The 57,671-nt window shown below is 59.7% G+C and carries 38 protein-coding genes and 9 pseudogenes (1 of these 47 running past the window's edge); 35 read left to right on the forward strand and 12 right to left on the reverse strand.

Annotated features, from left to right (window positions below):
- Both AC0L18_RS23315 and AC0L18_RS23320 read left to right on the forward strand, forming a co-directional pair.
- Nucleotides 1-334, forward strand: a pseudogene (locus tag AC0L18_RS23315) (AcrB/AcrD/AcrF family protein); the annotation flags it as partial.
- A gap of 42 nt (nucleotides 335-376) precedes the next feature.
- Nucleotides 377-463, forward strand: a pseudogene (locus AC0L18_RS23320) (SAM-dependent methyltransferase); the annotation flags it as partial.
- Nucleotides 464-569: 106 nt separating this feature from the next.
- On the opposite strand, the gene AC0L18_RS23325 reads toward AC0L18_RS23320, so the two are convergent.
- Nucleotides 570-764 (reverse strand): hypothetical protein, encoded by a 195-nt coding sequence (locus AC0L18_RS23325; protein WP_473494339.1) that lies wholly within the window; start codon nucleotides 762-764, stop codon nucleotides 570-572.
- 577 nt (nucleotides 765-1,341) lie between these two features.
- Here AC0L18_RS23325 and AC0L18_RS23330 point away from each other — a divergent pair.
- From AC0L18_RS23330 to AC0L18_RS23375, 10 genes and pseudogenes are all read left to right on the forward strand, one after another.
- Nucleotides 1,342-1,935, forward strand: coding sequence for a NodA family N-acyltransferase (locus tag AC0L18_RS23330; protein WP_473494340.1), 594 nt, complete (start codon nucleotides 1,342-1,344; stop codon nucleotides 1,933-1,935).
- Between the two features lie 127 nt (nucleotides 1,936-2,062).
- Complete coding sequence (gene nodC / locus AC0L18_RS23335) at nucleotides 2,063-3,337, forward strand: chitooligosaccharide synthase NodC (RefSeq protein ID WP_473494341.1); 1,275 nt, start codon at nucleotides 2,063-2,065, stop codon at nucleotides 3,335-3,337.
- 49 nt (nucleotides 3,338-3,386) lie between these two features.
- On the forward strand, nucleotides 3,387-4,409 hold the full coding sequence (gene nodI, locus AC0L18_RS23340; RefSeq protein ID WP_473494387.1) for a nodulation factor ABC transporter ATP-binding protein NodI: 1,023 nt from the start codon (nucleotides 3,387-3,389) through the stop codon (nucleotides 4,407-4,409).
- A 3-nt stretch (nucleotides 4,410-4,412) separates the two neighbouring features.
- On the forward strand, nucleotides 4,413-5,201 hold the full coding sequence (locus AC0L18_RS23345) for an ABC transporter permease (protein WP_473489054.1): 789 nt from the start codon (nucleotides 4,413-4,415) through the stop codon (nucleotides 5,199-5,201).
- Nucleotides 5,202-5,493: 292 nt separating this feature from the next.
- Complete coding sequence (locus tag AC0L18_RS23350) at nucleotides 5,494-7,530, forward strand: carbamoyltransferase family protein (protein ID WP_473494342.1); 2,037 nt, start codon at nucleotides 5,494-5,496, stop codon at nucleotides 7,528-7,530.
- Between the two features lie 1,034 nt (nucleotides 7,531-8,564).
- A complete protein-coding gene (locus AC0L18_RS23355; protein WP_473494343.1) occupies nucleotides 8,565-8,738 on the forward strand; it encodes a hypothetical protein in 174 nt (57 codons plus the stop codon).
- Between the two features lie 618 nt (nucleotides 8,739-9,356).
- Nucleotides 9,357-10,016: a chitooligosaccharide deacetylase NodB gene (gene nodB / locus AC0L18_RS23360; RefSeq protein ID WP_065010656.1), complete on the forward strand. Its 660-nt coding sequence runs from the start codon at nucleotides 9,357-9,359 to the stop codon at nucleotides 10,014-10,016.
- Between the two features lie 464 nt (nucleotides 10,017-10,480).
- Nucleotides 10,481-11,104, forward strand: a complete 624-nt coding sequence (locus AC0L18_RS23365) for an FMN-binding negative transcriptional regulator (RefSeq protein ID WP_473494344.1) — start codon at nucleotides 10,481-10,483, stop codon at nucleotides 11,102-11,104.
- Nucleotides 11,105-11,132: 28 nt separating this feature from the next.
- A complete protein-coding gene (locus AC0L18_RS23370) occupies nucleotides 11,133-11,783 on the forward strand; it encodes a LysE family translocator (protein ID WP_473494388.1) in 651 nt (216 codons plus the stop codon).
- A gap of 287 nt (nucleotides 11,784-12,070) precedes the next feature.
- Nucleotides 12,071-12,813 (forward strand): annotated as a pseudogene (locus AC0L18_RS23375) (TIM barrel protein).
- Between the two features lie 31 nt (nucleotides 12,814-12,844).
- Here the strand turns inward: AC0L18_RS23375 and AC0L18_RS23380 are convergent.
- The gene (locus AC0L18_RS23380) at nucleotides 12,845-13,786 is read right to left on the reverse strand and encodes a LysR family transcriptional regulator (RefSeq protein WP_473494345.1); all 942 of its coding nucleotides are present in this window, start codon (nucleotides 13,784-13,786) and stop codon (nucleotides 12,845-12,847) included.
- Between the two features lie 124 nt (nucleotides 13,787-13,910).
- On the opposite strand from AC0L18_RS23380, the pseudogene AC0L18_RS23385 reads away from it, so the two are divergent.
- The 4 genes and pseudogenes from AC0L18_RS23385 to AC0L18_RS23400 form a co-directional block, all read left to right on the forward strand.
- Nucleotides 13,911-14,507, forward strand: a pseudogene (locus tag AC0L18_RS23385) (GNAT family protein).
- Nucleotides 14,507-15,628: a nodulation factor fucose acetyltransferase NolL gene (gene nolL / locus AC0L18_RS23390; RefSeq protein WP_473494389.1), complete on the forward strand. Its 1,122-nt coding sequence runs from the start codon at nucleotides 14,507-14,509 to the stop codon at nucleotides 15,626-15,628. Before AC0L18_RS23385 ends, nolL begins: the two are co-directional and overlap by 1 nt.
- A 51-nt stretch (nucleotides 15,629-15,679) precedes the next feature.
- Nucleotides 15,680-16,585: a LysR family transcriptional regulator gene (locus AC0L18_RS23395; RefSeq protein WP_473494346.1), complete on the forward strand. Its 906-nt coding sequence runs from the start codon at nucleotides 15,680-15,682 to the stop codon at nucleotides 16,583-16,585.
- 84 nt (nucleotides 16,586-16,669) lie between these two features.
- Nucleotides 16,670-16,821, forward strand: a pseudogene (locus AC0L18_RS23400) (nitrogen fixation protein NifQ); the annotation flags it as partial.
- Nucleotides 16,822-16,921: 100 nt separating this feature from the next.
- Here AC0L18_RS23400 and AC0L18_RS23405 read toward each other — a convergent pair.
- Nucleotides 16,922-17,353, reverse strand: a complete 432-nt coding sequence (locus AC0L18_RS23405) for an MFS transporter (protein ID WP_473494347.1) — start codon at nucleotides 17,351-17,353, stop codon at nucleotides 16,922-16,924.
- A 106-nt stretch (nucleotides 17,354-17,459) separates the two neighbouring features.
- Here AC0L18_RS23405 and AC0L18_RS23410 point away from each other — a divergent pair, with 106 nt between their 5' ends.
- Together AC0L18_RS23410 and AC0L18_RS23415 are read left to right on the forward strand one after the other, a co-directional pair.
- On the forward strand, nucleotides 17,460-17,642 hold the full coding sequence (locus AC0L18_RS23410) for a hypothetical protein (protein WP_473494348.1): 183 nt from the start codon (nucleotides 17,460-17,462) through the stop codon (nucleotides 17,640-17,642).
- A 342-nt stretch (nucleotides 17,643-17,984) separates the two neighbouring features.
- Nucleotides 17,985-18,347: a hypothetical protein gene (locus AC0L18_RS23415; protein ID WP_473494349.1), complete on the forward strand. Its 363-nt coding sequence runs from the start codon at nucleotides 17,985-17,987 to the stop codon at nucleotides 18,345-18,347.
- Nucleotides 18,348-18,485: 138 nt separating this feature from the next.
- On the opposite strand, the gene nodU is transcribed toward AC0L18_RS23415, so the two are convergent.
- Nucleotides 18,486-20,171: a nodulation protein NodU gene (nodU, locus tag AC0L18_RS23420; protein WP_473494350.1), complete on the reverse strand. Its 1,686-nt coding sequence runs from the start codon at nucleotides 20,169-20,171 to the stop codon at nucleotides 18,486-18,488.
- An 819-nt stretch (nucleotides 20,172-20,990) separates the two neighbouring features.
- Between nodU and AC0L18_RS23425 the strand changes: the two genes are divergently transcribed.
- A complete protein-coding gene (locus AC0L18_RS23425) occupies nucleotides 20,991-21,074 on the forward strand; it encodes a hypothetical protein (RefSeq protein ID WP_473494390.1) in 84 nt (27 codons plus the stop codon).
- A gap of 302 nt (nucleotides 21,075-21,376) precedes the next feature.
- Here the strand turns inward: AC0L18_RS23425 and AC0L18_RS23430 are convergent, their stop codons facing one another.
- Both AC0L18_RS23430 and AC0L18_RS23435 read right to left on the reverse strand, forming a co-directional pair.
- Nucleotides 21,377-22,264, reverse strand: a complete 888-nt coding sequence (locus tag AC0L18_RS23430; protein WP_473494351.1) for a dihydrodipicolinate synthase family protein — start codon at nucleotides 22,262-22,264, stop codon at nucleotides 21,377-21,379.
- 40 nt (nucleotides 22,265-22,304) lie between these two features.
- Entirely contained in the window at nucleotides 22,305-23,543 is a 1,239-nt protein-coding gene (locus tag AC0L18_RS23435) for a trans-sulfuration enzyme family protein (protein WP_473494352.1), read from the reverse strand.
- Between the two features lie 68 nt (nucleotides 23,544-23,611).
- Here AC0L18_RS23435 and pdxR point away from each other — a divergent pair, with 68 nt between their 5' ends.
- The 3 genes and pseudogenes from pdxR to AC0L18_RS23450 all read left to right on the forward strand — a co-directional run bounded on the left by pdxR (nucleotide 23,612) and on the right by AC0L18_RS23450 (nucleotide 28,343).
- A complete protein-coding gene (gene pdxR, locus AC0L18_RS23440) occupies nucleotides 23,612-25,150 on the forward strand; it encodes a MocR-like pyridoxine biosynthesis transcription factor PdxR (RefSeq protein WP_473494391.1) in 1,539 nt (512 codons plus the stop codon).
- Nucleotides 25,151-25,337: 187 nt separating this feature from the next.
- Nucleotides 25,338-25,998 (forward strand): annotated as a pseudogene (locus AC0L18_RS23445) (B3/B4 domain-containing protein).
- A 1,502-nt stretch (nucleotides 25,999-27,500) separates the two neighbouring features.
- Nucleotides 27,501-28,343: a TIM barrel protein gene (locus AC0L18_RS23450; protein ID WP_473494392.1), complete on the forward strand. Its 843-nt coding sequence runs from the start codon at nucleotides 27,501-27,503 to the stop codon at nucleotides 28,341-28,343.
- A gap of 424 nt (nucleotides 28,344-28,767) precedes the next feature.
- Here AC0L18_RS23450 and AC0L18_RS23455 read toward each other — a convergent pair whose 3' ends face one another.
- From AC0L18_RS23455 to AC0L18_RS23470, 4 genes are all read right to left on the reverse strand, one after another.
- On the reverse strand, nucleotides 28,768-29,346 hold the full coding sequence (locus tag AC0L18_RS23455) for a transposase (RefSeq protein WP_473494353.1): 579 nt from the start codon (nucleotides 29,344-29,346) through the stop codon (nucleotides 28,768-28,770).
- Nucleotides 29,347-30,276: 930 nt separating this feature from the next.
- Entirely contained in the window at nucleotides 30,277-30,435 is a 159-nt protein-coding gene (locus AC0L18_RS23460) for a hypothetical protein (protein WP_473494354.1), read from the reverse strand.
- A 448-nt stretch (nucleotides 30,436-30,883) separates the two neighbouring features.
- Complete coding sequence (locus AC0L18_RS23465) at nucleotides 30,884-31,948, reverse strand: LacI family DNA-binding transcriptional regulator (RefSeq protein WP_473494355.1); 1,065 nt, start codon at nucleotides 31,946-31,948, stop codon at nucleotides 30,884-30,886.
- A 277-nt stretch (nucleotides 31,949-32,225) separates the two neighbouring features.
- Entirely contained in the window at nucleotides 32,226-33,527 is a 1,302-nt protein-coding gene (locus AC0L18_RS23470) for a dicarboxylate/amino acid:cation symporter (RefSeq protein WP_473494393.1), read from the reverse strand.
- Nucleotides 33,528-34,681: 1,154 nt separating this feature from the next.
- Between AC0L18_RS23470 and nifA the strand changes: the two genes are divergently transcribed.
- The 4 genes from nifA (at nucleotide 34,682) to AC0L18_RS23490 (ending at nucleotide 40,372) form a co-directional block, all read left to right on the forward strand.
- A complete protein-coding gene (gene nifA / locus AC0L18_RS23475) occupies nucleotides 34,682-36,466 on the forward strand; it encodes a nif-specific transcriptional activator NifA (RefSeq protein WP_473494356.1) in 1,785 nt (594 codons plus the stop codon).
- Nucleotides 36,467-36,694: 228 nt separating this feature from the next.
- A complete protein-coding gene (hisC, locus tag AC0L18_RS23480; protein ID WP_473494357.1) occupies nucleotides 36,695-37,843 on the forward strand; it encodes a histidinol-phosphate transaminase in 1,149 nt (382 codons plus the stop codon).
- An 86-nt stretch (nucleotides 37,844-37,929) separates the two neighbouring features.
- On the forward strand, nucleotides 37,930-38,958 hold the full coding sequence (locus AC0L18_RS23485; protein ID WP_473494358.1) for an LLM class flavin-dependent oxidoreductase: 1,029 nt from the start codon (nucleotides 37,930-37,932) through the stop codon (nucleotides 38,956-38,958).
- A gap of 298 nt (nucleotides 38,959-39,256) precedes the next feature.
- On the forward strand, nucleotides 39,257-40,372 hold the full coding sequence (locus AC0L18_RS23490) for a Fic family protein (protein ID WP_473494359.1): 1,116 nt from the start codon (nucleotides 39,257-39,259) through the stop codon (nucleotides 40,370-40,372).
- 521 nt (nucleotides 40,373-40,893) lie between these two features.
- Here AC0L18_RS23490 and AC0L18_RS23495 read toward each other — a convergent pair.
- A complete protein-coding gene (locus tag AC0L18_RS23495; RefSeq protein WP_473480639.1) occupies nucleotides 40,894-41,316 on the reverse strand; it encodes a MerR family transcriptional regulator in 423 nt (140 codons plus the stop codon).
- Between the two features lie 70 nt (nucleotides 41,317-41,386).
- Here AC0L18_RS23495 and AC0L18_RS23500 point away from each other — a divergent pair.
- From AC0L18_RS23500 to AC0L18_RS23540, 9 genes and pseudogenes are all read left to right on the forward strand, one after another.
- A pseudogene (locus AC0L18_RS23500) lies at nucleotides 41,387-43,634 on the forward strand (heavy metal translocating P-type ATPase).
- A gap of 292 nt (nucleotides 43,635-43,926) precedes the next feature.
- Nucleotides 43,927-44,154 (forward strand): annotated as a pseudogene (locus tag AC0L18_RS23505) (integrase core domain-containing protein); the annotation flags it as partial.
- A 587-nt stretch (nucleotides 44,155-44,741) separates the two neighbouring features.
- Nucleotides 44,742-45,656, forward strand: coding sequence for a hypothetical protein (locus tag AC0L18_RS23510; protein ID WP_473494360.1), 915 nt, complete (start codon nucleotides 44,742-44,744; stop codon nucleotides 45,654-45,656).
- Between the two features lie 299 nt (nucleotides 45,657-45,955).
- Nucleotides 45,956-47,179, forward strand: a complete 1,224-nt coding sequence (locus tag AC0L18_RS23515) for a Druantia anti-phage system protein DruA (protein ID WP_473494361.1) — start codon at nucleotides 45,956-45,958, stop codon at nucleotides 47,177-47,179.
- A 4-nt stretch (nucleotides 47,180-47,183) separates the two neighbouring features.
- A pseudogene (locus AC0L18_RS23520) lies at nucleotides 47,184-47,321 on the forward strand (competence protein CoiA family protein); the annotation flags it as partial.
- Nucleotides 47,322-47,540: 219 nt separating this feature from the next.
- Nucleotides 47,541-48,806 carry a hypothetical protein gene (locus tag AC0L18_RS23525; protein ID WP_473494397.1) on the forward strand — a complete coding sequence of 422 codons (1,266 nt, stop codon included), beginning with the start codon at nucleotides 47,541-47,543 and terminating at the stop codon, nucleotides 48,804-48,806.
- Entirely contained in the window at nucleotides 48,803-50,707 is a 1,905-nt protein-coding gene (locus tag AC0L18_RS23530; RefSeq protein ID WP_473494362.1) for a hypothetical protein, read from the forward strand. The genes AC0L18_RS23525 and AC0L18_RS23530 overlap by 4 nt, the downstream gene beginning before the upstream one ends.
- A gap of 7 nt (nucleotides 50,708-50,714) precedes the next feature.
- Complete coding sequence (locus tag AC0L18_RS23535; RefSeq protein WP_473494363.1) at nucleotides 50,715-51,731, forward strand: hypothetical protein; 1,017 nt, start codon at nucleotides 50,715-50,717, stop codon at nucleotides 51,729-51,731.
- Nucleotides 51,731-57,259 (forward strand): DEAD/DEAH box helicase, encoded by a 5,529-nt coding sequence (locus AC0L18_RS23540; RefSeq protein WP_473494364.1) that lies wholly within the window; start codon nucleotides 51,731-51,733, stop codon nucleotides 57,257-57,259. Before AC0L18_RS23535 ends, AC0L18_RS23540 begins: the two co-directional genes overlap by 1 nt.
- Before the next feature lie 22 nt (nucleotides 57,260-57,281).
- Here the strand turns inward: AC0L18_RS23540 and AC0L18_RS23545 are convergent, their stop codons facing one another.
- Nucleotides 57,282-57,671, reverse strand: the 3' portion of a protein-coding gene (locus tag AC0L18_RS23545) for a hypothetical protein (protein WP_473494365.1). It continues 294 nt past the right edge of the window; only the last 390 of its 684 coding nucleotides appear in the window; its start codon lies beyond the right edge, outside the window; its stop codon occupies nucleotides 57,282-57,284.

The raw sequence follows: 57,671 nt of genomic DNA on the forward strand, positions 1-57,671 counted from the left end.
ACGGCGGTGTCGGCGATCCTCGGCGTGCTGCCGATCGCTTTCGGCCTCGGTCTCGAAATCTTCCATCACGAGACGACGATCAACGCGCCGTCGACGCAATGGTGGATATCGCTGTCGTCGGCGATCGTCTTCGGCCTGTCCTTTGCCACCTTGCTGACGCTGGTAGTGACACCGTCGATGCTGATGGTGTTCACGCGCAGTAAGAACAGCCGCTTCTATGCATTCTTCCGACGGGTATTCCGGCGCGGCAAGAAGGTCGGTGCGACTGTAGAGACCCGCAAGACCGGGCTCGCTTGACGAGCCGGCGATCGCCTTCCCGAAGGCCGCCGAATAGGCCAACTTTGCTTGGAGCGCCATGATGAACAAATCGTTGACCGAGATGACACGCATCGAGTGCCGGGGCGCGTCGATCAATGAAGACTGCCTGCTGGCCCGCTTCCGAAAGCCGATTTCCGCTTCCTGATGAAACGAATTGTCGAAGTTGACTTGGAGACACTGTGCGCTCGTGGTGTCAAGCTGACCCTATATGTGGACGTATAAGAGCGCCCGATTGCAACAAGTTAGCTGGATCAGTTGATGCTCACAACAGCTGACATATATCCGGCTTCTTCATGCGGCTCGATGTTCAGCGCGGCGAGCCTCGACGGGTTTTCGCCCGCTTCCACCTCAACGGCCCCAGACGTCGGCCGAAGCTTTTGCGGTCCACACATCAGGTTCGCAAGCGACGGGGTGACCGTTTCACCGTCTCTGCCATTTTCCTGCAAGGCCGAGGTGCGCCCTCCTTCTCGCTCTCCAGGTCCGTCAGGCTGCTCTAACCGACAGTACCGGTTGCCAGGCAGCGAGCATCGACCAAACGATTCTTGTTGCCGAGCGCGACCGCCGCGCCATTGGGATGGCGCCTTTGCCGCAACTTGTCGAGCCTGAGGCTTCGCGGAACCTGTTTGCCGCCGGCGCGATCCAGAGCTGCGCGATCGCCTATGGATCATCAGCCTGCGTCAACGGTCGCCGCGTTTGCTGACGCCTAACAGTCGGGCCCATCCTCCACTTGATCGCTGCTTCGGCACGAGGTCTGCCACGCCGCTGGCGGCCGCTCTTGAAGCAGGTTGTGTCACCGACAGCTGCCTCGGTGTCGCTTTATGGGCCAATCGAGCACGGCCGGAATGTTCAGGTCATGGGCCTTCGAAACGCATGGCGTTAACATCCATGGCGTGGATGCTCGCGATCTAAACAATCAATTTTACCAATCTGGGCGGGTCGTTCATAGACCCCCCACATGACATGCACCGCGTTGCTCTGCCGCGTGAGGTGCACAAAAGAACCCGAAAAAGAGGAAGTCTTCGCATGCGCTCTGACGTGCAGTGGAGGTTGTGCTGGGAAAATGAGTTGCGGCTTTCCGATCACCTCGAACTCTCTGAGTTCTTCCGGACGACCTATGAGCCTACCGGAGCCTTTAATGGAAAGCAATTCGAAGGCGGTCGAAGTTGGGCCGGTGCGAGGCCGGAGGTCCGCGCAATCGGCAATGATGTGCACGGGATAGCGGCTCACTTGGGCCTGCTGCGCCGATACATCAAAGTTGGCGACGCTGATCTGCTTGTCGCTGAACTCGGTCTATACGGGGTGCGTCCGGATCTTGAGGGGCTAGGAATCGCCCATTCGATCAGCGCGATGTATCCAGTGCTGCAGCAGCTTGGCGTTCCATTCGCTTTCGGCACGGTTCGGCACGCGCTCCGGAACCATGTTGGGAGGTTCTGCCGCAAAGGCTTGGCGAGCATTTTGTCGGGCGTTCGCGTGCGTTCAACCCTCCCGGACGTGTACCCCGATCTGCCTCCCACGCGCGTCGACGACGACGTACTCGTCATGGTGCTCCCAATTGGACGCTCAATGAGCGAGTGGCCGGCCGGCACTTTGATCGATCGGAACGGTCCAGAGCTATGAAGAGCACCCGCAACGATATCAGTCAGCGCGACCCGCCCCTCATCGCATTGATCGATCTGAATACAGCATTGACCGCGGATTTATTGTCCGCTCGCTTCCTCAAATTCACTGAAAAATCTGACATCTCATGAACCTCTTTGCCCCAGCCAGTATTGTTGCAGTCTGCTCTTATGCGCTGCTGTCGACCGTCTATAAGACCGCGCAGGTGTTTTATACCCTGCCTGCAAACGTACCGCCGACCTCGGGCGAACCGGCCAGCTGTGAGCCTTGGCCGAGCGTCGATGTCATTATCCCGTGCTACAACGAGGCTCCTCGCACCCTCTCTGACTGCCTGGCTTCCATAGCAAGTCAGGACTACGCCGGAAAACTGCAGGTCTATGTTGTTGATGACGGTTCTCGAAACCGCGATGCCCTCGTAGGTGTACACGAGGAATACGCTCGTGATCCGAGGTTCGACTTCATTGCGCTCCCAAAGAATGTCGGAAAGCGCAAGGCACAGATTGCGGCGGTTCGCCGCTCGTGCGGAGATTTGGTGCTCAATGTAGATTCGGACACGATACTCGCGCCGGACGTCGTCACAAGGCTTGCGCTAAAGATGCAAGATCAAGCGATCGGCGCCACCATGGGCCAGTTGGCGGCTAGTAATCGCAATGAAACTTGGCTGACGCGGTTGATTGACATGGAATACTGGCTCGCCTGCAACGAAGAGCGGGCAGCGCAGGCTCGGTTCGGTGCCGTCATGTGTTGCTGCGGTCCGTGTGCCATGTACCGGCGATCAGCGCTTGTTTCGCTGCTGGATCAATACGAGACGCAGCGCTTTCGAGGGAAGCCGAGCGACTTCGGTGAGGATCGCCACCTTACGATCCTGATGCTGAAAGCAGGCTTTCGAACAGAGTATGTCCCGGAGGCCGTCGCGGCAACAGTCGTTCCCAGCAGCATGGGTCCCTATCTGCGCCAACAGCTTCGCTGGGCCCGGAGCACGTTCCGTGACACGTTGCTGTCGCTCCAACTGCTGCGCGGCCTTAATATTTATCTCACATTGGACGTGATCGGGCAGAATCTTGGCCCATTATTGCTCTCTTTGTCGCTCCTGGCTGGGCTCGCGCAATTCATAACGACAGGTACTGTGCCTTGGACGGCATGCCTGACGATTGCGGTCATGACTATAGTTCGCTGCAGCGTGGCAGCGTTTCGTGCGCGCCAACTTCGATTCCTCGGATTCTCGCTCCACACACTCATCAACATCTTTCTCTTGCTCCCGTTGAAAGCATACGCGCTGTGTACATTGAGCAATAGCGATTGGTTGTCGCGAAGCTCGGCCGCCACTGTGACAGACATCGACGGCGCCCTTCCAAAGCCCGCCTTGGTGGGATCTGACGCAGCTTACAGCGAACAGCAATAGTCACGTGATCGCAGGTAGATGAGTTTTGAGCCAGGACCAGAAACATCAAGTGTTGACGCGAAAGTTGGGCCCAGAGGATTTGCGGCAGCCGGAGACTCCTCCGATCGAACGGGAGTCTCACCGGCAGGCAAGCGCGAAAAGCTCCGTGCATGACTCTCTGTCGACCGTGGCAATCGATTTCGCCGGCGTAACCAAGTCGTATGGGAACAAGGTCGTTGTCGACGACCTGTCGTTCACCGTTGCGTCGGGAGAGTGTTTCGGCCTCCTCGGACCAAACGGGGCCGGCAAAAGCACGATTGCGCGTATGCTCCTCGGCATGACATGCCCTGACGCGGGCACGATCACGGTGCTCGGCGTCCCGGTGCCGGCGCGCGCTCGGCTGGCACGTAGGGGCATTGGCGTGGTCCCGCAATTCGACAACCTTGACCAGGAATTCACGGTACGCGAGAACCTGCGGGTGTTCGGACGCTACTTCGGCATGAGCACACGCGAGAGCGAAGCGGTCATCCCGTCGCTTCTCGAGTTCGCTCGCCTCGAGCGCAAGGGGGATGCGCGCGTCTCGGAACTGTCCGGCGGCATGAAGCGATGCCTGACGATGGCGCGGGCTTTGATCAACGACCCCCAGCTCATTGTGATGGACGAGCCGACCACCGGCCTCGATCCGCACGCGCGCCACCTGATCTGGGAGCGGCTGCGCGCGCTGTTGGCACGCGGCAAGACGATTATCCTGACGACCCATTTCATGGAAGAGGCTGAGCGACTATGCGATCGGCTGTGCGTGCTCGAAAGGGGTCGCTACATCGCCGAAGGCCGCCCGCAGGCTCTGATCGACGAGCATATCGGATGCCAGGTCATGGAGATTTACGGCGGCGATCCGCACGAGTTGCATTCGCTGGTCAAGCCACATTCTCAGCGCATCGAGATCAGCGGCGAAACCCTCTACTGCTATGGGCCAGACCCTGATCAGGTGCGCACGCAACTCCAGGGGCGACCAAGTCTGCGCCTTCTTCTGCGTCCAGCCAATCTCGAGGATGTTTTCTTGCGGCTGACCGGGCGCGAGATGGAGGAGTGAACGATGATTGAAGGTCTTGCGGCGGTGCTGCCCGCCAATGCGTGGAACTGGGTAGCGGTGTGGCGCCGCAACTATCTGGCATGGAAGAAAGTCGCATTCGTGGCGATTCTCGGTAACCTAGCCGATCCAATGATCTACCTTTTCGGCCTCGGTACCGGCCTCGGCATAATGGTCGGCCGCGTCGACGGTGCGCCGTACATCGCCTTTTTGGCGGCCGGCATGGTCGGGGTCGGTGCGATGACCGCCTCTACCCTCGAAACACTGTACGCGGCTTTCGCTCGCATGCATTCTCAACGCACATGGGAAGCCATGCTGTATACGCACGTTACCCTCGGCGATATCGTTCTGGGGGAACTGGCGTGGGCAGCCACCAAGGCCTTCCTGGCCGGTATGGCAATTACCATTGTCACCGCAGCCTTGGGCTATACAGCCTGGCCGTCCGTCCTCTATGCGCTGCCATTCATCGCTCTGACAGGGTTCGTATTTGCCAGCCTCGCGATGGTCGTCACCGCACTTTCGCCCAGCTACGATTACTTCGTATTTTACCAGACGCTTATTCTTACACCCATGCTGTTCCTGTCGGGCGCCGTTTTCCCATTGAATCAGCTGCCTGACACCTTTCAGAAGATAGCGCGATGCATGCCGCTGTCACATGCGATCGACCTTATTCGTCCGGTTATGCTTGATCGCCCGATCGGCGGCATCGCCCTGCACATCGGTGTGCTCGGCCTGTACGCGCTGTTGCCATTCTTCCTCTCGATGGCGCTGTTGCGCCGCCGACTGATGCGCTGACGCGAAAGAGAAGGAGATAAACCATGCGCTATGGGCGCAAATAAAAACGACATCGCCAGCGTGTGCCGCGAAGGGTTTTGGCTGGCGTCGATTCAATCCCACAACGCTATGTAACGCCCGGCGTCTCGAGCACAGGATCTTATGTTGATCCCGGCGGACCTCATAGAATTTCCTTGAGGCCGGTGATGTTTGGCTGGCGTTCGGGCGCGAGCGACAACGCGGCCTGTCTTTCTGATCGAACGGTCTCGAGACAGGCCAATTTAGTATTCCTATACGACAAATGGAGAGCGAGATGCTGTGTCTAGGATTGAACGGCGGATTGGACAAAGTCTATGAAAACAGATTTCAGATTCCAAACACATTCATGCACGATGGCGCTGCGGTGCTCGTCCGGGACGGACAGGTCATTGCGGCGGTAGAAGAGGAGCGCCTCAATCGGATCAAACATTCCAACAAGCTCCCAATTAGTGCGGCTCAATACTGTCTTTCAGCAGCTGGGGTTCAGCTCAGCGAAATCGATCGAGTGGCGTTCTACGCTACCGAAGACTATAGCAACGCAATGCTTGAAAACATGCTTGTTTCCCAGCCGGACGCCTCCATTCCGTTGGATGCTAAACTGTTGATGCAGCAGCTGCTGGCGCAGGAGTTCGGTACCGAGCTCGACGCTTCGCGTATCTCATTCGTAAGTCATCATCAGGCGCACGCCGTGAGTGCTTTTGCAATGTCGGGCTTCGAGCAAAGTCTGATTTTCGCGATTGATGGCTCTGGTGATTTCCTGTCGGGCCTTGTGGCAGTTGGATCTGGTACTGAAATTACGCAACTTGCGACTTTCCCAGAGAACAATTCTCTCGGGCAATTTTATCTCGAGACGATCCGGTATCTCGGCTACGGCTTGTTCGATGAATATAAGGTAATGGGGCTTGCCCCCTATGGCGATCCCGTCCCCTATCGCGAGCTTTTCGAGCAATTCTATGAACTCTCTGCAAACGGCGAGTATCGCGTCCACCTGGACCGCATCGGTCCGACTTTGCTCCGCAGCATTCAGGTTCGGCAAAAGGGAATGCCATTCACTCAGCAGCATATGGATGTGAGTGCGTCGTTACAGGAAGCGCTCGAACGCATCGTGTTTCACATTCTTCGCCATTATCGTGAGGCCACCGGGATGACGCGGTTGTGCCTGGCCGGCGGAGTTGCGCACAATTGCTCCATGAACGGCAAGCTGCTCTATTCAGGACTTTTCGACGACATCTTCGTGCAGCCCGCATCGCATGACGCTGGATGCGCATTAGGCGCCGCGCTAATCGTGTCTAATGAGCTGGGCCGCCCAGCGCCGCGTACGCGATTGCAGGAGGTCTATTGGGGGCCGGAACTCGCGAGCGATCACGCTGTCGAAGAGGAACTAAAGGCATGGGCGGGGCACCTGGAGTTTGAACGCACTGAGGAGGTGGCGGATAGGGCAGCCGAGTGGATGGTCGGTGGCGCCGTGATCGGCTGGGTGCAAGGTCGTTCGGAGTTCGGGCCGCGAGCGCTCGGAAATCGCAGCATTCTTGCCGACCCCAGGCCCGCTTCAAACAAGGACCGGATCAACGCTATGGTCAAGAAGCGGGAAGGATATCGCCCGTTCGCCCCATCAGTGTTGGAGGAGGATGCGCGCGAATTTTTCGACCTCCCGGGCAGTGCGTGCGAATTTCCCTTCATGAATTTCGTAGTTCGTGTGCGCGATTCCAAGCGTGACTTGCTCGGCGCCGTCACGCATGTCGACGGTACGGCTCGGCTGCAAACAGTATCGCGCAAGGCCAGTCCGGCCTACTGGGATGTCATCAATGCCTTCAAGCAGCGGACAGGCATCCCAATTCTGCTCAATACGTCCTTTAACAACAATGCAGAGCCGATCGTAGATTCAGTTGCAGACTCGATTGCCACGTTCCTGACAACAGAGCTGGATGGACTTGTGGTCGGGCCGTACCTCGTCAAAAAACGGGCCGCAACGCTGCAGGATTGGACTGCGCTCGCGGTTTCATTGCCGCCTTATGTATCCCTGCATAAAGTCCGCGCATACACGGCGCAGGATCGCCACGAGACCGTCTGCGAAATCCGAACGGATCACCGTGACTGTGCGCGTATTTCACATGGCTTGTTCGATCTGCTGACGCGGATCGAAGGCGAAGCCGTGCTCGCGGATCTCCTCGACACAATCACGCTGGATCAGGGCCTGCGCGAGGCTCTCACAGGAGAACTGCGACTATTGTGGGAGCAGCGCCACGTTCGGATGCATCCCTCGCGAGCTGCTCGCGTCCACCAAAGATGCCAAAGTCTGGACGACCGATAACAGCTGCCCAAACACCGGTCTGCACTTCATATGACGGCCTCCAATCCAATTGACCGAGGCAAGGGTCCTGATGATTGCGTCTGGCGCGGGCATGCATGTTCGCTCCAGCTAACGCTTATTGCAGTCGCGGAACAGCAATGGATTTGCTTGCCGGTGGCTCAAGACAGCGCCAGTTCGTCGTTTCTCGACGGCGTACCGGGTCGGTGACCGACCCTGCGACATCAGCTTGGTGTTACGCATAGCGGATGGGACGAGCGTTGGTGGATAGATTGGCGTGGGTTGACCCCGGCGGCGAGCGGGCTGGGCCGCTTGCGGGAAAGGCGGCGGCCCTTCGGCGCGCCAAGCCGGCATGTTCGTCGTTGAGCTGCTTTGGCAAAATGCGTCGGTGGGACGACGATCTTGTCTTAATGCGGCTTGATGCTTCGGCCTCCAATCATCCGGCCCTGTTGTTGGCATCCTTGATTTACGGCAATACGACGCCGGTGCAGATTTCGACGACGCCATCTTCAGGGAACCGAGGATCTGTTGGTCAAGGTCACGCAGGGGTTAGCGTTGGCGATGCCCGACATCTGCTCTCGGGCAATCGCCTGATCGGGATGGGAGTCGAGGAAGGGGAGCGCCCCTCGAGCACCTGCGCGATCGCAAGCGTCATGGTCTGTGCCCTTCGCGAAGCGCAAGAGTCTTCAGCCCGCGCAGAACCAGGTAGGGCCGAACATAGCGAGAGCGCGGCGCCGGTGATGTAGGTAAGCCCGTGTGGAGGGTTTCCGCGCCGCCGAGGATTGCGCCGCCAAGGCGGCGGCCCCATTCGCCGCAACGCTTTCGAAGCCGTAGGTCGAGTTCAGAATGACGGATGGCTGAACGGCACTGGAAACACCAGCCGGATCGTAGCAGGATCGCGCGGGTAGCGAAGCCGATTGGCTGTTCGCAGACCGGGCCAGTCTTGGATCGGTGGGCGGGCTCGGGCATCCACTTCGGACGTGCTCTTGGCTTTCAGGAAGAGTAGCTGCAAACTGGTTCAGTTGGCAGGAAAAGAAATGGTCCAGTCTCCAGCTCCCGGTGGCTCAATCCGCCCGCATGGCATGGGGGCGCGCCAGATCTACGAAGCGCTTCGTGAGCAGATACTCAGAGGCGTCTACGACACCGGCAGCGTCGAGATGCTGCACGAACGCTCAACTCTGAGACGTCGACGGTTCCGCACGCGGGGTTAGAACATTCGCGACCGCTCATCGTAAACAGGTCATCGTTGAAAGCAGTTGGGCGACGGCCGCGCTCATGGCCGGCTGAATTAGCTGATGCGGCTTGCCGCCACCGTGCCGTTGCGCTGGTCAGCAGTGCGTGGAGCCGACGAGGAGCTTCACATCAAGGGCCCTTGTCTCATCGTCTCATCTATCCGCAACGTGGATGCTTGTCATCGACACATTCGATTTTGACTATCGGACAGGACATTGCATAGGAAGAGTTCAAGGAGCAGGCTAGGGAGATTGTCGATGTATGCGGTTGGCTCCGAGAAGCATTTTTCTGGTGTGTGCATTCTGGTCTGCGCCGAACATTAAGCGAGCCGATCCCCTTTTCGACCAGGTACCTCGGTGATCGCGCAAGCTGCATCGCGTCGGCTCTTTCGCCACAAGCCCCCAACTGACGTAGGCGCCTACCCCAAGGATCAACAAGTCGAGGTTTCCCATGCGCTCCCAAGGACGGTGGAGGCCACTCAGAAGTGCTGGATCTCGACATGCCGCCTCGCGTGGAGGACGTGCTCCTCGTGCCGATTGCGCGGCCGATAGCGAATGGCCGACCGATGCAACAATTGACCGGAAGGATCCGGAGCTATGAAACATCTTGATGACGGATGGGAGGTGCAGAGTGAGTGCGCTGATGGAACCGGTCGTCGGAGCGTTTATCTGACGTTTGACGACGGTCCCGATCCATTCTTCACACCACAGATACTCGATGTGCTGGCGCAAAATCGGGTGCCAGCGACTTTCTTCGTGATTGGTGCCTACGCCGCAGAGCACCCGGACCTCATCCAGCGAATGATCGCAGAAGGGCATGAGGTGGGCAACCACACGATGTCTCATCCGGATCTGTCCAAATGCGGCTTGGGCGACGTCCAACGTGAGGTATTTGAGGCGAACCGTGCCATCATGGTAGCATGCCCCCAGGCCTCGATCCGCTACATTCGCGCGCCATACGGCGCCTGGAGCGAAGAAGTGTTCACTGCGTCAGAGATCGCCGGGCTGGCGGCCCTTCATTGGTCGATAGACCCAAAAGACTGGTCGCGCCCCGGCACCGATGCGATCGTCGATGCTGTGCTCGCCTCGGTCCGGCCCGGCGCAATCGTGCTCTTGCACGACGGTTGTCCTCCCGACGAGTCGAGACGGAGCACTCAAGCCGGTCTGCGCAACCAGACCGTTATGGCGCTATCCAATCTGATTCCGGCATTAGATGCCTGCGGATATGAAATTCGCCCGCTTCCAGAACATCACTGAAATGCGAGATCCTATGAACCTGCTTTCCCAGCCAGTGCCTTGGGTCTCGCTTATGAAGGCTTACAGACTTCGTCGACATCGGACGAACTGTCGGCTCCGACCCGTTGACTAAGCGTAGACGTTTGTTGTCACCTGCTACAATGAGGACCCGCGCAGCCTATCGGCATTGCCTGGCATCGCCGGAACCTCTTCGACGGTTCTTTCAATATGGTCTCCGGGATCGCGGGCTGCGTCCACAAGGTTTGGCAAACTAGTCGCCATTGCCGGGACACGCCCGACCCCTCGGCTGCGAAGGACCAGGGGTTCTCCGATTCGCACACCCTGCTTGGATCTGCTCCTCGATCGTCACGATGATCGGGCGCGATGCCGTTTTTCTCAAACTGGACCACGTCGATAGCTTCTGACTGGCTGTTTCTAGCAGGCCAGCTTGCCGGTATGTGATCGGTAACGCAAGGAGTTTCGCGATGTACATCCCTCCCGCTTTCCGCGACGACGACAAGGAGTCCCTGCGCGCCACCATCCGCGCGGCGCTGCTGGCGAACTTCGTTACAGTCACGGCGGAAGGGCCGCTCGCAACGCCACTGCCCCTCTTCCTTGATGAGAGCGAGGGCGAGCACGGCGTGATCTACGGGCACCTAGCGAAGGCTAATCCCCAGTGCCGTGTTCCGCCGATCGGCGACGGCTTGGCCATCTTCATGGGGCCGGACGCTTATGTGACGCCGGCATGGTATGCGACCAAGCGGGAAACGGGGAAGGTCGTCCCAACCTGGAATTACATCGCCGTCCACGCCTATGGTCCGGTCGAGTTCTTCGAGCATGCGGGAAGACTGCTGGACGTCGTGGATCGTCTGACTGACCACCACGAGGGCGAGCGGGCCTCGCCTTGGGCGGTGTCGGACGCACCGCCGGATTTTGTACAGGCGCAACTCCGCGGAATCGTCGGCCTGCGCATGCCGATCACGAGGCTGGAGGGCAAGCGCAAACTGAGTCAGAACCGGAACGCGGCCGACCGCGATGGCGTGGCCGCGGGCCTTGCGGCGAGCGAGCGGGCGGTTGACCGCGAGCTCGCGGCTCTCATCCCAAAATAATCATGAACTTTGTCGGAATCGACCCATGTTGCCAGAACTGACCCCATTCGCCCTGTACCTCGCCGCGGCCTCCGTGGTCGCCATCACGCCCGGTCCGGGCATCTTCTACGTTGCCGCGCGCACGCTCGCCGGCGGTCGTCCGGAGGGTATCGCTTCCAGCTTCGGCACGGGATTGGGGGGCATGATCCACGTCCTCGCAGCAAGCCTAGGTGTTTCCGCGATCGTGCTCGAGAGCTCGGAACTGTTCTCCGCATTGAAGCTGTTCGGCGCGGTCTACCTCGTCTGGCTAGGCTTTCGTACCTTTCAAGCCGCCCGCCGCAAGGGAGCGACTGGCGGCGATGATGGCGCCCCGGTGCGTTCAGTCGGACCCCGGCGGGCGTTTCGTGAAGGGGTGCTGGTCGAGGCTCTCAACCCGAAGACGGCAGCCTTTTTTCTAGCCTTCCTTCCGCAGTTCGTGAACCCGAGCGCAGGGCACGTAGCTCTGCAATTCGTGGTGCTTGGCTCCGTGTCGATTGCGCTCAACACGCTCGCCGACATCGTGGTTGCCGTCGTAGCCAGCGGCATTCAAGACGGCGCGGCAGCGCGTCCCGGGTTGATCCGCCGCCTGAGAGAGGCGTCGGGCGGCGCGATGGTCGCGCTGGGTGTCGGTCTCGCTCTGGCGAAGCACCCTGCTGCCTGAACCTTGAATTCGATGGGTTGGGCATCTCTCCGGGTTGGCGGGTTAGTTTGCGGAAGCAGATGGATGGCTGCGAGTTAGCTTCGGTCATTACACCAATTCAGGCGATGTCTGAGCAGGCGCGGCACCACAGTGAGGGAAACGTGAGTTCGACTGCCTGGCCTTCCTCATGACCATCATTTTGGCCCTCGCGAATCAATGCACGTAGAAGCCAGTCAGCCGAGAATGACTGCCGTTTCATAGGAAAGCCAAGCCATGCGCCAAGCATCGCCCGCTTTGCACTCGATCACATGGCGACGCCCGGACTTGACGTCAGGGCACTTTTCGCTTTTGCCGACCAGGGCCTAACCGACGCAGCCGACAGTACAGCAATGCTATTGCACGCGGCAGCCGGCGGCGGACGTCCGGTCTGCCGCCGCTGAAGCAGGCGTTGGGATTTTTCCATCAATGCCTTGCAGCGCTTCAACGAGTGGACTCCTGCCCCCAGGGCCGAGGCGAGCAAACTCGCCGATTTATGCGGCGGCCTGCGGAGGCAAGACGCTCATGCTGGTGCCGGTCAACGATGGCTCCTGGCCTGCCAATGGCGAGCGCCGGGGCGATCTCCGCGTCGCCTTGAAGGCGCTCAAGCCGATCCTCCAGCCGCGCGGACCTGATCGGTCTCATCGAGCCGCTGGGCTTCCAGACTTGCTCGCTTCGATCGAAGAACGGAGCGGCTAAGGCCATTGCCGCCATTGATGGCCAGTCCGTCTTCCGCCTCGTGCACGACACATCACGCCGCTCGCCGGGGAGCCGTTCTTCTCCTGCGACCTGGCCGGTCTCGTGCACATCTCAACCGTGAACAATCCGATCCACTGGATTTACCCGGATCGCGTCCTAGTCGGTTCCGACAATGGCAGCCAGATCCGGGCGCTGCTTGATGGCGGCTATGGGGGGCCCCTTCTCATTCCCACCGTTTGTCGACGCAGCCCACCCGCTGGACGACCTCGCAGGCGCACTTTCCGCGACTATCGATCTCGTTCGACACGCCTGTTGACACGAGTGCCGGTGTGAGACGCGGTAGTCAATCAGGGCTTGCGACCCTTTTTGGTGTCCCGCGGAGAACTCATTCGAGACGCCTCCTGTAACAATATCTCTCGCATCCAGACGCTTGCCGCATCACTGTTGTGAAGGGCGGGCCATTGGAGGGCCTCGGTAAATGCGGGAAGCGGCAGCGGAAGTTCGATGATCTGCAGTGGGAAGGTTTTCTTGAAATGCTGAACCAGCCGGAAGGGCATGGTCGCTATACGAGCTGTGCCTGAGACCATCGGCGGGATCATGCTAAAGGCCTGCACGATAACCTCGACACGTCTCTTGAGGCCATGCTCAAGAAAAAACCGCTCCTCGATGGAGGGCTTCAGCGCCCGCCCGAACTTGGCCGCAACGTGCCTCATCGACATGTATCTCTCGAATGTAAGCTGCTGTGGCAGCTGCTTGTTCGTGGGGCAGCCTACGCACACGAGCGTGTCGTCGAACAGCGCCGCTCTTGGATGTGCGCTCGACATGAACAATTCCGGACAAATCAGAAAATCGACGTCACCGCGCCGGAGAAGCTCATCGGGCTCGTCGTCGAGCGGCAGCAATTCGAAGCTGACGGCGGGTGCTTCGCGTGCAACACGCTCCACGACCTTTTCAAAAAACACCAGTGTGGCGAAATCGGAAACTATGATCCGGAAGCGGCGATCGGATTGAGCCGGATTAAACGGATCCCAAGAAATAATCGAGCTCTGGATTTTCAAGAGTGCGCCGCGAACAGCGGGGGCGAGTGTTTCCGCACGTGGGGTTAGAACACGTTCACGGCCGCTCATCGTAAACAGTTCATCGTTGAAATAATCGCGCAGCCGGGCGACGGCCGCGCTCATGGCCGGCTGACTTAGGTTGATGCTGCTTGCCGCCGCCGACAGGTTGCGCTGGGTCAGCAGTGCGTCGAGCACGACGAGAAGGTTCAGATCAAGGCCTTTGAAGCGCATCGCTTTCACTTATCCATAGCGTGAATGCCCGCGATCTAAACAATCGATTTTACCAAACTTCCAGGGCGCTGCATAGATGACCGGACCTGACATGCACCCGATCACGCCACGGCTTCTGTAGCGTGTGCTGGGAAATGACTTGCAAGTAGCCGATCATGTCGAGCTCTCCGCTTTCCTCCGAAAGGCCTATGGCCCGACAGGGGCTTTCAGGCGGTCGTAGCTGGGCCGGTGCAAGGCGGGAGGTTCGCGCAATCGGCTCTATGTGCGGCGTAGCGGCTTACTTGGACCTGCTGCGCCGTTCATCACGGTTGGCGAGGTTGATTTCTTGGTAGGCGAACTCGGATTGTACAGGGTGCATCCGGATCTTGAGAGACTCGGAATGAGCCATTCTATCCACGTCATCCGTCCGGTGCAGCAGCAGCTTGGCATTCCATTCGCTTTTGGCACGATTCGGCACGCGCTGCGGAATCATCTTGAGAGGTTCTGCAGAGACGTCCTGGCGACCATAGGGCCGGGCCATCGCCTCGCCACACATGATCGCGACCGCCACTGCGCTCCAGGTTTGCGATCAGGCACTGGGATTTCGTCCGCTCGGTTGCAGCCAGTCGGCCGCCGATACCACGCCCCGATCCGCGTAAACTTCGATCTTTTCACCGAAACTGGCGTGCTCGCCGTGCCCAGAAACGGCCGTAGCAACCGCAACAGATGGGCTGGAGTCTGATGCTTGATCAAATAACAGTCGGAGCGAAGGGACGCGGCTCACGCCCAGCAGAGACGCACGACCGAGACCTAAGCCTTGATTTCGCCAAAGGTATACTAATTACTTTAGTGATAATTGGGCACTTAGTACAATATTTAATTTATCGAGGCACTGACGATTTCTGGACGTCTCCGTATTATAAGTCGATCTACATGTTTCATATGCCTCTCTTTATGGCGATAAGTGGATATGTTTCTTCTGGGGCAATTTTGCGAAAACCGTTCATTCAAGGGGTCGGCAATCGAGTAACGCAGTTACTACTACCAATGCTTTTTTGGTGTGCGTTAATTTGGACACTAAAGTCCGCCATGATCCCTCCTGCGACAAGCTTAACTGATGGATTGCTGGACTTTTCGAAGGAACTAATTGGAACATACTGGTTCATATGGGCGGCGTTTATCTCATTCATTCTAATTAGACTGTTTACGATTTCCAATCGCGTATCGATGTGGATTATAAGCGCATCTGCAATTGCAGTCGCATGCGCGCCCATCACATTATCAATAGCCCCGTCATTAAGATACACTTACCCATTTTATTGTCTCGGGTTCTTGCTTGCGCAGCCGATTGGATGGCAGAAAATTATCATTTGGGCAGACAAATCAATTTTTGTAGTTTTGCTGTCAATAACAGCTTTGATATGCTTTATTTTGTGGGGAAAGGAGACTTACGCTTACAACAATCTCGTATTAATTCATGATAAACAGTCGGCTGAACAAGTATTTCTGATGTTCACTGGCTCGGCAGCAGCTTCTGCAGTAGCGATGCAGCTTATGTTCCGGTGCTGGAGAATTGTCTATTCAACTAGAGTAGCTCAGTTTGTCGCGGTGGAGCTTGGTCAGAGCACGCTGCTGCTTTATCTGGTTCAGGGTGCCGTGTTTCGCCTCACGGATTTTATACAGTTTGGAGAAGTCTGGAATCTCACGACCAGAATCGCGTTCGCAAGTGTTCTGGGAGTGGCGATTGTCGTCACAGCACTGGCAATTCGCAAGATTGCGCGCGACCTTGGATATGTGTCGCAGATCCTTGTCGGAGCGCCGCCACGCCCAAGTCTGCTCAAATCTCAATCTGCAATGAATTAGCCGCCCACAATGGTCGCGATGACAAGCAACCACGTTACGGACAGATGAGGCATGCGTTTCAAAGGCCTTGATCTGAACCTTCTCGTTGTGCTCGACGCACTGCTGACCGAGCGCAACCTCACGGCGGCGGCAAGCAGCATCAACCTAAGTCAGCCGGCCATGAGCGCGGCCGTCGGCCGGCTGCGCGATTATTTCAACGATGAACTGTTTACGATGAGCGGCCGCGAACGTGTTCTAACCCCACGTGCGGAAACACTCGCCCCCGCTGTTCGCGGCGCACTCTTACACATCCAGTGCTCGATTATTTCTTGGGATCCGTTTAATCCGGCTCAATCCGATCGCCGCTTCCGGATCATAGTTTCCGATTTCGCCACACTGGTGTTTTTTGAAAAGGTCGTGGAGCGTGTTGCACGCGAAGCACCCGCCGTCAGCTTCGAATTGCTGCCGCTCGACGACGATCTCGATGAGCTTCTCCGGCGCGGTGACGTCGATTTTCTGATTCTTCCGGAATTGTTCATGTCGAGCGCGCATCCAAGAGCGGCGCTGTTCGACGAGACATTCGTGTGCGTAGGCTGCCCCACGAACAAGCAGCTGCCACAGCAGCTTACATTCGAGAGGTACGTGTCGATGAAGCACATTGCGTTCAGGGTCGGCCGTCCGCAGATGCCATCCATCGAGGAACGGTTTTTGCTTGAACATGGTCTCAAGAGACGTGTCGAGATTATCGTGCAGGCCTTTAGCATTATCCCGCCGATGGTCTCAGGCACAGATCGTATAGCGACCATGCCCTTCCGGCTGGTTCAGCATTTCAAAAAGACTTTCCCTCTGCGGATCGTCGAACTTCCCCTGCCACTACCCACGTTCACTGAGGCCGTCCAATGGCCCACCCTTCACAACAGTGATCCGGCAAGCACCTGGATGCGGCAGATAATGTTGCAGGAGGCATCCCGCATGTGAAGCCGCGGGCGCTCCTGGCGAACGGCACGCAAAAATTGGGCCTGACTCCAATTCGATGATTTTTGCATAACAGTGTGCTGCTGATTTCCGATGCTCGTAGCCGGCAACACCAAAAACATGAAGGGGAAGAAGTACTTTTACCGGAGGCTGTGCGAGTCTGAAGGTCTACCCCTTGGACCGCGCCCAATTGCCGGGAATGCAATGATTTCAAAAGCTGCTTCGGCCCGGAGGCATGGAAAAGCCGCCTCACACGGATCAAACACGGGTTCGCCCTTGTATTAATAGCCATACGAGGCGAGCGGTCGACGCGAGGCGGTCCGCTTCGGTCCGGCACTCTTAGCTTCTCTCGTCGGCACTATCATTCAAAACGCCGCCGCTGGTCGAAATCGACCGGACAACAACCTTCGACCGCGCGGAGACTATGGCTGCAATCGCCAAAAAATCGTGAGCAGGATCGCACCGCGCGGCTGATGCGATTGCATCTTTCCCCGTGCTGCACTGGCCTGTGTCAGGCGGTCTAGGTTCGCGCTTCGGTCCGAGCAAGAACACTGTCAGGGCAGCGAGGAACGAGGCAACGGCGCTGTAGGCAAAGGCACTGGCAACGCCGGCATCGTCCACCAGCAGTCCGCTGAAAATCGCGCCGGCGGCGATGGTCACTTGGAACGTTGCGGCCATCAGCCCACCGGCGTTTTCGGCCTGCTCGGGAGTGGCGCGCAGCACCATGCATTTCTGCAGTCCCACCGGCACCGCGCCGAAGGCAAGCCCCATACGGTACCGCAATCGCCGAGGCCCAGGCCGATGCTCTCAACGTCAGCAGCGAGACAGCGGCCATCGCTATGAGCAGGGGGGGCAGGGCCGCGACTGCCTTCAGGCTGTGCTCGGCCAAGAATCCGCCGGCCAAATTGCCGAAGAAGCCGCCGATGCCAAAGGCGAGCAACACGAGCGAGATCGTCTCGATGTTGAGCGCGGGAACATTCTCGAGGAAGGCGCGGATATAGATGAAGCCGGAGAAATGCCCGGAAGCGACCAGCAGGACGACCAAAATCGCGACTTTTGATCATCGGATTCTTGGCCATGTCCAGCAGACTGCGGAAGCTGGCCGCTCCAATCGGAGGCAGCCTCGGAAAAGTCATGAGTTGCACTACTAGTGTAACGGCGCGGAAGACCGCAGCGATCATGAAGGCGCTTCGCCATCCCAGATGTCGCCGACATAGGCGCCGATTGGACCGCGCAAACGGCAGCGAAGGTACGCCGGTGAGGATGATCGACATGGCGCGCGCGGGCGGTCAGAAGAACCGGCAGCGACCCCGCGACGGCACCAGGATCGTGCGCTGGCAATTGTGCTCTTCGGCACAGGGTTGCTGCAACCGATCTCGCACGTATGGGTCCTGAATGGAGCATGCTCAAGGATGTGGACCTCTACTCCGACTTGCTGACACTGACGGAGGGTGTCGGGGTCAACGTGGTTGGCCACGTGCCCGGCGCTATGGCGAGTGGCTCGGTGCTGAGCAAAGTCGCGGACGGCAAGGCGGACGCTCCAGAGATTAACGCGGCTGGCGCAGGCAATGCGGGATTCCGTTGGCAGAAGGAGCTCAAACAGCTAATTCGCTCAAGCTTGTCACCACCGCAGCACACGAATGGCGTGCCGGTCGGCAGGGCCGTGCAGGCCCTGGTGTTCGAACCCTCCAGTCACATCGCTAAGCAAAAGCATTCGCGTGCTTGCCAGCTCAACAGCACAGTCTCGGCGCTTTATCGGCCATGACGATCAGATTCGTTCGTCAGATCAGGGCAGCTTCAAGGGCCGTAACCGCACGCACCCGCAGTATCCGGCTCCCTCAGCGATGCTGCCGGCGATTGCAGCGCTAGAGCGCGGTAACTCAAGTTCGTTACAGCCCGCCGCTCAGCCCTCGAATTGACTTGCACCTGTCTTGGTCAACAGCAATCCATCGCACCAAACGTGGTCTACGCATCCCCACTCACAGGCGGCAGCCGCATCCGGGAAAAAACCACGTCCATTGAGATTTGCACTCGTGTTGCAGAGCAGCGAAATACCCGTGAGTTTCTCATATTCTATCAGAAGTTCTGCAATTGGGTGTTCAGAAGTTCTCGAAACTGTCTGAAGTCGCGCAGTCCCGTCGAGATGGACGACCGCCGGGATTTTTTCTTTCCACTCCGAACGGGTTCGGTGATCGAACAGCATGTAAGGATCCGGCGTGCCGGGGTCAAACATGTCAGGTGCACGATCCTCCAAGCATATTGGCGCTACCGGTCGGAAGTGCTCTCGAACTTTGATTTTGTTGAGATGGTCCTTCATTTCCGGCGAAGTTGCGGCCGCCAGGATGCTTCTGGCTCCCAAAGCACGTGGACCAAGCTCTGCGCGACCTGCAAGGAACACCACAGGCTTGTTGTCGGCGAGCACGCTGGCAAGTTCTTTCAGGCTGCAAGCAGCAGATTGCCAACCAGGCGGAACCTTGCCATGGCTCACATTTGGCCCGCTGTAAACTGACCAGTCGAGATGCACGAAACCTTTGTCGGCGGCCAGCGCGCAGCAAGCGGCACCGATCGCCGATCCGCTGTCGTTTGGAAACGGAGGCACCCAGACTGCGTCGAACAAACCGCTCGCCCGAAGAGCGCTGTTCCATTTGATGTTCAGCCCGCATCCGCCGGCTATGCACAGGTTTCGGGTTTTGGGGACTGAGTACCCACGCAGCGCCCTTGTCATCCCCTGGACGAGAAGACGCTCCACGAAGGCATGGAACGAAGCAAGTATGTCCTCGGGCGTTTCGGGGATTAACCGCGACGCGCTTGCATCGAAGAAGTCGTGCACAGCCGTGAGTAACGCGTCTTCGCTGTGGCTGTTGTTCCCGTAGCCAAAAGCAAGGTCCGTATCCCAGGCAAAATGGTCGTCGTAAAGCTCCTGAAACACATTCACGATGTGTTCATGGACTACTCCGAGCGCAATATAGGCCATCAACTTGCCGGCGATACCGAGATTCCAGCCAGTCCGCAGTTCTTGCCTGTAAGGACCGAAATGTTGGCCCGCGGCCGCATAGGCATGGCCTATCATCGGAAACAGGCACCCAACAAATCGGACTCCACTTGGCTCGGCGTAGTAAAGCCGCGGAAAGATGCAGCCGTCCCATACCAGACAAAATGCCGGTTCCTCTGCTTTGGCGAATGAGCTGGTGCAGTATGCGGAAGCTACGTGCCCAACAACATGCGGGTAGCTTTCATAAGAACATACCCCATTGTCGAGCATGAGACCGGAACCTTGATAGGCTGTCAGAGGATTTTCGGCGTACCGCTCCACATATGGCGCGCCGTTGAGAGTGATAGGGGAGCCGTTACTCAGAACCTGGAATTCTGACTGGATTTCACCGTCCCATCCGTCAATAACGAACCGGTCGATATCGCGCGGAGCAAGCCCGTTTTCCGCCAAAACGGCGGCGACCGTCTCAAGCCGCTCGATATGTTGGTATCGTGGGTTATTGTCGAGCTTCTCCTGCTCGATGCAAAAGACTAATCTGCCGTCTTCCACGACAGCGATTCCCCCGTCGTGCGTCAGTTTGATACCGCAAATACGCATAGTAGATCCTTGTCGAGGTGACCGTAGAGCAACCGCAGAAAACGACTGGAAAACATGGTCGTGGGTTTTGATGTCGCGCTATGCAGGATCATAAGAAACCGGTAAATTAGATTGTTTGGATGTGAGGCATCCGCGCGATGAATGATAAGGTCTGCCGCGTGATCTAGAACAAAATGGCTGACACGCAAAAATCACCAGAATTGCGAGGCAGCGCTGTGCGGCACGGTGAGAAGGGCTGCCCGCCGCAAGCCGTTGGGCAAGGATGTCCATGGTCACACGTCACCAGCGCCCCGGGAGGTGCCGCGCTCCCTCGGCACCGAGCGCGCGTGCTGAGCACGAAGGTGGTCGCGCTAGAAGAGAGCCTTCCCTGATCAAGCTACTCTTTAGGTCTCAATCGACAAGAGTTTCGATGGCGAGGGCAGCGCCCAAAGGGCCTATTCGGCTTTTTGAATCGCGCCGTCATGTTGGAGGAACAACCTCCGACAACCGGTGGATCCCGCCTGCAGATCGGCAGCGGAACAGAGCGGCTAAGCGCGTGTGAGGCTAGCGCGGGGTCGGTCACAGGGCATTGTCTCGGCTCACAGATGCAGTGTCGGCTCGGCAAAGAAGACGAGCTCGGCCCTATTGACGGATGATCGCCTTGGGGGGCGGAGAGATGACCGGCTTGCACAGATTTGAGAGGGAGGTCGTTGTTCAGGTTGGCCGCCACAGTTCTGAGCGTATCGTATTCGATGTCAACCAGGCGGCCGCTATCCTTATCCGTGACCTTCATCATCGGACCGAGAAACGGAGGGTAGCGATGACGCTTGTCTGCAGGTAGTGCGTGGTGAGGCCCATCCACCAGCTGCTAGAAGGGCTTTTGTGGCAGCCGCGCTTGAAGCAAAGATCCTGCGCAGCGATTGAATGCTGTTAGCTCAAGGCTTTGATGCTTCGAGTGGAAGTCGTCTGGCCTGCACACTCTGGAGAAATGTAAGCGTTGGCGCCCCCGGAACGCCTACCTCTCTCGCCGATAAGACGTTCTGCCAATCGAACACGTTGATGAGGACGTGATTGGCGTCGAGACCTGTCGATCCATCGGTGATCAGCACGCCGCGCGCATTGTTCCCGATCAGATTATGGAGAACATCTCGGCTAGTCATCGAAAGGGTCGGTGCGTAAATTTTTCCCTCGGCAATATGAAGTCGCGCGGCTTACGATCCGACACCTCATCCTAGACGGTCCAGGACGCCGGCGAGCTGGCCCTTCGCGGCAGCGGAAAGCGGCTTGATTGGCCGTGGGGGCTCGGCGGAACAGATTTCGAGGAGCTCGGCGATTGCGTAGACGACGCGAAGGCTCGAGAACGTCTTAAAAAGCTCCCACACCGGGGCCAGGGTGGCGTCGATCCGGTGTGCTTCTGCGTGGTCGCCGTGCTGAGCGGCTCTGACCATCCTCAGGCAGGGGTCGGGCAAGATGCCACCGAGAACGCTGTACCATGTATCGGCGCCGGCGATCAGGGCCTCGGTGGCGTCCCAGTCGCCGCTGTAGCCGATCGAGAATCCTTTCGGCACAATTTTTTTCTGGTGCGCAAGTTGGCCTTTGATAGCATCGCCCCGGTCGGCTGAGTTTTTAATAGCGAGGATCTCAGGCAGCTGTCCCAGACGCTCGATGAGCGCTGGCGTGAAGCGAAAATGCGTGTTTGCAGGATTGTCGTAGATCACGATCGGCAGGCCGCTTTCGCGCGCCACTGTCGAAAAATGCTCGAAAACTTCGTCGTCAGTAAGCGGGGTGTAGGAAACAGCCGCGAGCAACCCCGCGGTTGCGCCAAGGGCCTTCGCATCACTTGCATAGTGTACCGCTTCATCGGTGCGCAAAGCGCCCACGCCCACCACGAGCGGGACTCGTCCACGCGTCTCGTCCAGCGCCTCGCAAATCGCCCGGCGGCGTTCCGCGCGCGACAGATACATGTAGGTGCCTGTGCTACCGAGCAGGCCGATGGAATCCACCTTTGCTGCGCAAAGCCGCGCTGTCAGCTTTCGAAGCGCCAGGACATCGACGCCGCCGTCACTGTCGCTTGGCGTTATTGGGAAGGCCGAAAGGCCGCTCAGGAAAGCCATGCTGAAGCTCCCGTTGTTACATTGGGTGAAGCGTTGGGCGTCAGACCCCGTCCAGCGCCTGCTCTAGATCCGCGATCAAATCGGCGGCGTCTTCGAGCCCTACCGACAGACGCATGAGGTCGTCGCCGACTCCGTCAGGCAAATGCGCGTCCTTGCGGATTGACTTGCGCGAGCGGGTCAGGCTTGCCGGATGATAGATGAGACTGTCAGCGTCGCCGAGGCTGACCGCCCTGATGATCAGCTTGAGCCGGTCCATCATACGGCGCGCGCCCTCGAACCCCGTTTGGAGGCCGAGAGCCAACATGCCCGAGCCTTGCGACATCTGTCTGCGCGCGATCTCATGGTCGGGATGAGAGCCGAGAAATGGATAGCTAACCCAAGCCACAGCCGGGTGCGCCTCGAGCGCCTGAGCGACCGCAAGCCCAGAGACACTGTGACGCTCCATACGCAACGTAAGTGTCTTCAACCCGCGCAAAATCAGGAACGCCGACATGGGCGAGAGCGCTGCCCCGGTGAGATAGCGCAGGCCAGTTTCGCGCAGCAGGTGCAGTGTTTTCGCATCGCCCAGTATCACACCGCCCAGAGCATCGCCATGGCCATTGATGTACTTGGTCAGCGAATGGATCACGATGTCGGCTCCGAGTTCCAGCGGACGCTGGAGGGCGGGCGAGGCGAAGGTGCTGTCGACGGCGACCTTCACGCCGCGAGAATGGGCGTGTTCGGCAATGGCAGCGATGTCGAGGATACGGCTCAGCGGGTTGATTGGCGTCTCGAAGAACACGAGCCGGGTCCTGTCAGTGATGGCGCGATTGAGATTGCTCGGATTCGACAGGTCGACGGCAACGACCTTGATGCCAAACTGCGGCAGCCCCTGTTCGACCATGGCGAGCGTATTCGAATAGAGTGTCTTGTGGACAATGAGTTCGTCACCTTGCGAAAGCAGCGAAAGGATCAGCGTGCCGAAGGCGGCGATCCCCGAGGCGAGTACCAGCCCAGCTTCGGCTCCTTCGAGATTGGCGAGCCGCTTTTCAAGGATCTCGGTGGTCGGGTTGTATTCGCGTGCGTAGAGCCTTCCGCCAAGCGCTGCGACGGCTTCGTTTGCTGCCACGCTTTCAAATCCATAGGTCGATGTAAGAAACACCGGCGTCTGAACGGAATTGGAAAAGCCGGCCGGATCGTAGCCATGATGGATGGCCCGGGTGGCGAATGCGAGACCGACGTCGTTCCGGGACGGCGTTGATGTTGCCTCGGCTTCAAGCTGATCTTCGGCGCTGGTCATCGGCTTTAGCCCTCTTGATTTCGGGGACAATGCCGTCACACTAACTCAGATGGAACGTCCAGTTGGCGATGAAAGAAATGGTCCAGCCTTCTCCTGAAGCGTCGACAGCTCGCTCGAAAGGTCTCGGCGCGCGCCAGATCTGCGAAGCTCTTCGCGAGCAGATCCTAGGTGGGATCTATGAAACGGGCAGCCAGCTGCCGTCGTCACGCGGCCTCGCAAATGAACTCGGTGTGTCGCGAACCACGGTCACCGTGGCGTATGATCAGCTGGTCGCCGAAGGTTTCATCGAGGTCATTCCAGGCGCAAGACCTCGCGTAGCATCTTCGCTAGTCCGAAGTAAAGAGACCAGCGCGGTGCCGAAACGGACTGGCCCGATCCACCTTTCCTGTTACGGCGAGCGACTGCGCGCCAGTCCGCCACGGCGCGATTACCTCCCCAACCGCCTCAAGGTCGATTTCCGTTATGGCGACCTCGCCCCATCTGATTTCCCGGCGCTGACGTGGAAGCGTGCGATGAACGCGGCGATGTCACAAAGCCCCGGAAGGCTGGCCTATCACGATCCACGCGGCTCGCATCGCTTGCGCCAGGCGCTGCAGGGATATTTGTGGCGTGCCCGAGCGCTTAGCTGCCAGGTCGAGCAGATCCTCGTCGTCAGCGGATCACAGCAGTGCCTCGATATGTGCGCGCGCCTGCTGCTCGATCCTTCTGACAGCTTCGTGATCGAGGATCCCTGCTATAGAATGGCGCGCCTAGTCTTTGCCAGCACAGGAGCCACGCCCGTCGCTGTCGCCGTCGATAGCGAGGGCATGAAGACCGAGCTGCTGCAGGAGATCCCAGCGCGGCTGGCCTATGTCACCCCGTCGCACCAGTTCCCGCTCGGCGCCGTCTTGTCGATTTCGCGGCGGTATCAGCTCCTCGAATGGGCTCGGCGCAATGACGCCTATATTATCGAGGACGATTACGATGGCGAGTACCGGTACGACATTCGACCGGTGCCCCCGCTGCATAAGCTGGAAGACCGCAGTTCCGTAATCTATGTTGGCACGATCTCCAAGACACTGTCGCCGATGCTGCGCATCGGCTACCTGGTGGTTCCGGCCGAGTTGCAAGACGTCTTTGCGATGGCCAAGCAGCTTCTCGACAGGCATTCTCCGGTCGCGGAACAGGAGGCCCTGGCCTCACTCATCGAGAGCGGTGGTTATGAAAGCCATGTGCGCCGCGTCCGCCGTCTTAACGGCGAGCGGCGAGAGGCACTGCTTGCTGTCCTTCGGCGCGCGTTCGCAGACAGCATTGCCATCGAGGGGGCCGATGCAGGGCTGCATGTCGTCGTCTGGTTCAAGGATCTTTCTCGGTCGCTGGAGGACGTCCTGGTTGAAGAGGCGCGGCGGGTCGGGGTTGGCATCCATCCGATTTCATCGCTGTACATCCGAGATGAAGCCCGCGCTGACCGGATTGGACTGGTCATGGGCTATTCCGCCCTGAGCATTCGGCAGATCGAGAATGGCGTTCGGCTCCTTACTGGAGCTATCCAACGGGTAAGAAGCTTTGCCGAAGATTCGGCAAGATGCTCAACACCCGCCCTGACAGCGAGCGGGCCTGGCTCGTGACCCCAGAGTTGCGCCGGCATTGATCGCAGACTGAATCAGCAAGACCTGCCGGGACTGGCTCTGTCGGCCAGTCCGGGTCCCGGGCAGGACTCTGACCCTGGGACCTGGGGAAAGGAATTCTTGAGGAGACTCTCAAATCCGGTGGAAGCAAAGCGCCGTCGCGGCCGGCTTAAAGGAGGAAGCGTTGTTGGATTTTCCGCTGATCGACGAAGAAATAGCAGAGATCGGCACCTGACTTTCGCGCAATCAGCATTCTTGTTGATGCAGAGGACAGTGCGCGAGGCGTCATGGCTCGGGACGTGTTGGGAGAGGCTTGCGATTTCGCCCGAGCGGGGGGACCCGCCTGGGGAGAAGCGCACTTGGCCAATTGGGCGGAGGCATACGTCCGGTTCGGCGCGAAACCATACCGGACGGCGTGCTCGGCGCAGGCATTGAAAAACGGGTGGAGAAGGATGGCCGCATCCCACCAATAAATCCTGTCGTTGACCTCTACAATGCAGTGAGCCTGCGTTCCTCAATATCCATCGGCGGCGAAAATTTCGATGCATATGTCGGCAAACCGCGGCTGACGATTGCCGTAGGAACGGAGTCCTTCCACACTGTTTTGAATGGGGAAGCGGTCGTCGAAAGCGCTTCCAAGGGGGAGGTCATCTGGCGCGACGATTTGGGAGCTACATGTCGCCGCTGGAATTGGCGGCGGGGCACGCGCACCCGGTTGGAGGCGGTGGGCGGCCGCCATGTGGCTTATTTTGGAAAGCTTGGCAGCGATGCCGGAAGAGGCGCTCGAGCAGGCGGCTAAGATGCTCGTGAGCGGTCTGAGATCTGACACCAGGGCGTGCCCAGCGTAGCCACGTTCCAAAGATTGCGCACCTCTTCGGGTTGCTGCTTTGATCAATCTCGACGTCAGACGCTCCCGGGCGAGCTTCAATCCTGGCACTCCGAGCCAGCATAAAATCTCGCCGCGAAAGCCGGATTGCTTCGGATCGAAGCGGTTGCGAGACATCTGCCATGCTTGGGGAGACTCGCTCTCCGCCGAGGGGGATGCGGATGACGATTCATTTCCGCCTACCTCATCGACGTGTGTGACGACCAAGGCAGTTGTGCCCGATCCGCCGTTGGCCGCGTACGCCTGCCGTGCGGCAGTGCTCGAACGCCGAAATGACCTTGAGCTGCCGAGGCTGAGCTGGCCTGCATGCGCGACCTGATAGGCAGGCCGGGCAGCACGGAGCATATCGGCGATCTCGCTCGAGTCGCCGCACGCTCACCCGTCGGGCGAGCTCTCCGCCTCCTCGAAAAGGCTAAGTTCTCGAGCTGACTGGCCTGCAGCATATCTACGGGTCGACCCCCAGCAGGACCCGGTTAACTCCGACTTCGGCGCCGGCCTCCAGGCGTGGCGAAGCTGTGACGCAGCGTGTGCCGGCCGGGCCCCTTTACGGGGTTGGCGCTTTTGCAGTCTCGGCGACAATCCGATGGATCTGCAGCGTCGGGTAATCGCGTGCTCTCCCAGGGAACAGCCAGCCACCGCAGCGACGCCCTGCTGCCGTGCGACCTACATGCGTAGCGCAGTCGGCTAAGCCGGCCGGCTGACAGCATGGCATCACGGCACCGTGCGCCGTGCCACGCTCGATCGGCAGCAGCATGCGCTCGTTGTGACCGTGGGCCATAATGCACTGGCCGCTCCTCCTCCCTTGAACGAGCCGCACGAGATGCGCCATCTCCGGGTAGGTGTCTTCAACAGCACCCTATCAGGGCCGCCAGAAAGGCTGCCCCTGATTCTATCTTTATCGCCCGGCAACTCGATCGGTAGCGGTACGCTGGCGACGGCGGAGCCACGGACGGTTGGGCGAAGCCAAGAGATGTCGGGGGCGCAGAAGCCGGAGGCCTCATTGTTGGACCGCCAAATTGTTAGCCCGATGATCCCCGCCATGCCACTTCACCAACTGGACGGCTTCAATTGCAACGAACTGGCTGTTTCCAGAGGGCCAGATTGCAAGTATCTGACCTGCAACGCACGCAAGGAGTTCCCCCGATGTACACCCCTCCAGCCTTCCGAGATGATGATATCGATTTCGCAGCTAGCCACATCAGTTTGGCTCCGGATCGGTTCAGCATCTTTCCGGGTTGGCGCCTACTCTGCGGAAGCAGCTGGATAGCCTCGATCGATCTTCGGTCATTTCGCCTAGCAGATCAATGTTCTCAAGAGGCGCGGTAGTATCCGTTGCGTGAAAGTCGGCTCACAATGAAGCACAATCGTGTGAATGAAGAGCGGGTCAGTTTGATTGACTCGCTTCCCTATGCCGATCATTTCGGCCTCGTGAATCAACAAACGGCAGAAGCCAGTCAGCCGAGAATGGCGGCCGCCTTCAAGAAGGAAAGCCACTCCGTGCGCCAGGCGCCACTTCGGTTTGCACTCGACTACATGGCGACGCCCGGGCTTGACGTCAGGACGTTCTTCGCGCTCGCCCGCGATCTCGGTCTGACCGACGTGCAAATCCGGAATAATCCCTGCAGTAAGGCTGTTGTGCGCGGCAAGCCGCCGGCGGATGTTCGGTCTGCCGCTGCCGAAGCGGGCGTCACGATCATCTCAGTCAACGCTCTACAGCGGTTCAACGAATGGACTCCCGCCCGCAAGGCCGAGGCCAGCAAACTCGCCGATTATGCGGCCGCCTGTGGCGCCCAGACGCTCATGCTGGTGCCGGTGAACGACGGTTCGTGGTCCGCCAATGGCGAGCGCAATGGCAATCTCCGCGTCGCCTTGAAGGCGCTCAAGCCGATACTTCAGTCGCGGGGTCTGATTGGGCTCATCGAACCGCTTGGCTTCCAGACCTCCTCGCTTCGGTCGAAGAACGAAGCGGCTAACGCTATTGCCGGGGTTGATGGCCAGTCCGTCTTCCGGCTTGTGCACGATACATTCCACCACACACTCGCCGGCGAGACGTCCTTCTTCTGCGATCTGACCGGTCTCGTGCACATTTCAGGCATAAACGATCCAACCTTGTGGGTTCACCCGGATCGCCTCTTGGGAGGTTCCGACAATTGCAGCCAGATCCGGGCGCTACTTGATGGCGGCTATACGGGTCCCTTTTCTCTTGAGCTCGTCGAGGAAGTCCACGCATTGAATGACACTGCAGGCGCATTTGCCGCCAGCATCGATCTCATCCGACACGGGCTACTGGCGCGAGTGCCGGTCTAAGGCGCGTAGGAAAAGTGAGCGGAGAAGTCATTTCGAGATCGCTCCTGTATCCCGCTCATGCGGATGCTTGCCGGATCACCATGGTCAAGACTGGCCATTGGACTGCCTTGGGCGGCCGCGGCAGTTCGATGGCCCGCCAGGCGAAGGTTGGATCTGATGCTGAGGGCGGCGGACTATCGGAATTTTCGGACGAAGAGTAACTGGTGGCGGGCAGGGCGAGTGCGCGAGCCAACCGCAGGTGGTCCTGAGGTGATCTTTTTTTAGGACCGCGGTCGCGCAGCTGCTGTTTCACCTCGGCGGCCTCTCCGGGATCACCGACGACCGCTTCCTCCGACCAAAACTGCCGATACCAGACCCGTAGCTATGAGCTCTCGATAGTGCGTCGGACAAGAATTCTGGCGCTCCGATCTGCGATTCAGCGTTATTAAACCCCCAGCTTCCTCTTCAGTTCCGCGTTCTCCTTGCGCAGGCGTTCCGCGAGCAGGCTCTTCAGTCGTTTGTTTTCTTCCTCAAGCGCGACGAGGTCCTTCAGATCGTCACCAACCGATGCGGGCAACGCAGCTTTCTTCCATTGATAGTAGGTCTGTTCCGAAATGCCGGCCTCCTTTACGGCGCTCTTGAGGGTGGCGCCGCCACTGATAGACTTCTGTATCAGGGCGAGCATCTGGGCGCGCTCCTTTTCAGAGTAGATCCTACGTCCGGTCCGCACGGTCGCTGCTGGTGCTTCCTCCGCCTGAGACGCCGCATTGGGCGCTTTCCTAGCAGGCGGCCTAGCCTCAGCCTTCGCTCTCGGCGACCGTTTGGCTTTCTTCTTTTGAGGCCCCTCTACCTTGGCTGCCGGTTGCGTTGCAGTTATTTCTGGTTCTGCGTCCAGGGGATTTGCCATGAGATACTCCGCTCGCGGTTTGTGAAAGTGTTCAGCATCAAGCGCTACAACACTTGAGTCAACAGGGCGACCATTTGGCAACTCCATCTCCTCGAGTTCCCTTGTTGTCTCGGCCATTGCTGCGGTAAGATCGACATCGCTCCAGATCGAACGACTCCGTTTTTGAGAACCGCGCTTCTGTCTGATCTCCACCGTGAATGCTCGGGGCTGCCGCCTCATAGGTCGTTCCTTGTGAACACGAATTATGCAGGAAGTCGCGGCAGACGACGAATGAAGGTCTGGCCGCTTCTTCTGTAGCCGAGCTATATGCATCCGACCGCCCGAGCAAGCCCCGCTGGCGACGCACACCCCGGAACAGACCGGTCCCTATGAGCACCTAAGAGCAAGTAGCAATGCCATCTCGGGACCGAGGAGGTGGTGGATTCCTGCAGCATGCAAAAGCTATCTCCCGTGTTTTCGATGGAGAGCGACGGCTGGCATCCGAACTGAAAGGAGCTGCTCAAGAGCTGCGATCCAATCTGCGCTGGCAGTGCAGGACGGCATACCTCCGAAGGCCGGTGCTACCGACGCTAGCCCGCTGATTAAAAACATGAACCGACATCGGTTGGAGCAGAAGAACAGACAGCTGCGCAGAATTGGCGCGCTGGGAGAGTGGAGGGCACGAGCCGAGTCGAACTCGCACCGAGCGTCGTCCGGCAGCGGCAGAGCATGACAGGCTCCTTCGACAAGAACGGAGCCTGACCGAAGCTACTCGTCGTCGCAGTCGTCGCTGGGGCGACCCTTTTTCCACGAGTACCGCGGCGGCCGCCTGGTCGGAACGTCGTCCCGGTACTGACCGAGTGAATTTTGCGGAGCCACGCAGCGGCGTCGTGCGCAATCGGGAAAGCCAATATAGGCTTGCCCTGGGCAGGACGTTTTCGTGGCCCGCGGAGTGCATAAATTCCCCGAGCCTTTACCGGGCCGCTATACCTCTTGGGAGCGAGTTTGCCACGCTCACGATATGTCCGGAAAAGTTGTTTCCCCTTTCACGCCGAGCTTCAAGCCGCTTCACTTGTGTTCGCCTCCTCCTGAAGGCCTGCCAACCCGCTTTTCGCGTTCGATCGATGGCGCGTTCTCAAGGCCGATCATGGCCTTGATGTCGACGGTCAGGTTTGGGAATGCTGAAGGACGCACGCCTGGTTGCCTCTCCGGCAGCCAGGCGATCACGGGGGACTTCGCTGAGCCATCAGCAAGCATTGCTGCAAAACGGCGCCAAAACTGCCCCCGACCGGCGTCGGCGTCGCCCGACCATTAGTGAGCGGTCCGACTCTGGGCAACGCACCGCTCCTGTTCGGAACACCGCATGAAGCGAAAGAGCCATTTTGGTGGGCCCGTTATGCTTCGTCCAGCAAACGATCGGCGGACGCGAGCTGCTTGTGAGGGATGCAGCCGAATGCAGCGCTGCTCCCACAACTGGCGAAGCTCCTTTGTAAGAGCTTCACGCTTAGCTTCATCTAACGTGATTGAATTGAGGAGATCCCCCAGCACGGCTTCGGCCTCGATCTGAATGAGCAGAGCGTACACTTCATTTGAAATGCGCACACCGTCCCGAGTGGAGTGGACCGCGCGGGCATTTATGAAAGGAATGTCGGCCATGGCGATAGATCACATCATTTCAGATGTTTTCCGGCAGATAGATGTCAAACGGGAGAAATGTCTGCCCCGGCGTCTCCGCGGTGCCGGTCTTGATGGCGCGATCCATCAGCAACATCAGCTCCTGGCAAAGTCGGCGCAGTGGCGTCGCCACCGCCATCGTGATGATGTCGTCCGCGAGGGCCTCCCGCGACTCCGGCGTGATTTCATTCACGATCGCGACGAGATCCTGGCCTTTGCCCTCTTCCCGGAGCGCGGAGATAGCCCCCTCCATGCCACCGCCGGCCATGTAGAAGCCGACGAGCTCAGGTTCCCGCTGCATAAGATCCAGCAGCGCCTCGTAGGTGATCTGTCGCTTCTCAAGATTGACGAGCGTATCCAGCACCTCGAATGCTGGCTCGTTCTCACGGAAATAGGAACGAAACCCGCTTTCCCGCAGCTCATGACCCTGGAAACGGTGGCTGCCGACAAACACGGCCACCTTGCCAGACTGTTTAGCGACCTTGGAGAACATCCAAGCTGCCGTCCGACCGACGCTGCGGTTGTTGAGACCAATGTAGCCCTCGCGCACGCCGGCGGCGAAGTCAGAAAGTAGCGAAAAGACCGGGATGCCTTTCGCCTTGAGCTCCTCGACTGTTGCCGTGATCTTCGGGTGATCTGGCGCCACCATGGCGATCGCGTGGCATCGGCTACCAAGATCCTTAAGCAGTGCCGTCAGATCCCCAGGCAAATGTGACGGCGCGAATTCGATGAGCGGAATGCCGTGGAAGCAGTGGGCCGAACTGACCGACGCCTCGACCTCGCGCGCGAACTCCTGGTAAAAATGCTGGGCCGGTTTCCTCAAGATGAAGCCCAGCCGGTAGCGGGGCAGGTCCTTTCCCATGCGCTGTTTGATAAGTCCCGCAGCATGATAGCCGATCGCGTGGGCCGCGTGGTGGACGCGACGCGCGGTCTCCTCCCGCACCGGAAGGCGAGCGTTCAGCACCCGATCGACCGTTGCCACGCTCACCCCCGCTTCGCGGGCGAGATCGGCAATTGTAGGGCGCTTTGCCGTCGCTCCGATTTTGATCGGCTGGCGCTCCGTCATCCGGTGCATGCCGGCGACGGATTGGGGCGGCAAAGTGATTTCGGCATCCTCCCCGATCGACGGCCTCTACATTGATCAGCGCTCCAGGCGCACCCGGGCGCGTCTCGGTCTGCGGTCCGTTTCCATAGGGCGTGCATGTTTCTTGTCCTCACCGCATTTGATGCTTCTGATCTGTGGCCCGCGAAGCGCTGTTTAGACCCGGCGAGCCGATGTTTGGTGGCTGATGAGCCGGCGACTTGGCTGTGCTGCAGCAATCTTGCTGGGGCGCGTGGCCGGTTTAATCTCTCGGCAAGCTCCCGTAGAAGGCAGCTTTCATGCGCGTTTCGTCCAGTTCGCCTTCCCAGCGGGCGACAACCAGCGAGGCCACCGCATTGCCGATTACGTTAGTCAGCGCTCGGCATTCGGACATGAAGCGGTCCACGCCAAGGATGAGAGCCATCCCAGCAACGGGAACGCTTGGTATTACGGAGAGCGTAGCAGCCAAGGTGATAAAGCCGGCCCCTGTTATACCTGCGGCACCTTTCGAGGAAAGCATCGCGACAAGCAATAGGAAGATCTGATCGGGAATCGACAAGTGCGTGTTCGTCGCCTGGGCGATGAAGAGGGCGGCGAGCGTCATGTAGATATTGGTGCCGTCCAGATTGAAGGAATATCCAGTCGGGATGACGAGACCCACGACGGAACGCTTCGCGCCGGCGTTCTCCATCTTCGCGATAAGCGAGGGCAGCGCGGCCTCCGAGGAGGACGTTGCCAGGACCAGCAGCAGCTCTTCCTTGATGTAGCGCACGAGAGAAAAGATCGAGAAGCCGTTGTATCGGCAGACCGCGCCTAGAATCCCGAATACGAAGAGGAAGGCGGTGAAATAGAACGTCGCGACCAGCATCGCGAGGTTGGCCACCGAACCGATGCCATATTTGCCAATCGTGAAGGCCATCGCGCCGAAAGCGCCGACGGGCGCGGCCCTCATCAGAATGCCGACCAGCTTGAACACCGGCGCGAGGAGCGCCTGAAGCAAAGAAAGCACAGGCTTGCCCGTGTCGCCGACCATCGCGAGAGCGATGCCGAACAGCACCGAGAAGAACAGGACCTGCATGATGTCGCCTTCGGCGAAGGCACTAACGATCGTAGAGGGAATGATGTTCATCAGGAAGCCGGTCACCGACTGCTCGTGGACCTTGGCGGCATAGCCCTTCACTGCCTGGGCATCGAGCGACGCCGGATCGATGTTCAGGCCGGCACCCGGCTGAACGACATTTGCGACAATGAGACCAACAATCAATGCGAGGCTCGAGAAGGTGAGGAAATAGATCATTGCCTTGCCGGCGACCCGGCCGACCTTCTTGAGGTCATTCATGCCGGCAATGCCGGTCGTCACGGTTAGGAAGATCACCGGCGCGATAATCATCTTGACGAGCTTGATGAAGGCATCGCCGAGCGGCTTCAGGCTCTCGCCGACCTCCGGGTAGAAATAGCCAACTGCGACACCGAGGGCGATGGCGGTAAGCACCTGAATGTAGAGCTGGGCGTAGAAGGCCTTGCGGGGCGCAGGACCCGCGCTTCGGATTGGTGGAGCCAACAGCTTTTCTCTCCCTGACCGGATCGGGGCGGGCCTCCTCCCTCCCGCGCTTCTCCCATCGCGGCGCTCCGGTCACGCGCTGCTGGCATGTCGAACAGCAAGGGGCGTGCCAAGTGGAGACCCGCGCCCAAATACGCGTATTCCTCCGCTCGGTGAGGCAGACTCAGTAGGGTGGGCTGTGCGGGTTTCCGCACTGTTGCCGTCATCTCTGGCGAAATCCCGCACTAACGCCCAGCTTTGCACCCATTGCTTTAGCCCGACAGCCACCAGCCGGTAACTCTGGCATCCGCTGTGCCAGCTCGCTTCTTTGTCGCATTTGCGACCCGGCCGGGCACGGAAGTGGAGGATTCCCTACACGAGCTGGCTCTTACCGCGCTCCCTCTGCAGCCGTGGCGTCCCGACGGGTCGTCGAAAAGACCGAATGATTCACCGGACCTGGCGCGCATCGGTGCGACTCAGAAGATGCTTCATAGCGCGAACACTTAAGCCGCTCGACGACGCTTCGGGCCGTAGTGTCCGACGCAGCCGCCCTAACGCCGACAGCATCCCGGAGGCGTCGACCTCCGTACGCTCACCGCGCCGGGCATCCGTGAACACGCCGGGGTAACTCTGCCGTTCGGATCGATCTGTCGGCAAATCTCAGTTGATGGAATTCTATCATGTCCTCCTGCTTTCCTTTCAGAAATGCGAGGAAAGCTCGGTTGACTAGCCATCCTCATTCCCGCTCTGTAGGGCAACGTGTGGTTGCGCTCCGGAAGCCTGAACCGCGCCTCAGTTCAGTAAGGATAGCCAAGCCATGCATCAAGCCTTGCCTCCGGCGTCTTTCGGGCTTGCCCCTCGTCAGGGCCTGACCGACGCCCAAAACCGTGACCCACACTTGATCTTATGCAAGGCAGTATGTCGCCTGCGGAACTCTGGCGTCCTCCCGCCGACACATCACGACTACCCGCATCAACGTCTCAAGCGTTCCGGTAAGCGGCTCCCACCCGCAAGCAAGTGCGCCAATCATGCTGCGGCTCGCCGTGCGAAGACATTCTTGTTGGTGCCGGCCATCGGTGGCTCGGGCCCTGATGCCATCTGATGATGCGTCTACGCGGGGGGACATCGCAGATCCAGATGGCGCGGCGTTGCTGTCGCGGCCCAAGATCGAGGATGACATGTCAGATCAGGACAATGGTCGCCAATCTGAAGACAGTGCTGAGCAGACTTCGTCAAGCTGCACATCATTGCACGACACCAAAAGGGATGACTCGGAACCCGCCATTCTGCCGTCGCGCGCGAGCGCGCTTGCCGGCATCTACGAAATTTCGAAAGCGCTCACCGCCCCCTCCGGGCTCGAGGTCAGGCTGGCCAAGGTTGTAGACCTGCTGCGATCGTTTCTGCAGATGAGGCACGGCATCATCTCTCTTTTCGACGGTGATGGCGAACTGGAGATCATCGCAGGCGCCGGCCGGACCGAGAGCTGCAGTGAGCGCTGCCGGACGTACCTGCCACGAAATGCAATCGACCAGGTTTTGGCGACGGACAAGCCCCTGGCCACCGAGAACATCGCGGTTCATCCAGCTTTCACCGCCGCCGACATGGACGTGCTCGGGGCTTCCGACGACATACCAGTGTCCTTCATCGGCGTTCCCATTAGCGTCGATGCAAATGTCGTGGGCACGCTGACCATCGATCACGTACTGCGCCATGGCTCAAGAGTTTGGCTCGATTACAGCCTCTGTCTGCTCCCGCTAATCGCCAACCTGGTAGGGCAGGCAGTGAAGTCGCATCGCTCTTTCGAGGGGGACCGCGAGCAACCGATGGCAAAGCAGGACTCCCTGCCAAAGCAGAAGCGCCTGGCCCCGCAGCGTAACACTCACGTGGAGGGGATGATTGGCGACAGTTTGGCGTTGCGAGGTCTGCTTGAGAAGGTCGCGCTCGTAGCCAAGGCCAAGATTGCGGTTCTGTTGCGAGGCGAATCCGGTACCGGGAAGGAGCTGGTCGCCAAGGCTATCCACGAGTTGTCCCCGCGCGCCAAGCGGCCCTTCATCAAACTCAATTGCGCGGCGCTACCCGAGACTGTGCTGGAATCCGAATTGTTCGGCCATGAGAAGGGTGCATTCACAAGTGCGTTCAACTCGCGCAAGGGGCGCTTTGAGCTCGCCGACAAGGGGACATTGTTTCTAGACGAGATCGGCGAGATTTCGGCCTCGTTCCAGGCAAAGCTCTTGCGCGTGCTGCAGGAGCAGGAGTTTGAGCGCGTCGGGGGCAATCAGACCATTAAAGTCGACGTCCGCATCATTGCCGCCACGAACAAGAACCTGGAAGAGGCAGTTGCCAGAAACGAGTTCCGTGCCGACCTCTACTACCGCATCAGTGTTGTTCCCTTGCTGGTGCCGGCGCTTCGCGAAAGGCGCAGCGATATTCCGCTACTTGCAGCTGAGTTTCTCAAGAATTTCAACGATGAGAATGGCCTTATGTTGACCTTCGATCCGAGCGCGATCGAAGTACTGATAAACTGTGACTTCCCCGGCAACATTCGCGAATTGGAAAACTGCGTGTATCGTACCGCGGTTCTGGCGGCGGGGCCATCAATCGGGAAAGACGACTTTGCATGCTGCCAGGGCAAATGCTTCGCCGAGGCGCTGCATAATTGCAGAGTTGGCAAAGTCGCGCTGCAACCTTCGCCGATCGGGCCGCTACCAGTGGTTCGGGCCATACCGCCGGCTGCTGGGGTTAGTTCTGCCGCCGTCCCACCGCCGTCAGCGACCGAAGGGCAGCCGCCGCTGGACCCAGCCGGGGTAGTCCACTCTGCGAGAATGGCCGATGCCGAACGTGTCATCCAGGCCATGGAGAGATGTGGCTGGGTCCAGGCAAAGGCGGCGCGCCTGCTCGGGCTGACGCCGCGCCAGATCGGCTACGTGTTGAGGAAATACGGCATCGAGATCAAGCGTCTTTGAACAGATCACCGAGCCGAGTAGCTGGGACAATGAAGCATTCGTGCCTCGGTGCCTTGAGACGAGTGATGCGGGGCTCCTTCAATTCCGATCCGATCGCACAGGCCGCGCTGCCCCCGCGGTGGTCGCCCCCACGAGCGGTCTGACGGCAGCGCTATGATCGGTGGTCCAGCCTATGTCTCGATCACCAGCTCGTGCCGAACGCACTGAGACAGAAACGGAGAAAAATTGATGTCTGATGCAAAACTGCAAACTGTGCTTTCTTGCCTTTCGCAAGTAGCAGGACAGTTAGATGTTCTGCTGTCCGACAAACCGGCGCCGGATCCTTGTTGCGTCAAGCTAAACACGAACGAGAACCCGTTTCCGTTGCCGAAAGCCATAATGCAAAGTGCGATGGCGGCTCTCGAACGGCAATATCTATATCCAGAAGACGACAACGTCAGCTTGAGGCAAGCAGCGTCGGAAGCCTACGGTGTCTCGAAGGATCAGGTGATCGCCGGAAATGGATCGTCTGAACTGCTCGGGCTTATCTACAGAGCTTTCCTGGTTCCAGGTGACAGAATGGCGATGATGTCGCCGGGGTTTTCGTTCAACCGCAAACTTGCCCGTTTGCAGGGTGCTCAATTTCTCGAAATCGGATGGTGCGCAGATCATTCCTTGCCCGTCGAAGACTTGCTTTTGGGACCGGCAAAAGATGCCAAGTTCATTCTGCTGGCCAACCCAAACAATCCGACCGGAACGTTTGTTCCTGTGGCCGATGTTGAACGCCTGGTATCACAATCAGACCGTCTGATTGTCTTGGATGAGGCCTATGTCGATTTTGCACCGGACAATGGTCTGCATCTCCTCGATCGCTATCCAAACCTCCTGATCTTGAGAACATTCTCGAAAAGCTATGCCACCGCCGGCATTCGCGTCGGTTTCGGACTTGGCCACCCCGAAGTCATTGGCAGGCTGCGGGATCTCCAGAACGTCTTCAACATGAACGTGATCGGCCAGGCTGTTGGCATCAGTGTGCTTGGGCACCGCGGCGCCTATGCCGAGAACCACAAGCACATCAGGCATGAAAGACAGCGAGTGACGGTGGCACTGTCGAAACTCGGATTTTCCGTAATACCTTCTCACGCAAATTTCCTGCTAGCGCGTGTGCCAGCGGGGCAGGAAGGTTCATGGTGGCAAGCAGCCTTGGAAAGGCAAAAGATACTCGTTGCCTTCTTTGAGGATGCAGGGCTGGAAAAATACATCCGCGTCAGCATCGGTACAAGAGCCGAGATGGATGAATTTCTTGAGGTCGCCACAGAGATAGCTGCAACGGCGAAGGAAACGATCCCGCTGTGCCGGCCGTCAGCGGCCGCTGCTTCTGCCTTAACCAGTCGGTAGTTTCCCGCAATTTCAGCGCACCAATAATTTGGATTTGCTTGCATCATTGCGAGCCACGAACTGTTGCAAAGAGTTGGAGAAAATTCGTGAAGAATGCCTTCCCCCGGGGCCTGACCTTCGGCATATTCGACCATCTGGACGAGGACGGCTGCGAGATTGCCCGGCAATACGCCGATCGCCTGAGTTTGGCAGAGGCGTGCGATCAGCTTGGCTTCTATGCATATCATCTGGCAGAGCACCACTGCACTCCGCACGGGAGGAGCCCATCGCCGAATCTGTTCTTATCCAGCGTCGTCCAGCGCACCCGGCACCTTCGCGTCGGCCCGATGGTAATGCTCCTTGCCCTTTATCATCCGCTGCGTGCGTTCGAGGAGATCTGCATGCTCGACCAATTGAGTGGTGGCAGGGTCGAACTGGGCATAGGGCGCGGCTCTCTCCCAGTCGAACTGGGTTACTTCGGGATTGCTGCGGAGGCGGCGCCAGGTCACTATGCGGAAGCCAGCGAAATCCTTATCAAAGCGATGAACGGCGACACGCTGTCCTATCGCGGCCGCCATTTTGAGCTGAATGACGTCCCTTTGACGCTGAGATCTCATCAGCGCCCCCATCCACCGACATGGATCGCCACCAATAGACCCGAGTCGGCCAGCTGGGCCGCTGCTAGTGGCGCCAACATCGCGTGCCTGGGACCTGCCTCTTCGGTTCGCAGAATTACTGATGCATTCCGAGCCTGCCGGGAGCGCAGTGCCGACGCGGACGAGCGGGGGCCATTTCTTGGGATGCTCCGCATGGTCGTGATCGCGCGATCGGAAACAGATGCATATGCGCTCGCGGCCCCCGCTTACGAACGATGGCTCAAGAGCTTCAGGTTCCTCTACGATCTCAACGCGCTCCAGACGCCCCCAAATCTGCCGCTGAGCTTGGATGCGGCAATCGAGAGCGAGTTGTGCGTGGTGGGGACGGCATCTTCCGCGCGACAAGCTCTTCTTGATCAGCTCGAAGAGGCCGGTGCTAATTATCTACTTTGCCAACTTGCGTTTGGGAATCTGTCCTTAGACGCTTCGCTATACACCGCAAGGACGATCCAATCTGAAATCATGGCTCGAGTTACCTGACGTGCAATGCGGCGTTCGGCGTTCGGAGTTGAATTTCTCCGGCGCACCATCACCTTCCCGGTCCGCGCATGATGCCGATATAGTGCTTGGTATGTGGGTGGAGGGCGCGCACGCTTGTGGAGGCCCTAGAAAGTTGGAGCGACCGGCCTGCCGATTAAGAAATCGCCCCGATTTCGTTTCGCAAGAGAGGGCGAACTTGTGCGTACCAGGGCAAAACCCCGGTTTCTGAAGCATAGAGAGGATTGCTATAGCTCATTATTTAAGGCACTATGAGTTATAGAAAGGTGCGCTATAACTCATGGTATGGAATTGGGAGCAGGCTGACTGGCCGCATTTTACCTACGATAAGGAAGAATTGGAACCGCTGGAAAGCGAATTCCTGCTCCGATCGGGTGAGTTCCTGGGTGTCTTTCGGCACGTCGGTTCTGACGATCGCGACCAGATACGCATCGATCTTATCAGTGAAGAGGCCTTGAAGACATCCGCGATTGAAGGGGAATACCTCAACCGCGAGAGTCTGCAATCATCCCTGCGCCAGCAACTTGGGCTGGGCAGCGAGAACAGGCGCATTCCGCCTGCCGAGCGCGGCATCGCGGAAATGATGGCCGACGTGTATTTACATTTTGGCCATGCCCTCTCGCATCGCACTCTCTACGCTTGGCACAAGATGGTGATGTCGGGGGAACGGCGTATTGAGACCATTGGCAATTACCGCCAGCATGCCCATGTCATGCAGATCGTTTCCAATGGGCTGGATAAGCCCAAAGTGCATTTCGAGGCACCTCCCTCAGCGCGGGTAAAAGCCGAAATGGATGCTTTCACCGCTTGGTTCAACGATACCGCGCCTAAAGGTAAGACGCCGCTCCCGGCGTTGACGCGAGCCGGCATCGCGCACCTTTATTTCGAGAGCATCCACCCATTTGAGGATGGCAACGGCCGCATAGGCCGTGCCCTCTGCGAAAAGGCGCTTGCTCAAAGCCTGGGTGAACCAAGTCTCATCGCTTTGGCATACACGATCGAACGCCACCGCAAGGCCTACTACGACAACCTGCAGGCCAGCAATAAGAGCAACGCGGTAACAAATTGGCTGCTCTACTTTGCCAACACGATCCTTGAAGCGCAACGCGTAACGCTGGTCCGCGTCGAATTCTCCGTAGCTAAAGCCAAGTTTTACGAACGCTACCGAAACCAGTTCAACGAGCGGCAGGAAAAGGTCATCGCCCGAATGTTCCGCGAAGGCATCGACGGGTTCAAAGGAGGCCTCAGCGCCGAGAATTATATCGCCATCACTCAAGCATCGCGCGCGACGGCGACAAGAGATCTGCAAGACCTCGTTTCCAAGGGCGCGATGATTAGAACTGGCGAACGGCGACACACGCGTTACGCCCTAAACATTCTGGATGACCGCAGGTAAACCGCAGCACAGATTTATTGCCACCTTACTCGCGCAGCGACACGTGCGAAGTTTTGAGCAAAAAGGTCTATGAATTCAGGATCGCGCTGGGCAAAGCCTGGGCACCAAGTCCGACTTAAACGGGTCCGTCTGCATTTCGCTGAGAATTTCAGGGCAACGGTCGCGGTCCCAGCGTGTTTTTATCTTCAAGTGTCGGCAATGTTCATGGCATTTCGGGCGACCGAAGCGATACGGCCAACGCATCGGCGGTGCCGCTCCGCCTTTCTCAAAATCACCTTCGGTCTGGCCCATCTGGTTTGTTAAATGGGCAAAGCAAATCACGTCCTTGTGACGCGCCGATGCAAAGGAATAGAGGGCCGCTGCTACCGTTTCCGGACAATTGCCGGAGTGCAAGCCGCACTTCAGCTCGTGGCTTAGCCGTGGTCAAAATCATCACCTCGCCGTGCAGTCGCGCCTCATGACCTGGATGGTGGCGGAAAGGCCGGCTCACGAATGATTAGATCGTTCGAGATCGGGTCCAGTCAGTGCCGGGCGTGTTCGCATTGGCTGTGATCGGCCAGCACCTCAATCACCCGGCATTCGCCGACCTTCCCGTGCCGGCAGCCTTCGACCATGAGTTCCAGTTCGGCCTTCAATGCCGTGAGGCTGCGTATCCGCTGAACGACGTCGGCCAGCCGCGCCTGGGCTATAGTGTCGGCCGTGGCGCAGGGTTGGCTGGGATTATCCTGCAACGTCAGCAGGGTACGGATGGCTTCGATGTCGAACCCCAACTCGCGTGAATGGCGAATAAACGCCAGCCGGCGCAAATCGCTGGTTTCATAGTGCCGTCGATTGCCCTCGCTGCGGTTCGGCGCGGGCAGCAGGCCGATCTGCTCATAGTAGCGGATGGTCGGCACTTTCACGCCGCTCTGTCGTGCCGCTTCGCCAATCGGGACACTGCGCATGATTTTTCGCTTGCTCCTCTAGTCGCTAGAGAATGTAGCGTGCCGCTGGAATGGTTCAAGGAGTGAGACGATGGCTGCAACCGCCGCACAAACTCTTTATCGCGTCGAAGGCATTGGATTGTGCCGGCTGCGCGACGAAAATCGATAGCGCGGTGCGCCGCATGCATGGAGTCCGGGATGTGAACGTCTCGGTCACTGCCGCCACCATGACCGTCAGGCACACTGCCGAAAGCGACCTCGCCGCGATCGAAAAGAAGGTGACGGGCCTCGGCTATTCTGTGGCTCAGCTCACGAGCGAAGCCGGACAGATTGCCAAGCCGGTCGGGCACGGCACCAAAGGCGGCCATGACCACGCTGGCCACGATCATGCTGGCCGCGACCATGCCGGCACAGCCAAAGATGACCACGACGACGTGGAGGGCTTGCATGGCCACGACCACACGCCGGCCACGGGGCCGTGGTGGAACAGCGCCAAAGGCCGGCTGAGCATCGCCAGCGGCGCCGCATTGGCCGCAGCTTTTGCGATTCACTATGTCTGGCCGGCCACCGGCGTCTGGCTTTTCATTGCCGCCATGCTGATCGGACTGGTGCCGATTGCACGGCGAGCTGTTATGGCCGCGCTCGCCGGCATTCCCTTCACCATCGAAATGCTGATGACCATCGCGGCGATCGGCGCCGTCATCATCGGTGCCGGCGAGGAAGCCGCCACCGTGGTCTTCCTGTTCCTCGTCGGAGAGTTGCTGGAAGGCGCGGCCGCCGGCAAGGCGCGCTCCAGCATCCAGGCGCTGACCACGCTGGTGCCCAAGACGGCATTCCTGGAGGAGAATGGCGCCACGCGCGAAGTTCCGGCCGAAGCCCTTGGGGTTGGCGCCGTCATTCTGGTGCGGCCGGGCGATCGCATTCCAGCCGACGGCAAGATCATCGAGGGCGAAAGCGCCATCGATGAATCGCCGGTGTCGGGGGAAAGCGTGCCGGTGCGCAAGGGCGTCGACGCGGACGTTTTCGCCGGCACCATCACTGGCGACGGCGTGTTGCGCATAACCGTCACGGCTGCGGCGTCCGACAACACCATCGCCCGCATCGTCAAGCTGGTCGAGGAGGCCCAGGAAAGCAAGGCGCCGACGGAACGCTTCATCGACCATTTCTCACGCTGGTATACGCCCGCCGTCGTCGCCGTGGGGGCTCTGGTGGCCGTCGTCCCGCCGCTGGCCTTCGGCGACGACTGGAACGAATGGATCTACAAAGGCCTGGCGCTGCTGCTCATCGGCTGCCCCTGCGCCCTCGTCATATCGGTGCCGGCGGCAATCGCCGCCTCGCTCTCGGCCGGCGCCAGGCGTGGTCTTTTAATGAAAGGCGGCGCGGTGCTGGAAGGCTTGGGCAAGATCACCGTCGTGGCTTTGGACAAGACCGGGACGCTGACTGAAGGCAAGCCCGTGGTGACGGATGTCGTGGCCATCGAGATCAGCGAAAAAGAGGTGCTGTCGCTGGCCGCTGCACTCGAAACCGGATCGAGCCATCCGCTTGCCCTGGCTATCTTGCGAAAGGCCAAGGCCGATCGCGTGCCGGTGCCGCCGGCGGCGGAGGCCAAGGCGCTCGGCGGCAAGGGCGTCGTCGGTCGCATTGGCGGTAAGAACGTCTTCCTGGGCTCGCCGATCGCTGGAGGCGAGAAGGTCGCGCTGCCGGCCGAGCAGGCGGCCCGCATCGCCGAACTCAACGACCAGGGCAAGTCGGTGTCGGTGCTGCTGATCAACGATGTGCTGGCCGGTTTCATCGCCATGCGCGACGAGCCTCGGCCGGACGCGCAGGCCGGCCTCAAGGCGCTGACCGATGTTGGCATCAGGACTATCATGCTGACTGGCGACAACCAGCGCACGGCGGCAGCAATCGGCAGGCACCTCGATATCGAGGTGCGCTCGGAACTGCTGCCCGAAGACAAGCAGCGCATTGTCGGCGAGTTGAAAGGGCAGGGGCTGACGATCGCTAAGGTCGGCGACGGCATCAACGATGCGCCGGCGCTCGCCGCGGCCGACATCGGCATTGCCATGGGCGGCGGCACCGATGTCGCCCTGGAGACGGCAGATGCGGCGGTGCTGCATGGCCGCGTCGGCGATGTCGCGGCGATGATAAAACTGTCTCAGGCGACCATGGCCAACATCAAGCAGAACATCACCATGGCGTTGGGGCTGAAGGCGGTGTTCCTGGTGACGACCGTAGTCGGCATCACCGGCCTGTGGCCCGCCATTCTCGCCGACACAGGCGCGACGGTGCTGGTGACAGCCAACGCCATGCGGCTGTTGCGCTGGAAAGGTGGCGTGTAGATTGCCGCCTTCTATGTCGTTTGGGATGGCCGATGAGCAACAACCATTCGCATCGAAGCGGCGCTTATTATTCGCCCGCGCCGTTTATCGGGGCATTTCTGGCGATTGCCCTTTTGGGTGAGCAACTGCGCCCGGCTGGTGCTAGCCGGCGTGCTGATGGGGTAGGTCTCTTGCTGCATCTCACAGCGATCGCGGCGTGCAATATGCCTGTGCCGAGTACGCCGCACGACTTGCGGCACACGACATCCAGCCGAGCATGAGCCGGGTGGGCAATCCCTAGGACAATGCCAAGGCGGAGCGCTTCATGCGAACGCTGAAGGAGGAGGAAGCCGACGGCAGAGCCCATCGCGACATCGACGATGCAAGGAACAGGATCGGCGAATTCATCGACGCCGTGTACAACAAGCAGCGCCTGCATTCGGTGATCGATTATCAATCGCCGGATGAATATGAATCCGGCCTAACGCGATTGCGGCGGGAAGCCCCTGCGGCAATCTCAGAAACGGAGAACTGTTACTGATCTCTGTCTCACCCGAGGGGTGCACTTCACCATGTCATAGGTACAAAACGTCACCTATGTCTCGGGTCGCTCATCAGAAGTTGCATGACACTAAGCCCTGCCAAGCATGTTTATGTAACTTTCGTGTAACCGGCAGCGGTCACATCTTGCATCCGTCGCACCGGAACAAAACTATGGGAAGCCAGCCTTGCGACGTCCGCGCATTGATGCGACTAGAGGTTTGATGTCAAAGAGATTGTAGAATGGCAGTTTCCAGGGGGCGCGAAGGCGCGGACTTTAAACCATCAACCGTGCGGACGATCGCTGAACGTGCGAACTTCCGCTGTGCCGTGCCAGGTTGCCCAACTCCGACTTCCGGCCCCGGCGCCACTCCGCGACAAGTCGCCCTGACTGGGACGGCGTGCCATATCTACAGCGCCGGAGTTGCTGGCCCCCGGGGTCGCGGCGGTCTATCAGTTGAACAGCTTTCCGACGCTGAGAATGGAGTTTGGGCGTGTGCGACACACGGTCGCCTGATCGATACCAATGGCGGCGCCGTATATCCGGCTGATCTCCTTAAAGGCTGGAAGCAACTGCAGGAGGCTCAGTTGCGACGGGAGCGGGACGGCCTTCCCACCGCTATCGGATGGCTGGGTGAAATCGTTGTCCAAAAGAGCTTCCTATTCGAGAAGGATGCTAAACTCGAGTTCGGGCAGTTTACGCTGCTCCAAGGAGCATCCTACGGAAAGACGGCGATTTGTGATTGGATCTCTGCCGTCTTGGGCGAAGAACTCCCGCACCGTTGGGCAATCCCTGCCTCTCCAATTCTTACATCGGTTGTCGCCTACATACCCGAGAAAAGGCGGCTCGACGGGGCATTCGATTACGGCGTGACGAAGTTGGTTATTGACGGCGTTCCTGTCGTCGAAGTCCCGAAAATATTTTCAGTAGTTTATCTTCGAGAAACTGCCGGGGCGTCGCTCCGTAATCACGGCGGTGAAGATGACGAGAGAATTGCTGCCAACTTCGGACTCTCCCGCGCGGTTTTGAGAAGCCTTGTCCAGGATATTCAGCGGAATGGCACCACGTGGGGACGCGATTTGGCCTTCTACGACGAACCGAAATATCTTGGTGAAGACGAAGAAGGTGAGGAGATGTTTTCCGAAAGCGAAACTGAGGTAACTCTCCGGCTGGGCGGGCCAAGTGGAGTGGTGTTAGGGGCCTTATCCGGAAGCGCGAAGGTCCGCGTCCTGCTTGAGTTTGCATGCGCGTTGGCGAGGGAAAGAGCCAGGCGCGGTCCGACCGTACTGATCTTAGACGGGAGCGAATGGCCATTCGACCATCGGAACATGGATGCGTGCGGTGCCTTTCTCTCAAACCAGCCCTGCCAGGTATTGTTGACAGTTCGCGACAACTGGGAGCCAAAGACTTTAGCAGCGTGGCACGGATGGAGCCGATATAGGGTCTTCAAGGGAAGTGGCGGCTCTCGCGTCGAGCGTTTGCCTTGGTCGGAGGTACCATAGGCGCCGGTTTTGGTGAAGGCGACCAGCCTCCGGACTTTAAGAGACCGCATTCATAAACCGCAGGCTCATGCCGCCCGCGGAACGCCAATTCGCGCCGCCCAAAGCCTCACGAATGTTCTCCGTTGAAGAATCCGGGGTGTTGTCGTGGGCGAGGAGGATTGAGGGATCGACAGTGCTCGCGAATCTCGGCCTTATGCGACTGCCTGCCTTCTAGGCAGCTGTTGGGTTTAGACTGTTGGTTCATTGTCGAATGCAAACAACAATCTGGAACAGCCAGAGGGATTGGGGGAAAAGTGCCGATGGCCAGGGGCATATTAGTTAAGTTTCCGACGCCGGAAGCGCAACTGAAACGCGCGGTGCGCCAGCATCTCAAGCGCCTTGGATTCAAAAAGGGTAAGAACGGCTTGCTATTGCCGCCGGGGCAAGACAAGGAGGCGGTGCGGCAGCTTCATGGGGAGCAACGTCGCGACAAGCTTGAGGCGAACACCGTCTTCCTTGCCCGATGTGCGGAGGAACTCCTGCCGCATTTTGCGGACGGCGACGAGATTGAACCCGCCAACATCAGGTTGGCGCTTCGGCGAGTGCGCAGCGATACCAAGGATGCCGACCTGTTCCGGCTGGCCACGCTAACCTGGTCCGTACCCGTATCGGCTGGGTTTGGCCGCCGCCTGCGCTACCTAGTATGGGACGAGGGTCACGACCGTCTGGCCGGGATCATCGCTTTGGGCGACCCTGTTTTCAACCTGTCGGTACGCGACAAGTTGGTCGGCTGGAGCTCGGCTGACCGTTCTCTGCGGCTGGTGCACCTGATGGATGCTTATGTGCTGGGTGCGGTGCCGCCGTACTCGTTCCTGCTCGGCGGCAAAGCTGTGGCTGCGCTGGTGCGGTCACAGGAAGTGGTGCGGGACTTCAAGGACACCTACGGTGAGTCCATTGGCATCATTTCGGGAGCCGCCAAGCACGCTAGCCTGCTGATGGTGACAACCAGCTCATCGATGGGGCGTTCGTCGGTCTATAATCGATTGGCTCTTGGTGGCACACGCTACTTCCAGCCGGTGGGTTATACCATCGGCTGGGGGCACTTCCACATTACAGACGCCCTGTTCGAGAAACTGCGAGCCTATCTCCGGCAGCTCAACCACGGCTATGCCGACCACCATGAGTACGGCAAGGGACCGAACTGGCGGCTGCGCACCATTAAGGCGGCTCTGACGCGGCTGGGCTTCAAAGAGTCATTGCTAAAACACGGCATCCAGCGGCAAGTGTTTCTGTGCAGCCTGGCAGCCAACACGGTCGACATCCTCCGTGGGAGCGGGGCCGATCCTGACTATAGCAACCTATTGAGCGTCGACGAGGTATCGGCGCTGGCAGTAAGCCGCTGGATGGCCCCGCGCGGCATCCGCGAGCCGGCTTATCGCAATTGGCGAAAAGACCGCGTGCCGCAGTTGGTGAGCGGCGCCGTTGCCGGTAGCCTTGCCGAGTTGAAGGAACAGTCTGCGCAATCTGCCAGACGAACGGGCTGAGGGGATGTATTTCGCCATCGACGTTGCGAGCGGACAGCGGGTAGAGGCCTCGCTGGCGCAGCGGCACCGCCGTTACTCCTGTCCTGTCTGCAGTGCGCGTGTTAGCCCCCGGCAAGGCACCTATCGCGATGCGCACTTTGCCCACCTCTCGGGTGCCGCGCGACCGGAGTGCCACCTTTATCATGCGTCCGAGGGATGGCAGGGGCCAAGGGCGGAGACGGCCGTGCAGACGCGGCCAGAGCCAGCCACTCCTCAGTTGCCTCTTACCCTTATTCTGTATGTGCAGCCGCCCGTCGGCAGGGTATCGGCCCGTTGGGGCCTTGAGGTGCAGATTCCCCGCGCGCCCACCCCGAGGGGCAGGTTGACCTTCGATGGCGGTGGCGACGGGTTCCGGGTCGAGATAGCCTGTGCCCGGCTGCACGATGGAGCGCGAGCCTACGCGGTTAACCCTGACTCCCCGACGTTCCGCGTGGCCTGGGTCAGCGGGGACGTGGACAACGCCTTTGGCGTCGCCTTGCAGGAGCGGATACCCGGTTTGGATACCGTGCGGAGCACGGTCTTTTCGGCCGGCAGAGGCAGCCGACAGGCGTTGGCAACCGGCCTGGACTGGGGCGCTACCTATTATTTCGTGCAGCGTGCCGAGCTCGCCGCGAGTGTGCCGCCGCAACTCGCAGTCTCCCGTCTGGCTGACCTGAAGCAATGGAGCTGCCTGCTGGTCACGCTCCCGCAGGTGGCCGACGAAGGGCTGGCCGAGTGGATCAGGCGGGCTACCGGTTTGGCGGTGCAACAGGCCAAGCGCCGGTGGGGCGTGGTGGCACCGCCCATGCACCTCATCGACACATCGGCGCGCCTTGTCCTGGACACCAGGGGCGAACTCACCTTGGCGATCCATGCAGGCGATGGCCACGGTGAAGCAATCCTGCTGCGCGCACGCAGCGGTGATAACAATGCCTCCGTGCCCCTCGCACGGGGACAATGGCAATTCATACGGGTTAGCGGCTTTCCGGCGACCGAGCCGCCTGTACTGGAGGCTGAGGGGCGGCTATTGCCAGAGGTGCTGGTCAGACCTGTTGTGCGAGCTGCAAGGGGGGCTCTTCTGACCTTCGGTTCACGCTCGGTTTCGGCGAGCACGGCCGAGGCACGGCCACTACTAGAGCAGGTGCGGGCCGGCTCGATCGACCTTTCTGGCCTCGATGTTCCGCGCGGACTTGTTCCGCGCCTTCGGTCACGGCTGGCGGGAACTGTCGATTGGGCCGAACTCGCCTTCGCGACCACCGCCGCGGAACCCCATTCGCTAACCGAGACAGTGACGACGGAAGCCCTCGCTGAACTACAAGACGCGCTGCGTGACACTAAACGCGACGTGGTATTGGACTTGGGTCCGTTCGGCGGATGGTGGTTCGATATGTGGTTGGCCACGGCCGGGCCGAACCGGCACCTGCCGCCAGCCACCCGTGCGCACGCCCGTTGGGTTCTCGCCGCCGCTGGACAGGCGGGGGTCGCTTCAAGGTCGCAGTCCGACGAGGCGCTTTCGACCGCAGTGCGCGCCCTGATTGCGCCGCGTTGGCTTGAGGCTCACCGCAATCTTGCCTTGACCCGGATTCGCGTAAACAGGCACGCAACATGACCCAGCCGTCGCCTACGCCCCAGGCTGTCAAGCGGCTACGCGCGCTTGGTGACCGCGAACTGCTGGCCTTCTTCAACGAAGTGACCAGCAAGACCAACCGGGAACTATTGAGCGTGCTGCCTAGTGTTGACGGCTTTCGCAAGGATAGTGCCGCCAGCCTCCCGAAGCGCAAGCAGGCGCTGCTCTATCACTTTCTCAAGAAGGGCGGCGCTCCAAAGGCCAACAAGGAGCACGCTGACCTGGCCTATTATTTTCTGTGGCGGGCGTGGGCGGAACAGCACCTGAAGGATGTCGAGGGTCTCGCCGCGTTGCTCGACGCGATCGAGAATGCAACTGCAAAAGACCATCCACAGGTGGTCACGGACCAGCCACAAGCGGAGATTGAAGCACTCTTCCGCAGCCTGCATGAACAGTCCTTTCTCAACAATTGTGCTGCAGAGACGATTACGCGGCTACTCCAATTTAGCCCCTTCGAAACCACCGATGCGCTTGAAGGGTTGGTAAGCAGCGCCAAACCGCTGATGGCGGTGGAGAGAGACCGGGCGCTGTCCGTCCTGCCGCACCGTCTGCAGGGCCACGAGGAACTCTTGAACAGCCTGCAGGGCGACGTTGAAAGATTGACAGGCGAGGTGGCGCGATTGGCGGAGACCGTGGCCGGTCTCATGGCCCGGCCGGCTCCGGTCGTCGGAGAGGGTGTCCCTTCGCGCGCACTAGAAACGGTGCTTGCCCAACTGGCGGCTGTGCGGAAGGAATTGGAAACCCATGGCGAGGCGGTGGCGAGAGTCAGCGCCGCGGCAGACGGGCGTCTGCAGGCCGTTGAACGTAACGTGGCCGACCTCGAGGCGCTCTGGAGCGACACCGAGGATCGGGCAGGCAAGCACACCACGGAGCTTGAACAACAGCTTGCCGAGATCACCGAGAGGCTTGGGCAACTGGCGCAGAACGCCAGCCCGGCTCCGGTGCAGACCGACGCACCAACCGTGGCGTCCACCCCGTCGCTGCGGGTTGTGCCACTGGAGCAATGGCCGGATCCGATCAAGGCCCTCGCGACGGGTACAGAGGCTGCGGCCCTGCTGACATCGAATTACGCTGCGCTTGGCCTTAAGTCTCCGGGCGCCGCGGTCTTTGCGGAGGAAGTGCTCGCCGCTGCCGTGGCCGGCAGGGTGCTGTTTCTCAAGGGATCATTCTCGACAGAGCTGGCCCGTGCGACGGCAATGGCCCTCGCCGGGAAGAATGTGGTGCGGACGCGGGTGCCGGTCGGTTTTGTGGATGCAACGACGTTCGACACCGATGTGGTGGGGGCACTTGGCAAACAGGATAGCACGATCGCGGCACTGGTGCTGGAGCGAGTCAACAATGCACCCTTCGAACTGCTGGCCGATGCGATCGCAGACCTGATCAGCGACGCAGGCGTCTTGGTGGTGGCAACACTCGCGGACGGACTTTCGACATTTCCGGAGCAGCCGCTCTATCTCCAACTGGGACCGGTGTTCGACGCGGATGTGCTGGACTGGAGCATTTTCCCCAAGGCAAACGCCACCGTCACCGCAGGGGAGCTGGCGTCGCTCGATCCCAAGGCCTTGTCGATGCAACTCTCCAGAGGCAAAGCCCAAACGGAAGAACTGCTGAGGCTTTTGCGGCGGGATCGTTCGTTGCGCAACCCGCGCATCGAGCGGACTGCAACAGCCTTCATGTCCATGCTTGAGGCTTTCCGTACTTCAAACGCGCCTACCTCGCTCCAATCCACCTCCTATGGCTGGCTGTGGCCGTTATGGCGCATGACTGGCTTGGCGCCGGAGGACATCGAGGAGGAACTCGATGGCGGGCGGATCGATAGCGAGGACCATGTAGACACGCGGCTCCAACTCCTGCTCGACGTTGCCGGTATCAGGAGGGAGTAGCACCGAGATGGCCCTGTCACTGCGTCTCCTTTCCGCCTCCGAGGTGTTGGCGAGTGCGATGGTCGGCTTGTCGATTCAAGGCCCCCCAGAGGCGGTTCGGCGCGCGTTCATTGCGGCGCACCTCCACGCTGCATGCGATGCAGACGGAGCGCGGGATGGTCATGGCGTGTTCACGGGGCGCCTCACCGACATGATCGAAACGAATCTTGGGGGCTTGCTCGCGCCTGCCGAGGCGCGTCCGCTGGCTAACAAGGTGCTGGAGGCGCTTGAGGAAACGGGCGACCTTTGGCGGTCACCTGGAGGCTACTGGAAGTCGACACCTCCGCGCGCCGTTGCACTATCGGGTGGCTTGTCCTTCTTGCTGGGCGCTCTCCCGTCAGGCGGATTTGTCGCGGCAGGTGTCATGCGCTATGCGAATGCCGGCGCCACGCAGATGGTCGTGCAGAGCTTTGATGATTGGCTCGGTCGCACCGAACCCATCGGCGTTTGGATGGGCAAGGCACTCAAGATCTATCGCCCACGTCTCCAGCAGGCGGTAATGCCAGCCGACCACCTCGAAGTGTACGCTCCGGACCAAGCCGTGCGGCAGTCGCGATCACGCTGGATAAATGCCCGCGAGGTTGAACTTGCCGGTGTTTCCTTGCGGCTGTGCCGGGCGCAGGCAAAGCCAACGTCGCTCTACAATCGACCGTACTATCTCGGAGAGTTAGAGCCCACGGCCGGCGGGCTATTACTGCGGCGCGCAACTTCCGTCGACCATGGACACGCGCGTCGGTTCCGCTTTGCCTACGATGACGCGCTTCGCGCTACACGCACTTTAAATGCCAGGCGGGACAATGATTTGGTGCAGGTTACGCTGGCCAAGGATCTGCCCATGGAGGAGGCCCGCGTTCTGGCGCTTGGGTGGGAATGTGAAGGCCCAACTCCCCGGTCAGTCCGCTCCATGGCTTTCCCGGTCAGCGCCATGCCGTTCGTCGCACATGCGCTTGGGCGGCTTGGGATAAGACTGAGAGGGGGAGTGTGATGAGCAACGGGGTCGAGCAGAGCGAGCACGGAGTACACGCCACGGTTGGCCGGCTGGGCGCAAGCCTGCGCGGCTACATTGAGGCGCAATACCACGTGCGCAACCAAGCACTCATCCAAGAGCGGCGGCTGCTGCTGCAGGAGGACGGTGCGGTCGCGCAGGCTCCATTTGTTGAGTCTACTCCGGTTTATGAACTGGGGGCTCCCTATGACCAACTTGAGCTGCCACCAGCGGTGGCAAGGGTGTTGGCGGAGCTTGCAGCGGCAAAAGTCGGCTTGTTTCCCCGGCCCTACGTCCATCAGGCGCAAGCCCTTGAGAGGTATTTCGCGGGCTCTGATCTCATCGTCGCCACCGGTACCGGCTCGGGAAAGACCGAGAGCTTTCTGATGCCGATCATCGGCCAACTGACGCAAGAGGCACACGATCGGCCAGCCACGGCGGCGCTGCCGGGCTGCCGTGCCTTGCTGCTCTATCCGATGAACGCTCTGGTCAATGATCAACTGGGCCGCATTCGCCGGCTGTTCGGCGACGAGGTTGCATCGGCTATTGTTTCGACGGGTCGCGCCCGGCCGGTGCGCTTTGGCAGTTACACCGGCCGATCGCCCTATCCAGGACTGCGCTCGGCCAAGCGCGACGGCGAGCGTATCGAACCGCTGTTCGAGAGCTTTTACCTGCCCCTGATGGCGACTCCCGAGACAGTGTCAGGCCTTACCAAGATTGGGCAATGGCCGTCAAAGGACCTGACCGCGTTTTATGGCAAGCAACACGAGGAACTGAAGCCCAACCCAAAGGGCGGTGCACCACGGCGCTATCGCCACTGGGATCGCCGTCTGATCACCCAGCCTGGCGACCGCGAGATGATGACTCGCGATGAAACCCAGCGGGCATGCCCGGATATCCTTATCACCAACTACTCGATGCTCGAATACATGCTGATGCGGCCAATCGAGCGGTCCATTTTCCAGCAGACGAAGGAGTGGCTGCACGCCGACAGCGCCAATGAGCTGATTCTGGTGCTCGACGAGGCGCACATGTATCGGGGCGCTGGCGGTGCGGAGGTTGCTCTGCTGATCAGACGCTTGCTCGCACGTCTTGACGTGCCACGTGAGCGCGTGCGCTTCATCTTGACCAGCGCCAGCTTGGGGCAGGGTACAGCCGCTGAGGCAGCGATCGACGAGTTCGCGCGCAATCTCACTGGATTGCCACGCCAATCGCCGCGTGGGTTCGCGGTTATCACCGGTACGCGTGAACAGCGCCACGGCAGCGGCCAGCCTAGCGACCGCGTGACCGACGTGCTCGCGGTTTTTGATTTGGCAGCTTTCGAACAATACGCAACCCATCCAGAGACTGCGCGAGACGCGGTAGCCGCGTTGGCCGCTGGGTTGGGCTGGTCGGAACCGACGTCGGCCGAAGACCTGCCCGACTACTTGTTTGCCAACCTTACCGGTTTTCCAGTGCTCGAAAGGCTCATCGAGCTTGTATCCGGCAAGGCCCTCGCGCTGGATACCCTGCAGGAGCAACTGTTTGAGCACCATCCCGACGGTACTCGCGCACTAGCGGCCCTGCTTGCGCTGGCCCCCTTTGCGCGCCGCAAAGCGGACGACCGCGTACTCTTGCCCACCCGCCTGCACATGTTCTTTCGCGGCCTGCCGGGGCTATGCGCCTGCGTCGATCCGAACTGTTCCCATGCACGCCATCAGGGACCTGGCCGGATTCTCGGCAGGCTGCACACCCACCACCGCCGGCAGTGCCAGTGCGGTGGACGGGTCTTCGAGCTCCTGACGCACCGTGAGTGCGGTACCGCCTACTTGCGGGGCTACGCAGATGGACCGCAACCTGATTTCCTCTGGAGCACGCCGTCCGGGCCATTCCGTGAAGGTCGCCAGCCGCCGCTAGTCGAGGTGGAAGTGCTGATGGAACCGCCCACCCCGAGCTTTCTCGACTGCGTTTCCGCCTGGCTCGACATCCGGAGCGGCCGTCTTGATTACAGCACCGAGCGGCCGGCAGAAGGTTTTATCCGCGTCTATCTGCCCACCCAGAACCAGGACTGGGTCAAGAACGGCGTAAGATTTGGCAATTGCTGTGCCTGCGGTGAACCAACTCTGCGCAGTGAGACATCCACTATTATGGACCACGCCACCAAGGGCGAGGCGCCTTTCGCAAACTTGGTGAAGACGCAGTTGGACAGCCAACCGGCTTCGCGGACCGAAACCCGCGAGTATCCTAATGGCGGTCGCAAGGTCCTCCTCTTTTCGGACGGCCGGCAGAAGGCGGCCCGGTTGGCTCGGGATATTCCGCGGGAGGTAGAGCAAGACATTTTTCGGCAAGTGTTGGCGCTGGCCACACGGGCGCTGCTCCAGGCGGGTCGCGAACCGCGGCCTGACCGCGGTCTTTACATCGCCGTGCTCAAGGTTCTGAGCGACAGTAATTTGCCAATCTTTGACCGGGAGGACGCGCAGACGATCGAGGACCAGGTGAAGCGCCTCCAAAAGGACCATGCAGACCAACCTATCGAGGAATTGCTGGCCGACTTCGACCCTGGACCGCCGCCCAGCCGCTACAGGGTGGCTCTCCTCAGGCAACTGTGCGGCCGATATTACTCGCTGGCCGGCACGACGGTGGGTTGCCTCTTTCCGGCCCGGCGCTCGCTGGCGAAGCTTGTTAGTGTGGCTGCCCCTTTGTTTCCAACGCTTTCCGCCGCAGACATGTCCGGCCTGGCCGCCGCGTGGCTGATGCATGTGGCGGACGGCTACGCCTTTGACCATACCATCGAAGGCAACGTCCGCGGGTCGGCGGCAGGCCGCTGGAGGAACGCGTGGGGCAGCAACGGCGCTTTTCCGAGGGGAATCCGGCCCGCGCTGGCCGCCGCCCTGCAGATCGACCTGGCGACCCTCGGTTTGGTCGAGAAGGAGCTCGCGAACGAACTGGGGCTGGCTGACTCCGCCGGCGCGATCTTCATCGATCCCGCCAAGGTCATCGTTCACATCGACCTGGACATGACCTGGCATCATTGCAACGACTGCACCGCGCTGTTGCCGATGACTGTTCATCGTCATTGCGCGGCTTGCGGTTCAGGATCCCTGGAATCGGTCACGCCTTCCCAGAGCGAGTATATCAGGGCACGCAAGGGCTTTTGGCGTGCGCCGGTGGAACGTGTGCTGACAGGCGGTGCGCAACTGCGCAGTATTTCAGTCGAGGAACATACCGCCCAATTGTCAAACCGCGACAATGCGCGGGTACACGCGACCACCGAACAATTTGAACTGCGTTTCAAGGACGTCCGTATCGCGAAGTCAGACAAGCCGATAGACGTGCTGAGCTGCACCACGACCATGGAAGTGGGTGTCGATATCGGCTCCCTGGTTGCGGTAGGCCTGCGCAACGTGCCGCCGCAGCGGGAGAACTACCAGCAGCGAGCCGGCCGGGCGGGACGCCGCGGCTCGTCGCTTTCAACCGTGCTGACCTATGCGCAGAATGGCCCTCACGACGGCTACTATTACAACAACCCGGAACAGATCGTCGCTGGCGATCCCCGCAATCCCGACGTCAAGGTCGACAACCCAAAGATCGCGCGGCGCCACATCGTCGCCTACCTCTTCCAAACGTTTTTCCACAACTACATGGACCACCACGATGTATCCGTCGGGGCGGGATCGTCTGCCCTGTTCCGGGCACTTGGCAAGGCTACGGACTTTTTCCTCGGCGAGCCGATGTCGGGGCTCGATATCGCAAGCTTCGACATGTGGGTGCGTCAGGAGCTTCTTGCGCCAACCGGCCAGTTGCGCCCTCTGATTCGCAACTGGCTGCCGGACGACCTCCGCGTCGTCCCCCGAACGATCGACGCCTGGATCGGCGAAGAGGCCGCGGACCTGCTGGCGACTCTCGCCCGTTTCCGGGCTGAAATGGCAGCAGCAACCGCAGCAAGTGAAGGTGAAGCTGCCGAAGGCGGCGAGGAGGAGGAGGACCGGCGTTCCGAGCGCGAGGCCATCGCTGATCAAGAACTGCTGGAGTTCCTATTCGCCAAGGGTTTGCTGCCCAGCTATGCTTTCCCCACGGACCTATCGAGTTTCCTTGTGGAGCGCCTGATTCAGCGCAACAACGAGTGGAAGATGGAGGTCGTCGAACGGCCGCAGCAGTCCATTGGCAAGGCACTGAGCGAATATGCCCCCGGACGCCTGATTGTCATCAACAAGGAAACCTATCGCTCCGGCGGGGTGGTCGCGAACACATTGCCCGACGTCGAGAATCGTGCCGAGGCGATCTTTGAGGAACGTCACACTTTGGTGCACTGTGAGAATTGCAGCTTTGTTGCGGATTTGAATGACGTTACACAGGGCGGGGCGCGTTGCCCGGTGTGCGAAAGCGACCTGAAACACACCCACATGGTGGTGCCCCAGGTCTTCCTGCCGGAGGAAGGCAGGGCGCTCAAGGACGATGATCGCGATCAGGACATTACCTACGCGACGGCCGCGCAGTTTCCCGTCCCGGTGGGTAAGGATGATCTGCCCAGTCTGCGAACCGTCGGCCGCAACGTCATGTACGTAGTCACCACTGACCGCCAGTTGGTGACTGTCAACAAGGGACAGGAGACGTCGGGCGGTCGCAGCGGATTCTGGATCTGCAACCAGTGCGGACGCGCCTCGGTCGACGAGCAGCCGCACGCGTCACACAGCCGACCCTACAAGATTGAGTTCTCGTACGGGAAGCCGAGGCCGGCTCATCAGTGTTCTGGTACCTATGAAAACGTGTTTCTAGGCCACGTCTTCTCCACCGATTTGCTGTTGCTGCGTATCAGCCTGAGGCAGCCGCTTGTCACCGAAACGGGAGACCCCTTGCAGTTGAGGATACTCGAAGACGCCCTGTACTCGGTTGCCGAAGGCTTGCGCCTTGCAGCCAGCCGGCATCCACAAATCGATCTCGATCCTTCTGAGTTCGGTGCTGGGTTCCGTATCGTCCCGAACCGGGAGGATGACACGCTGCTGCTCGACGTCTACCTTTACGATACTTTGTCCGGTGGTGCCGGCTACGCCGATCTCGCGGCGAGGAACATCGAGGAAATCCTCCAGCAGACCCTCACGCTATTGGAGGAGTGCCCCGCCCACTGCGAGCAGTCATGCGAGAGTTGCCTGCGGCACTATCATAACCAGTACCTCAAGGAACGTCTTGACCGAAACCTCGGTGCTGAACTGCTCCGCTACGCGCTCGACGGCACGCTGCCTAAGGAGAAGGCACCGGCAGCGCAGGCCGGTTTGCTGCGCAACCTCAAACGGCTGCTCGAACTGGAGGGTTTTGAATGCAGGAGCCCGGCGGAGATCCATGGTGTCGCAGTGCCGCTCGTCGTAGGTCACCGGGAACGACAGGTCGCCATTGGCTTGCGCCCGGCGCTGCTGGCGCCGGAATGGCAGGGGCACTCGTTCGGGCAACTGCCCGCGGTGACATCCACCATGGTGCTCAATGAGTTCATCCTCGGGCGCAACCTGCCGGACGAACATCAAATGGTGCGTAACGCGCTTCTAGGTAAGCAGTAGTCCGGCAGTGGATCGAGTTTGCTCACGCAGCCTCGCCCCTGAGCGCGGAACGCCCAAGCGCGATAACTGCCCTGTTGAACTGCTCAATGTCGTTGCAAATCCGTTCGGCTAGAGAGGGCAGATATGACGCAGACAGGTCAGTCCTGGTGACCTCTTCGATGCGCTCACGGATGGGTTCTTTGCCGAACGGACCATAAATTATCTCATCGAGTCCGTGCGAAAACTCGAGGGTTTCAGCATCTTCACTCAAGCTGTCGCGCGCAATGGTAAGTCCTTGAATAAGATCGTTCACCTCAGGCCCGGTGGCTTTCAACTGTTCCCGCAGCCGCTCTTGGTCCTGCTGAGTGCCTCGACCAGCAGCAATCGCTTCGAGCGACCGCAACATCCCCGATCGGAAGAAAGATAGCTGCCC

It is taken from the genome of Mesorhizobium sp. WSM4819 (assembly GCF_055811215.1).

Coding starts and splice junctions, on each gene's coding strand:
- AC0L18_RS23330 (WP_473494340.1), top strand. CDS start 1,342: ATGCGCTCTGACGTGCAGTGGAGGTTGTGCTGGGAAAATGAGTTGCGG.
- nodC (WP_473494341.1), top strand. CDS start 2,063: ATGAACCTCTTTGCCCCAGCCAGTATTGTTGCAGTCTGCTCTTATGCG.
- AC0L18_RS23345 (WP_473489054.1), top strand. CDS start 4,413: ATGATTGAAGGTCTTGCGGCGGTGCTGCCCGCCAATGCGTGGAACTGG.
- AC0L18_RS23350 (WP_473494342.1), top strand. CDS start 5,494: ATGCTGTGTCTAGGATTGAACGGCGGATTGGACAAAGTCTATGAAAAC.
- AC0L18_RS23355 (WP_473494343.1), top strand. CDS start 8,565: ATGGTCCAGTCTCCAGCTCCCGGTGGCTCAATCCGCCCGCATGGCATG.
- nodB (WP_065010656.1), top strand. CDS start 9,357: ATGAAACATCTTGATGACGGATGGGAGGTGCAGAGTGAGTGCGCTGAT.
- AC0L18_RS23365 (WP_473494344.1), top strand. CDS start 10,481: ATGTACATCCCTCCCGCTTTCCGCGACGACGACAAGGAGTCCCTGCGC.
- AC0L18_RS23380 (WP_473494345.1), bottom strand. CDS start 13,786: ATGCGCTTCAAAGGCCTTGATCTGAACCTTCTCGTCGTGCTCGACGCA.
- nolL (WP_473494389.1), top strand. CDS start 14,507: ATGCTTGATCAAATAACAGTCGGAGCGAAGGGACGCGGCTCACGCCCA.
- AC0L18_RS23395 (WP_473494346.1), top strand. CDS start 15,680: ATGCGTTTCAAAGGCCTTGATCTGAACCTTCTCGTTGTGCTCGACGCA.
- AC0L18_RS23405 (WP_473494347.1), bottom strand. CDS start 17,353: ATGGGGCTTGCCTTCGGCGCGGTGCCGGTGGGACTGCAGAAATGCATG.
- AC0L18_RS23415 (WP_473494349.1), top strand. CDS start 17,985: ATGCTCAAGGATGTGGACCTCTACTCCGACTTGCTGACACTGACGGAG.
- nodU (WP_473494350.1), bottom strand. CDS start 20,171: ATGCGTATTTGCGGTATCAAACTGACGCACGACGGGGGAATCGCTGTC.
- AC0L18_RS23430 (WP_473494351.1), bottom strand. CDS start 22,264: ATGGCTTTCCTGAGCGGCCTTTCGGCCTTCCCAATAACGCCAAGCGAC.
- AC0L18_RS23435 (WP_473494352.1), bottom strand. CDS start 23,543: ATGACCAGCGCCGAAGATCAGCTTGAAGCCGAGGCAACATCAACGCCG.
- pdxR (WP_473494391.1), top strand. CDS start 23,612: ATGAAAGAAATGGTCCAGCCTTCTCCTGAAGCGTCGACAGCTCGCTCG.
- AC0L18_RS23450 (WP_473494392.1), top strand. CDS start 27,501: ATGGCGGCCGCCTTCAAGAAGGAAAGCCACTCCGTGCGCCAGGCGCCA.
- AC0L18_RS23455 (WP_473494353.1), bottom strand. CDS start 29,346: ATGGCCGAGACAACAAGGGAACTCGAGGAGATGGAGTTGCCAAATGGT.
- AC0L18_RS23465 (WP_473494355.1), bottom strand. CDS start 31,948: ATGACGGAGCGCCAGCCGATCAAAATCGGAGCGACGGCAAAGCGCCCT.
- nifA (WP_473494356.1), top strand. CDS start 34,682: ATGTCAGATCAGGACAATGGTCGCCAATCTGAAGACAGTGCTGAGCAG.
- hisC (WP_473494357.1), top strand. CDS start 36,695: ATGTCTGATGCAAAACTGCAAACTGTGCTTTCTTGCCTTTCGCAAGTA.
- AC0L18_RS23490 (WP_473494359.1), top strand. CDS start 39,257: ATGGTATGGAATTGGGAGCAGGCTGACTGGCCGCATTTTACCTACGAT.
- AC0L18_RS23495 (WP_473480639.1), bottom strand. CDS start 41,316: ATGCGCAGTGTCCCGATTGGCGAAGCGGCACGACAGAGCGGCGTGAAA.
- AC0L18_RS23515 (WP_473494361.1), top strand. CDS start 45,956: ATGGCCAGGGGCATATTAGTTAAGTTTCCGACGCCGGAAGCGCAACTG.
- AC0L18_RS23530 (WP_473494362.1), top strand. CDS start 48,803: ATGACCCAGCCGTCGCCTACGCCCCAGGCTGTCAAGCGGCTACGCGCG.
- AC0L18_RS23535 (WP_473494363.1), top strand. CDS start 50,715: ATGGCCCTGTCACTGCGTCTCCTTTCCGCCTCCGAGGTGTTGGCGAGT.
- AC0L18_RS23540 (WP_473494364.1), top strand. CDS start 51,731: ATGAGCAACGGGGTCGAGCAGAGCGAGCACGGAGTACACGCCACGGTT.